The 57,671-nt window shown below is 73.1% G+C and carries 48 protein-coding genes and 2 tRNA genes (1 of these 50 running past the window's edge); 34 read left to right on the top strand and 16 right to left on the bottom strand.

Annotation, left to right across the window (positions count from 1 at the left end; genetic code table 11):
* The 6 genes from ABZ562_RS13380 to moeZ all read left to right on the top strand — a co-directional run.
* Positions 1-569, top strand: the final stretch of a protein-coding gene (locus ABZ562_RS13380) for a DUF3152 domain-containing protein (RefSeq protein WP_361477567.1). It extends 901 nt beyond the left edge of the window; only the last 569 of its 1,470 coding nucleotides appear in the window; its start codon lies off the left edge, out of view; its stop codon occupies positions 567-569.
* Between the two features lie 262 nt (positions 570-831).
* Positions 832-2,547: a DUF3492 domain-containing protein gene (locus ABZ562_RS13375; RefSeq protein ID WP_361477564.1), complete on the top strand. Its 1,716-nt coding sequence runs from the start codon at positions 832-834 to the stop codon at positions 2,545-2,547.
* Complete coding sequence (locus ABZ562_RS13370; protein ID WP_361477561.1) at positions 2,544-3,845, top strand: hypothetical protein; 1,302 nt, start codon at positions 2,544-2,546, stop codon at positions 3,843-3,845. Before ABZ562_RS13375 ends, ABZ562_RS13370 begins: the two co-directional genes overlap by 4 nt.
* A complete protein-coding gene (locus tag ABZ562_RS13365; protein ID WP_361477558.1) occupies positions 3,842-4,867 on the top strand; it encodes an NAD-dependent epimerase/dehydratase in 1,026 nt (341 codons plus the stop codon). Before ABZ562_RS13370 ends, ABZ562_RS13365 begins: the two co-directional genes overlap by 4 nt.
* Positions 4,864-5,625: a spherulation-specific family 4 protein gene (locus ABZ562_RS13360; protein ID WP_361477978.1), complete on the top strand. Its 762-nt coding sequence runs from the start codon at positions 4,864-4,866 to the stop codon at positions 5,623-5,625. The genes ABZ562_RS13365 and ABZ562_RS13360 overlap by 4 nt, the downstream gene beginning before the upstream one ends.
* 87 nt (positions 5,626-5,712) lie before the next feature.
* The gene (gene moeZ / locus ABZ562_RS13355; RefSeq protein WP_361477555.1) at positions 5,713-6,891 is read left to right on the top strand and encodes an adenylyltransferase/sulfurtransferase MoeZ; all 1,179 of its coding nucleotides are present in this window, start codon (positions 5,713-5,715) and stop codon (positions 6,889-6,891) included.
* A gap of 55 nt (positions 6,892-6,946) precedes the next feature.
* Here the strand turns inward: moeZ and ABZ562_RS13350 are convergent, their stop codons facing one another.
* The 3 genes from ABZ562_RS13350 to ABZ562_RS13340 all read right to left on the bottom strand — a co-directional run bounded on the left by ABZ562_RS13350 (position 6,947) and on the right by ABZ562_RS13340 (position 13,067).
* Positions 6,947-8,563, bottom strand: coding sequence for an alpha/beta hydrolase (locus ABZ562_RS13350; protein ID WP_361477552.1), 1,617 nt, complete (start codon positions 8,561-8,563; stop codon positions 6,947-6,949).
* 79 nt (positions 8,564-8,642) lie between these two features.
* Entirely contained in the window at positions 8,643-10,151 is a 1,509-nt protein-coding gene (locus ABZ562_RS13345; protein ID WP_361477549.1) for an alpha/beta hydrolase, read from the bottom strand.
* A gap of 111 nt (positions 10,152-10,262) precedes the next feature.
* A complete protein-coding gene (locus tag ABZ562_RS13340; RefSeq protein WP_361477546.1) occupies positions 10,263-13,067 on the bottom strand; it encodes a flippase-like domain-containing protein in 2,805 nt (934 codons plus the stop codon).
* A gap of 197 nt (positions 13,068-13,264) precedes the next feature.
* Between ABZ562_RS13340 and ABZ562_RS13335 the strand changes: the two genes are divergently transcribed.
* The 5 genes from ABZ562_RS13335 (at position 13,265) to nudC (ending at position 23,112) form a co-directional block, all read left to right on the top strand.
* Positions 13,265-13,669: an MGMT family protein gene (locus ABZ562_RS13335; protein WP_361477543.1), complete on the top strand. Its 405-nt coding sequence runs from the start codon at positions 13,265-13,267 to the stop codon at positions 13,667-13,669.
* A gap of 87 nt (positions 13,670-13,756) precedes the next feature.
* On the top strand, positions 13,757-17,059 hold the full coding sequence (locus ABZ562_RS13330; protein WP_361477540.1) for an ATP-dependent DNA helicase: 3,303 nt from the start codon (positions 13,757-13,759) through the stop codon (positions 17,057-17,059).
* A gap of 38 nt (positions 17,060-17,097) precedes the next feature.
* Positions 17,098-20,646 carry a UvrD-helicase domain-containing protein gene (locus ABZ562_RS13325; protein ID WP_361477537.1) on the top strand — a complete coding sequence of 1,183 codons (3,549 nt, stop codon included), beginning with the start codon at positions 17,098-17,100 and terminating at the stop codon, positions 20,644-20,646.
* A 75-nt stretch (positions 20,647-20,721) separates the two neighbouring features.
* Positions 20,722-22,125, top strand: a complete 1,404-nt coding sequence (locus ABZ562_RS13320; protein WP_361477534.1) for a dipeptidase — start codon at positions 20,722-20,724, stop codon at positions 22,123-22,125.
* 51 nt (positions 22,126-22,176) lie between these two features.
* Positions 22,177-23,112, top strand: coding sequence for an NAD(+) diphosphatase (gene nudC, locus ABZ562_RS13315; protein WP_361477531.1), 936 nt, complete (start codon positions 22,177-22,179; stop codon positions 23,110-23,112).
* Positions 23,113-23,141: 29 nt separating this feature from the next.
* Here the strand turns inward: nudC and ABZ562_RS13310 are convergent, their stop codons facing one another.
* Positions 23,142-23,384, bottom strand: coding sequence for a mycoredoxin (locus tag ABZ562_RS13310; RefSeq protein WP_176180757.1), 243 nt, complete (start codon positions 23,382-23,384; stop codon positions 23,142-23,144).
* Positions 23,385-23,532: 148 nt separating this feature from the next.
* On the opposite strand from ABZ562_RS13310, the gene ABZ562_RS13305 reads away from it, so the two are divergent.
* From ABZ562_RS13305 to ABZ562_RS13290, 4 genes are all read left to right on the top strand, one after another.
* A complete protein-coding gene (locus tag ABZ562_RS13305) occupies positions 23,533-25,818 on the top strand; it encodes an ATP-dependent DNA helicase UvrD2 (protein WP_361477528.1) in 2,286 nt (761 codons plus the stop codon).
* Between the two features lie 142 nt (positions 25,819-25,960).
* Positions 25,961-26,236: a hypothetical protein gene (locus ABZ562_RS13300; RefSeq protein ID WP_361477525.1), complete on the top strand. Its 276-nt coding sequence runs from the start codon at positions 25,961-25,963 to the stop codon at positions 26,234-26,236.
* A gap of 116 nt (positions 26,237-26,352) precedes the next feature.
* A complete protein-coding gene (locus ABZ562_RS13295) occupies positions 26,353-26,718 on the top strand; it encodes a WhiB family transcriptional regulator (RefSeq protein ID WP_361477522.1) in 366 nt (121 codons plus the stop codon).
* A complete protein-coding gene (locus ABZ562_RS13290; RefSeq protein ID WP_055548006.1) occupies positions 26,715-26,966 on the top strand; it encodes a hypothetical protein in 252 nt (83 codons plus the stop codon). Before ABZ562_RS13295 ends, ABZ562_RS13290 begins: the two co-directional genes overlap by 4 nt.
* Before the next feature lie 103 nt (positions 26,967-27,069).
* Here the strand turns inward: ABZ562_RS13290 and ABZ562_RS13285 are convergent, their stop codons facing one another.
* Together ABZ562_RS13285 and ABZ562_RS13280 are read right to left on the bottom strand one after the other, a co-directional pair.
* On the bottom strand, positions 27,070-28,524 hold the full coding sequence (locus ABZ562_RS13285; protein ID WP_361477518.1) for an AarF/ABC1/UbiB kinase family protein: 1,455 nt from the start codon (positions 28,522-28,524) through the stop codon (positions 27,070-27,072).
* Between the two features lie 75 nt (positions 28,525-28,599).
* Positions 28,600-29,745, bottom strand: a complete 1,146-nt coding sequence (locus tag ABZ562_RS13280) for a ThiF family adenylyltransferase (RefSeq protein WP_361477515.1) — start codon at positions 29,743-29,745, stop codon at positions 28,600-28,602.
* Positions 29,746-29,989: 244 nt separating this feature from the next.
* On the opposite strand from ABZ562_RS13280, the gene ABZ562_RS13275 reads away from it, so the two are divergent.
* The 4 genes from ABZ562_RS13275 to ABZ562_RS13260 all read left to right on the top strand — a co-directional run bounded on the left by ABZ562_RS13275 (position 29,990) and on the right by ABZ562_RS13260 (position 33,756).
* Complete coding sequence (locus ABZ562_RS13275) at positions 29,990-30,568, top strand: M48 family metallopeptidase (protein WP_361477975.1); 579 nt, start codon at positions 29,990-29,992, stop codon at positions 30,566-30,568.
* Positions 30,569-30,670: 102 nt separating this feature from the next.
* Entirely contained in the window at positions 30,671-32,287 is a 1,617-nt protein-coding gene (locus tag ABZ562_RS13270; protein WP_361477512.1) for a TerD family protein, read from the top strand.
* Positions 32,288-32,298: 11 nt separating this feature from the next.
* The gene (locus ABZ562_RS13265; protein WP_055547996.1) at positions 32,299-32,982 is read left to right on the top strand and encodes an AIM24 family protein; all 684 of its coding nucleotides are present in this window, start codon (positions 32,299-32,301) and stop codon (positions 32,980-32,982) included.
* Positions 32,983-32,997: 15 nt separating this feature from the next.
* Positions 32,998-33,756, top strand: a complete 759-nt coding sequence (locus ABZ562_RS13260) for an AIM24 family protein (protein ID WP_055547993.1) — start codon at positions 32,998-33,000, stop codon at positions 33,754-33,756.
* Between the two features lie 48 nt (positions 33,757-33,804).
* Here ABZ562_RS13260 and ABZ562_RS13255 read toward each other — a convergent pair whose 3' ends face one another.
* Positions 33,805-34,332 (bottom strand): NUDIX hydrolase, encoded by a 528-nt coding sequence (locus ABZ562_RS13255; protein WP_055547991.1) that lies wholly within the window; start codon positions 34,330-34,332, stop codon positions 33,805-33,807.
* Positions 34,329-35,792, bottom strand: coding sequence for a zinc-dependent metalloprotease (locus tag ABZ562_RS13250; RefSeq protein ID WP_361477508.1), 1,464 nt, complete (start codon positions 35,790-35,792; stop codon positions 34,329-34,331). The genes ABZ562_RS13255 and ABZ562_RS13250 overlap by 4 nt, the downstream gene beginning before the upstream one ends.
* A 191-nt stretch (positions 35,793-35,983) precedes the next feature.
* On the opposite strand from ABZ562_RS13250, the gene ABZ562_RS13245 reads away from it, so the two are divergent.
* The 4 genes from ABZ562_RS13245 (at position 35,984) to ABZ562_RS13230 (ending at position 39,122) form a co-directional block, all read left to right on the top strand.
* Complete coding sequence (locus ABZ562_RS13245; protein WP_361477505.1) at positions 35,984-37,093, top strand: NAD-dependent epimerase/dehydratase family protein; 1,110 nt, start codon at positions 35,984-35,986, stop codon at positions 37,091-37,093.
* A gap of 60 nt (positions 37,094-37,153) precedes the next feature.
* Positions 37,154-37,612, top strand: a complete 459-nt coding sequence (locus ABZ562_RS13240) for a molybdenum cofactor biosynthesis protein MoaE (RefSeq protein WP_361477502.1) — start codon at positions 37,154-37,156, stop codon at positions 37,610-37,612.
* 176 nt (positions 37,613-37,788) lie between these two features.
* Entirely contained in the window at positions 37,789-37,968 is a 180-nt protein-coding gene (locus ABZ562_RS13235; protein WP_361477500.1) for a hypothetical protein, read from the top strand.
* Positions 37,969-38,033: 65 nt separating this feature from the next.
* Positions 38,034-39,122 carry a PDZ domain-containing protein gene (locus ABZ562_RS13230; RefSeq protein ID WP_361477497.1) on the top strand — a complete coding sequence of 363 codons (1,089 nt, stop codon included), beginning with the start codon at positions 38,034-38,036 and terminating at the stop codon, positions 39,120-39,122.
* A 92-nt stretch (positions 39,123-39,214) separates the two neighbouring features.
* On the opposite strand, the gene ABZ562_RS13225 is transcribed toward ABZ562_RS13230, so the two are convergent.
* On the bottom strand, positions 39,215-39,781 hold the full coding sequence (locus ABZ562_RS13225) for a PPA1309 family protein (RefSeq protein ID WP_361477494.1): 567 nt from the start codon (positions 39,779-39,781) through the stop codon (positions 39,215-39,217).
* Between the two features lie 145 nt (positions 39,782-39,926).
* Between ABZ562_RS13225 and ABZ562_RS13220 the strand changes: the two genes are divergently transcribed.
* From ABZ562_RS13220 to ABZ562_RS13205, 4 genes are all read left to right on the top strand, one after another.
* Complete coding sequence (locus ABZ562_RS13220) at positions 39,927-42,869, top strand: UPF0182 family protein (RefSeq protein ID WP_361477971.1); 2,943 nt, start codon at positions 39,927-39,929, stop codon at positions 42,867-42,869.
* 67 nt (positions 42,870-42,936) lie between these two features.
* Positions 42,937-43,010: transfer RNA gene (locus tag ABZ562_RS13215), tRNA-Met, on the top strand.
* Positions 43,011-43,180: 170 nt separating this feature from the next.
* Positions 43,181-45,004 carry a tetratricopeptide repeat protein gene (locus ABZ562_RS13210; protein WP_361477491.1) on the top strand — a complete coding sequence of 608 codons (1,824 nt, stop codon included), beginning with the start codon at positions 43,181-43,183 and terminating at the stop codon, positions 45,002-45,004.
* Positions 45,005-45,064: 60 nt separating this feature from the next.
* A tRNA-Met gene (locus ABZ562_RS13205) sits at positions 45,065-45,138 on the top strand.
* A gap of 114 nt (positions 45,139-45,252) precedes the next feature.
* Here the strand turns inward: ABZ562_RS13205 and ABZ562_RS13200 are convergent.
* A complete protein-coding gene (locus ABZ562_RS13200) occupies positions 45,253-45,666 on the bottom strand; it encodes a Fur family transcriptional regulator (RefSeq protein WP_361477488.1) in 414 nt (137 codons plus the stop codon).
* A gap of 142 nt (positions 45,667-45,808) precedes the next feature.
* Here ABZ562_RS13200 and ABZ562_RS13195 point away from each other — a divergent pair, with 142 nt between their 5' ends.
* A complete protein-coding gene (locus tag ABZ562_RS13195; protein ID WP_361477485.1) occupies positions 45,809-47,275 on the top strand; it encodes a catalase in 1,467 nt (488 codons plus the stop codon).
* A gap of 98 nt (positions 47,276-47,373) precedes the next feature.
* Here ABZ562_RS13195 and ABZ562_RS13190 read toward each other — a convergent pair whose 3' ends face one another.
* A complete protein-coding gene (locus tag ABZ562_RS13190) occupies positions 47,374-47,766 on the bottom strand; it encodes a CBS domain-containing protein (RefSeq protein WP_361477968.1) in 393 nt (130 codons plus the stop codon).
* Between the two features lie 189 nt (positions 47,767-47,955).
* On the bottom strand, positions 47,956-48,747 hold the full coding sequence (gene hisN, locus ABZ562_RS13185; RefSeq protein ID WP_361477482.1) for a histidinol-phosphatase: 792 nt from the start codon (positions 48,745-48,747) through the stop codon (positions 47,956-47,958).
* A 103-nt stretch (positions 48,748-48,850) separates the two neighbouring features.
* On the opposite strand from hisN, the gene ABZ562_RS13180 reads away from it, so the two are divergent.
* On the top strand, positions 48,851-49,519 hold the full coding sequence (locus ABZ562_RS13180) for a TetR/AcrR family transcriptional regulator (protein ID WP_361477479.1): 669 nt from the start codon (positions 48,851-48,853) through the stop codon (positions 49,517-49,519).
* Here ABZ562_RS13180 and ABZ562_RS13175 read toward each other — a convergent pair.
* The 4 genes from ABZ562_RS13175 to ABZ562_RS13160 form a co-directional block, all read right to left on the bottom strand.
* Positions 49,476-49,799 (bottom strand): multidrug efflux SMR transporter, encoded by a 324-nt coding sequence (locus ABZ562_RS13175; RefSeq protein WP_361477476.1) that lies wholly within the window; start codon positions 49,797-49,799, stop codon positions 49,476-49,478. The genes ABZ562_RS13180 and ABZ562_RS13175 overlap by 44 nt on opposite strands.
* Positions 49,800-49,935: 136 nt before the next feature.
* Entirely contained in the window at positions 49,936-50,943 is a 1,008-nt protein-coding gene (gene rsgA / locus ABZ562_RS13170; RefSeq protein ID WP_361477473.1) for a ribosome small subunit-dependent GTPase A, read from the bottom strand.
* Positions 50,944-50,955: 12 nt separating this feature from the next.
* On the bottom strand, positions 50,956-52,329 hold the full coding sequence (gene aroA, locus ABZ562_RS13165; RefSeq protein WP_361477470.1) for a 3-phosphoshikimate 1-carboxyvinyltransferase: 1,374 nt from the start codon (positions 52,327-52,329) through the stop codon (positions 50,956-50,958).
* A gap of 115 nt (positions 52,330-52,444) precedes the next feature.
* The gene (locus ABZ562_RS13160) at positions 52,445-53,158 is read right to left on the bottom strand and encodes a M50 family metallopeptidase (RefSeq protein WP_361477467.1); all 714 of its coding nucleotides are present in this window, start codon (positions 53,156-53,158) and stop codon (positions 52,445-52,447) included.
* Between the two features lie 48 nt (positions 53,159-53,206).
* Between ABZ562_RS13160 and ABZ562_RS13155 the strand changes: the two genes are divergently transcribed.
* From ABZ562_RS13155 to ABZ562_RS13135, 5 genes are all read left to right on the top strand, one after another.
* The gene (locus ABZ562_RS13155) at positions 53,207-54,046 is read left to right on the top strand and encodes an SOS response-associated peptidase (RefSeq protein ID WP_361477465.1); all 840 of its coding nucleotides are present in this window, start codon (positions 53,207-53,209) and stop codon (positions 54,044-54,046) included.
* Positions 54,046-54,714, top strand: coding sequence for an alpha/beta family hydrolase (locus tag ABZ562_RS13150; RefSeq protein WP_361477462.1), 669 nt, complete (start codon positions 54,046-54,048; stop codon positions 54,712-54,714). Before ABZ562_RS13155 ends, ABZ562_RS13150 begins: the two co-directional genes overlap by 1 nt.
* A 110-nt stretch (positions 54,715-54,824) precedes the next feature.
* Positions 54,825-55,682, top strand: coding sequence for a sigma-70 family RNA polymerase sigma factor (locus ABZ562_RS13145; protein WP_361477459.1), 858 nt, complete (start codon positions 54,825-54,827; stop codon positions 55,680-55,682).
* Positions 55,679-56,014 carry a mycothiol system anti-sigma-R factor gene (gene rsrA, locus ABZ562_RS13140; RefSeq protein WP_361477456.1) on the top strand — a complete coding sequence of 112 codons (336 nt, stop codon included), beginning with the start codon at positions 55,679-55,681 and terminating at the stop codon, positions 56,012-56,014. Before ABZ562_RS13145 ends, rsrA begins: the two co-directional genes overlap by 4 nt.
* 172 nt (positions 56,015-56,186) lie before the next feature.
* Positions 56,187-57,671 (top strand): HD-GYP domain-containing protein (locus tag ABZ562_RS13135; RefSeq protein ID WP_361477453.1); only part of this gene is annotated, 1,485 nt, incomplete at its 3' end.

Below are 57,671 nucleotides of genomic sequence, written 5' to 3'. Positions count from 1 at the left end.
CGCTCGATCCGAAGCTCAAGGGATCGGGCGCCTTCACGACCGTCCCCGGGCAGGACAAGGCGCCCGGCAAGGGCCACATCCTGCGCTACCGGGTGGACATCGAGAAGGGGCTGCCGCTCGACGGCTCGCTGTTCGCCGAGGCGGTGCACAAGACGCTCAACGACGACCGCAGTTGGGGCCACGGTGGCACCCGCACCTTCGAGCGGGTCTCCTCCGGACGCCCCGACTTCGTCATCACCCTGGCGAGCCCCGGCACCACCGCGGTGTGGTGCCAGAAGTCCGGTCTCGACACGACCCAGGACAACGTCTCGTGCGACTCGGCGTCCACCGAGCGCGTCATGATCAACGCCTATCGGTGGGCGCAGGGCGCCCGCACGTTCGGCGACGACAAGATGTACGAATACCGCCAGATGCTCATCAACCACGAGGTCGGGCACCGGCTCGGACACAACCACGAGACGTGCACCGAGCAGGGCGCGCTCGCCCCGGTGATGATGCAGCAGACCAAGTTCCTGGCGACGGACGGCGTGACGTGCCGCCCCAACGCCTGGCCGTTCCCCAAGGGCTGATCCCCAAGGGCTGATCCCCAAGGGCTGATCCTCAGGGGCTGATCCTCAGGGGCTGATTCCCGACCCTCACGGGGGCTCGCGCCCGTTATAGCGCCCGACAACGCCTGAAATCCAGGAAGGTCACGGGCGTTCACCCCTTCCGGTGGTGCGACGGACAACCGTCCGTCGCGCCACGGTCGTGCGCGCATAACGTGCTCCCGCTGCCCGACGTGCCGAACCGCGGCATGACGGCTTGCCCACAGGGGAGATCGGGGGTGCGCTCATGCGCGTGGGACTGCTTACGGAGGGTGGGTACCCGTATGCGACCGGTGAGGCGCTGGTGTGGTGCGACCGGCTGGTGCGCGGGCTGGACCAGCACGACTTCGAGGTCTACGCGCTGAGCCGCGACGCCCGTCAGGAGGCCGGGGGCCGGACGGAGCTGCCCGGGCAGGTGCGACGGGTGCGCACCGCGCCGCTGTGGGGCGAACCGTACGGGCGGCGGCGGTCGTACGGGCGGCGTCAGCGGCGGCGGTTCGCCGAGCACTTCGGGGACCTGGCGGTGGCGATCAGCGTGCCGGGCGGCCCGGACGGCGCCCAGGCGGACCGTTTCGCCAGCGGTCTCCACGGCCTCGCCGACCTCGCCCGCGACACCGGCGGGCTGGCCGCCGCGCTCCGCTCCGAGGACGCCGTCCGCACCCTGGAGCGCGCCTGCCACACCCCCGGCGCGCCGCGCGCCGCCCACCGGGCGCGGGTCACCGATCTGCTGGCCGTGACCGAGGTGCTGGAGCGGGCGCTGCGCCCGCTGTCGCTCGACTGGTACGGCGGTGGCCGCGACCCGGGGCTGTCCGGCGTGGACCTGTGCCACGCGACGTCGGGCGGCGTGGCCGCGCTCCCGGGGCTGCTGGCCAAGCGCCGTTTCGGCACGCCGCTGCTGGTCACCGAGTACGGCGTACGGCTGCGCGAGCACTATCTCCGGCGCCCGCCCGGCGGCGACGAGCGCTCCGGGCCGGTCCGCGCCCTGCTGGCCGCCTTCCAGGGGAGGCTGGCCGCCGAGGCGTACGCGCAGGCCGCGCTCATCACCCCCGGCAATACGCACGCCCGCCGCTGGCAGGAGCGGTGCGGCGCCGACCCGGAGCGGCTGCGCACCGTCCATCCCGGGATGGACGCCGCCCGCTTCGCCGAGGTCGGCGAGGGCGGCGCGGCGGCCGGGGGAGCGGACGACCGGACGCTGGTGTGGGTGGGGCGGCTCGAACCCGCCAAGGACGTCGTCGCGCTGCTGCACGCCTTCGCCGAGGTGCGGCGGTGGCAGCCGGACGCGCGGCTGCGCGTCATCGAGACCCGGCCCGGCGACGGCCCGTCCGGCGGCGGCTACCCGGCCCACTGCCGCGGGCTGGCCGCCCACCTCTTCCCCGACGAGGCCGCGAACGCCCATACGCCCGGCGACAATCCGGTCTCCTTCGAGCGCGTCGGCGATCCCGAGGTGCCGACCCTGGCGGACGCGTACGCGGCGGGTTCGGTCGTCGTGCTGTCCAGCGTGGTCGAGGGGTTCCCGGTGGGGCTGGTCGAGGCGATGTTCTGCGGCCGGGCCACGGTCTCGACCGACGCGGGCGCCGTCTGCGAGGCCATCGGCGGCACCGGCCTGGTGGTGCCGCCGCGCAACCCCCGGGCGCTCGCCGACGCGTGCCTCGCGCTGTTGCGCGATCCCGAGCGCCGCGCCCGCCTGGGCGCCGCCGCGCGCGCCCGGGCGCTGGAACTCTTCACCGCCGAGCAGAACGTGGTCGCCTTCCGGGGCATCTACCTGGAGCTGATGTCGCACTGCCCGGTGCGCCGCGAGGAGGTCGGCGCGGACGGCGCGCCCCTGCCGTTCGCCCGCCCGGCCGAGGCCCGCGTCCCGGGCCGCTGGACCGCGGGCCGGCGGCTCGCGCACACCCCCCGCTGGGCGGAGCCCGGGCCGGCACCGCGGCAGCCCCTGGCCGCCCTGTCCGAGGAGGGCGCGTGACCGGGCCCACGGGCGCGCCCGGGGCGCGCCGTGAACAGCCGAGCGCCCCGGCGTCCGCCCATGAGCGGGGCGCGAAGGCGCGGCGCGGCTCGGTGGATCCGGTGCGGGCGCTGATGCACCGCCACCGCGAGCTGTGCGCGCGGGCCGTCGACCCGCTGGAGATCGCCGCCGGTCTCGAGGCCCACGGGGTGACCGACCGCACCGCCGCCCGCTTCCGGCACCGCGATGTCTTCTCGCTCGCCGAGGAGCTGTACGCCCGGGTCCCGCGCGACGGCGACACCGGGGACGACACGCGGCCCGCGGAGACCGGGCCGACCCGGCCCTGGGGCGTGCGGGCGGCGCTCGGACTGCTCTGGCTGCTGCCCGGTGCGCTGGCCGCGGCGACCGTCGCCGGTGCGTACCGGACCGGGGCCGTCGCGGTCGGCGCGGCCGGTGCCGTCCTGACGGCGGGCGCGCTGTGGCCCTGCCTGCGCCGGGGCCCGCTCGGCACCGCCGGACGAGGCGGCCGGACGGGGCGGTGCGCGAGCCGGTCGGCGGGCTTGCCGGGAGCGCTGCGCACCGGGTGGCTGCTCGCCTACGCCGCCTGCGGCGACTGGCTGCTGACCTGGCTCACCGGCCGTACGAGCCCGTACGACCCGGCGGCCGCCTGCGAGGCCGCCGTCGTCCTCGGCCTCGCCGTCGCCCCCGCCGCGTGGCTGGCCCGCTGGTTCGCCGTGCGGGCGCGCCGCAGGCTGGCCGCGAGCAGCGGGCTGGACGAGTTCGCGGCGGGGGTCCGGCCGCTGTGCGCGGCCACCGTTCTGGCCTTCGTGCTCGCCCTGCCGCCGCTGGTGCTCACGGCCCGGCTCACGGTGCCCGGCGCCACCCCCGGCCCCGTCGCCGAGGCGGGCGCCGGCGCGCTGGCCGCTCTGCTGTTCGCCGCCCGGCTGCTCACCGTCCACGGCTTCCGCGCCGCCGCGGCCCTCGGCACCGCCGTGGCCTGCGCGGCCGAGGCCGCCGGGGCGGCCGCCGCCGGGGCCGCCCGGCTGCCGGGCTGCGCGGCGCTCGGCGAGCCGGTGCGGCGGCTGGCCGCCGCCCATGGCACGGCCGCCGTCCCCGCCGTGGCCTGCGGGACCGCCGCGCTGGCGCTGCTGGTGTACGCGTGCGCCGCGCTGTCCCGCGCCTCGGCCCACACCGCCCCCACCACGCCCCCCACACCGATCACGCCATCCCCTCCCACCCCTCCCATCCCTACGAGGAGCACAGCCATGAGCGACGAGACGACCGCCCCACACGCCACCCCCGGGGAGGCGCGACGATGAGAGTCCTGCTGCTCGGCTCCGGCGGCTACCTGGGCCGCTACGTCGCCGAACACCTGCTGGCCGACCCCGCCGTCCAGCTCACCGCGCTCGGCCGCGGGGACGACGCCGACGTGCGGTTCGACCTGTCCAACGGCAGCCCCGGCGCGCTCACCCGCTTCCTGAACGCGGTCCACCCCGGTGTGGTGATCAACTGCGCGGGCGCGACCCGCGGCGGCGCCCGCGAGCTGACCCGGCACAACACCGTGGCCGTCGCGACCGTCTGCGAATCCCTGCGCCGCAGCGGCTGCGGCGCCCGGCTCGTCCAGATCGGCTGCTCCTCCGAGTACGGGCCCTCGCAGCCCGGCTCGTCCACCGCCGAGGACGCCGTGCCGCGCCCCGGCGGTCCGTACGGTGTGAGCAAGCTGGCCGCGACCGAGCTGGTGCTCGGCTCCGGTCTGGACGCGGTGGTGCTGCGGGTCTTCTCGCCGGTCGGACCCGGCACCCCGGCCGGCTCCCCGCTCGGGCGGCTCGCCGAGACGATGCGGCGCGCGATGCAGTCCGGGGACAGCGAGCTGAAGCTGAGCGGGCTCGGGGTGCAGCGGGACTTCGTGGACGTACGGGACGTGGCGCGGGCGGTGCACGCGGCCTCGCTGTCGGCCGCCCAGGGCGTCGTCAACATCGGCACCGGGCGCGCCGTCCGGCTGCGCGAGGCGGCCTCCGTGCTGGCCCGGGTGGCGGGCTTCGGCGGCACCCTGCACGAGGTCGACGTCCCGCCCGGGCGCAACCCGATGCACCCGGCCGCCCATATCCCGGCCCCCGCGCACGCCCCCGGCCACGCTCCGGCGCCCACCCCGCACGCCCCCGGTCACGCCCCCGGACCGGCGGAGCACGGCGGCGCCACCGCGTACCCCTACCCGGACGGCTGCGGCAGCTGGCAGCAGGCCGATGTGCGCACCGCGCGCGACCGGCTCGGCTGGCGCTCCCGCATCCCGCTGGAGGAGTCGCTGGCCGACATCTGGATGGAGGCCGCGTGTCGCATCTGACCTCCCCGGGGCGCCGGCCCGGCCCGGCGCCGCCGCCCGCCGCCGGTCTTGGCCTGGGGGTGCCGGGCTGGGCGCACCCCTTGGTCGCACCGGCCGAATGGGGTGAGCTGACCCGCCCCGGCACCCCGGTGCACTGGGCCGTCCTGGACGTCGCGCGCGGCCCCGGCTCGTGCCCGGACCCGTACTGCGCGGCCGCGGTGGCCCGGCTGCGGGCCGCGGGCGTACGGGTGCTGGGGCGGCTGGACGTGAGGTTCGGCACCCGCCCGTTCGGCGAGGTGGTCGCGGACGCGGGCCGCTACCTGGACTGGTACCGGCCCGACGGCTTCTATCTGGACCGCTGCCCCTCCGAGCGCCCCGGTCTGGCGGAGGTGCGCCGGATCGTCACCACGCTGCGGGCGCTGCGCGGCCGGGCGTACACGGTGCTGGGCCAGGACACCCATCCGTACCAGGAGTACGCGGAGATCGCCGACCAGCTGGTGACCTTCCGCGGCAGGTGGGCGGACTACCGTTGGTCCCAGGTCGCGGAGTGGACGGCGGGCTATCCGCCCGAACGGTTCTGCCATCTGGTGCACGGGGTGCCCCGGCCGCATCTGGACGAGGCGCTGCGCATCGCCCGCTGGCAGGGGGCGGGCACGGTGTTCTTCACGGACCGCACGACCCGGCCGGGACAGCGCGCGGGCTCCGCCGCCCTGTGGGAGACGCTGCCCGGACACTGGGACGACATCGTCTCGCGCATCGGACCGTGTGTCATGGAATGAGATGGGGCGTGGCAGTGTTACGAGAAGACAACCTCCCCGCTCACGCGGGGGTGAACCGCTCCCGCTCCTACTTACTACGGAGTCCCCGTGTCGCTGCCACCCCTGGTCGAGCCGGCTGCCGAGCTCACCGTCGACGAGGTCCGCAGGTACTCACGCCATCTGATCATCCCGGATGTCGGTATGGAGGGCCAGAAGCGGCTGAAGAACGCCAAGGTGCTCTGCGTGGGCGCGGGCGGTCTCGGCTCGCCCGCCCTGATGTACCTCGCCGCCGCCGGTGTGGGCACCCTCGGCATCGTCGAGTTCGACGAGGTCGACGAGTCCAACCTGCAGCGCCAGATCATCCACAGCCAGGCGGACATCGGCCGCTCCAAGGCGGAGTCCGCGCGCGACACCGTCCTCGGCATCAACCCCTACACGAACGTCGTGCTGCACGAGGGCCGCCTCGAGGCCGACAACGTGATGGAGATCTTCTCCGAGTACGACCTGATCGTCGACGGCACGGACAACTTCGCCACCCGCTACCTGGTCAACGACGCGTGCGTGCTGCTGAACAAGCCGTACGTATGGGGTTCGATCTACCGGTTCGACGGCCAGGCGTCCGTCTTCTGGTCCGAGCACGGCCCGTGCTACCGCTGCCTGTACCCGGAGCCCCCGCCGCCCGGCATGGTCCCCTCCTGCGCCGAGGGCGGGGTCCTGGGCGTGCTGTGCGCGTCCATCGGCTCCATCCAGGTCACCGAGGCCATCAAGGTGCTCACCGGCGCGGGCGACCCGCTGGTCGGCCGCCTGATGATCTACGACGCCCTGGAGATGACCTACCGGCAGGTCAAGGTCCGCAAGGACCCGGACTGCGCGGTCTGCGGCCCGAACGCCACGGTCAAGGAGCTCATCGACTACGAGGCCTTCTGCGGTGTCGTCTCGGACGAGGCCCAGGAGGCGGCGGCCGGTTCGACGATCACTCCCAAGCAGCTCAAGGAGTGGATCGACGACGGCGAGGCCATCGACATCATCGATGTCCGTGAGCAGAACGAGTACGAGATCGTCTCGATCCCGGGCGCCCGGCTCATCCCGAAGAACGAGTTCCTGATGGGCACCGCCCTCCAGGACATGCCGCAGGACAAGAAGATCGTCTTGCATTGCAAGACGGGTGTCCGGTCCGCGGAAGTCCTGGCCGTGCTGAAGAACGCGGGCTTCTCGGACGCCGTCCACGTGGGCGGCGGCGTGATCGGCTGGGTCAACCAGATCGAGCCCGACAAGCCGGTCTACTGACGCGCTGTATGAGAGGGCCCGGACCGCTGTACGAGCGGTCCGGGCCTCCCGTCGTTCATCCGCAGGTCTTGCCGCTCGCGGGCACCTTCCCGTCGAGCAGATAGGCGTTGACGGTCTTCGTCATGCAGGCGTTGCCGCTGTTGTACGCGCCATGGCCCTGCCCCCGGTACGTGACCTCGACGCCCACGCCCCGGCCGAGTTCGCGGGCCATCGTGCGGGCCCCCGCGTACGGGGTGGCCGGGTCGCCGGTGTTGCCGACGACGAGGACCGGCGCGGAGCCCTCGGCGCTCACCTCCGGGGTGTCCGTCCTGCCGTCGACCGGCCAGCCGGTGCAGGCGAGGAGGGACCAGGCGAGATAGTCGCCGAAGACCTTCGAGGCCTCGCGGAACCGTGGCAGCCGCTCCTTCACGTCGCTCACAGTGTAGCGCTTCTTCTCGTCGGCGCAGTTGATCGCCGTATTGGCCGCGTTGATATTGCTGTAGCGGCCCTTGTCGTCGCGGCCGGACATCGAATCCGACATCGCGAGCAGCAGATTGCCCTTGCCGAGCGTCAGCGCTTCCTGAAGGCCCAGCGTCAGGTATTTCCAGCTGTCCTCGGAGTACAGCGCGGCGGCGATACCGCCGAGCGCCCCGCCTTCCGTGAGCTTGCGGCCGCTGTCGGTCTCCAGCGGCTTCTTGTCGAGCTTCTTCAGCAGCGCGACGATCTTCTCGGCGCCCGCCTCGGGATCGTCGCCGACCGGGCAGGCGAGCCCCTTCCGGGCGCAGTCCCGGAGGTAGTTGTCCAGCGCCAGCTGGAACCCCCTGGCCTGGGCGAGGGAGCCCTGTTCGGTGTCGGCGGACGGGTCGACCACGGCGTCGAGGACCGCGCGGGCCACATGCCGCGGGTACAGATGGGCGTAGACGCCGCCGAGTTCGGTGCCGTAGGAGATGCCGAAATAGGACAGTTTCCGGTCCCCGAGCACCTGCCGCATGAGGTCCATGTCCCGGGCGGCGCTGACGGTGTCCACATGGGGGAGCACCTTCCCGGAGCGCCTTTCGCATCCGGCGATGTATGTCCGCGCGTCCGCGGTCGCCGCCTTGATTTCGGCGGCGTCGTCCGGAGTGCCGTCCACCGCCTCCGCGGCGTCGATCTCCTTGTCGCTCCGGCAGGTCACGCCCTCGCTTTCGCCGACCCCGCGCGGATCGAAGCTCACCAGGTCATAGCGTGCGCGCAGCTTCTCGTAATCCCCGCTGAAACCGGGCAGGGAGGAAACGCCGGAGCCGCCGGGTCCGCCGAAATTGAACACCAGGGAGCCGATCCGCTTCCCCGGTCCTGTGGCCTTCGCGCGGATCATGGCGAGGCGAAAAGTCTCTCCGTCCGGCTTCGCCCAGTCCAGCGGCACGGTGAGGCCGGCGCACTCCCAGTCGCCGCCCGGCGCCTTTCCGGTGCCCTGCCGCGCGGTCGGCGCCGCGCACTCCTTCCAGCGCGGCTTCTGGCCCGTGAGGGAGCGGGGCAGGCCGGAGGAGCCCGGGGGCGCGGCCGGGGCGGTGGCGGAGGAGCCGGACGTCGGGGTGGCCGACGCCTTCCCCTGGTCCTTCCCCTGGCCGTCGCAGCCCGCGACGGCGAGGAGGGCGGCCACGGCGGTCGCGGAGACCAGCGCCCTGGTCCGTATGGTGCGGAGGGAACTCGACATGGTCGGTGATCCTATGAGGATGGTATGAGCGGGAGTGTGCGCGCTTGTTCTCCATACCGTCACATCGGCGGCACCACGGCTAGGTGCAGACCTTGCCGTTTTGCGGGACCCGGCCGTTCAGCAGATAGGCGTTCACGGTCGTGCGCACACAGCGGCTGCCGCTGTCGTACGCCCCGTGTCCCTCGCCCTTGTAGGTGAGTTCGACGCCGACCCCGGGCCCGAGTTCGTCGGCCATCTTCCGTGCCCCGGCGTACGGGGTGGCCGGGTCGCCGGTGTTGCCGACGATCAGGATGGGGGCGGCGCCGCGGGCGCTGACATCCGGGGTGGTCCAGGCGCCGCGGACGGGCCAGCCGGTGCACTGGGTGAGGCTCCAGGCCATGAAGTCGCCGAACACCGGGGACGCCTCGCGGAAGGCGGGCAGCTTCCGCCGGATGTCGGCCAGGGTGTAGCGCTGTTTGAAGTCGGCGCAGGTGACGGCGTTGAGCGAGGACTGCAGGGTGCTGTAGTCGCCGTTCTCGCCGCGCCCGTTCATGGCGTCGCCCAGGGCCAGCAGGATCCCGCCGTCGCCCTGCTGGGCGGCCGCGATCCCCTGGGTGAGGTACGGCCAGAAGTCCCGTGAGTACAGGGACTGCGCGACGCCTCCGTCGGCCAGCGACTGGGTGAGCTTCCGGTTGCCGCTGCCCGCCACCGGATGCCGGTCCAGGCGCTTCAGCAGGGCCTGGATCCGTGCCTGGGTCGGGCAGCCGGCCCCGGCGGTGGGGTGGCACCCCTTCAGGTAGTCGCCCAGCGCCAGCTGGAACCCCTTCGCCTGGCCGAGGGCGCCCTGCTCGGGGTCCTGGGCGGGGTCCACGACCCCGTCGAACAGCGCCCGGCCCACCTTCTTGGGGTACAGATGGGCGTAGACGCCGCCCAGTTCGGTGCCGTAGGAGACGCCGAAGTAGTACAGCTCGCGGTCGCCGAGGACGCGGCGCATCACCTCCATGTCGCGGGCGGCGTTGGTGGTGCCGACGTACGGCAGCACCGCGCCGGACCGCTTCTCGCACCCGGCGGCGTAGCCCTTGACCCGGTGCAGCAGGGAGGTCACCTCGGCGGAGTCGTCCGGGGTGGCGTCGGCCGCGTAGAAGGCGTCGAGCTGCCGGTTGCCGAGACAGCGCACCCCCTTGCTGCGGCCGACCCCGCGCGGATCGAAGCTGACCAGGTCATAGCGGGTGCGCAGCTGCTTGTAGGTGCCCGCGAGGGCGGGGAGCGTGGTGACGCCGGAGCCGCCGGGGCCGCCGAAGTTGAAGATCAGGGAGCCGATCCGCTTGCCCGGCCCCGTGGCCTTGGCGCGAATCATCGCGATGCCGATGGTGGCGCCGCGCGGCTTGCTGTAGTCGAGCGGGACGTGCAGGGTGGCGCACTGCCACTCCCGGCCCGGGGCCTTGGTGGTGGCCCCGTCCTCGCTGTCGGAGGGGACGGGGCAGGCGGCCCAGTGGAGCTTCTGGCCCGCGGTGGTGTCCGGCCGTCCGGGGTCGCCGCCGCATCCGGCGGTGGCGGCGAGCAGCAGGGCGGCGGCGGACAGCGCACCGGTGCGCAGGGGTCGGGACACGGCGGCTCTCCCTGGGTGGCGGCGTACCGCCATCCTGCGGGCCCCGGCGGGGTCGCGCGCGCACAGCGCGGGCGTACGGGTGAGGCCGGCCCTGGCGCCCGACCGGCGGGCCTACAGCGACTCGCGGCGGGTGAGGTGGGTGAACGCCACCCAGCCGGGCAGCACCGGCAGCCAGAAGACCATCAGCCGGAACAGCAGCACCGCGGGCGCGGCCGTCTCGTACGGCAGCCCGGCGAAGGTGAGCCCGGCGATCAGGGCGGCCTCGACGGCGCCGACGCCGCCCGGGGTGGGCGCGGCCGACCCCAGGGCGTTGCCCGCGAGGAAGACGACCGCGATGCTCGCGTAGCTCAGCTCGCCGCCGAACGCGCGGATCGACGCGTCGAGGCACATCACGTTGGCCGCGGTCAGCAGCAGCATGCCGCCGATGCCGGCGAGCAGCTTCCTGGGTCGCTGGAGCACGTCCAGCATGCGCGGTACGACGCCCGCGAACAGCGACCGCACCCGGGTGGAGACGAACTTGCGCAGGGCGGGCACCGCGGTGACCACGAGGGTCAGCACGGCGCCCGTCAGCAGCCCGGCGATCACGGTCCGGGACGGGGAGAGCGTCGGGGTGCGCTCGGTGCCGGTGATGTAGCCGAAGATGGCCAGCAGCACGATGTGGCTGGCCAGACCGAACAGCTGCGAGGCGCCGACGCTGGCCACCGCGAGCCCGGACCGCACCCCCGCGCGCTGCAGGAAGCGGGCGTTGAGGGCGACGCCGCCGACCGCCGCGGGGGCCACCAGCTTCACGAACGAGGCGGCGACCTGGGCGAGCACCGTGCGCCCGAAGGGCACCTTCTCGGGGACGAAGCCGAGCAGGCTCAGGGCGGCCGCCACATAGGTGAGCGCGGAGAAGGCGAGCGCGAACACCACCCAGATCCAGTTGGCCTCGCCGACCAGGGCGCCCAGCTTGAGGTGGGTGAACTGGGACAGCAGGAAGTACGCGGCGAAGGCGCCCGCGCAGAAGCTGACCAGGGTGCGCGGCTTGATGCGCTCCAGCCGCACCGGCTCGATCGGCGCCTGCGGCCGCACCAGCAGCACCTGGCGGCGGATCTGGGCGAGCAGATCCTCCTCGCGGGCCTCCTCCAGGGCCTCGTCGAGCGCCCGCTTCTCGGCCTGTTTCTCGGCCTTGGCCGTCTTGCGGTCGCTGACGGCCGGTTCGGCCCTGCGCCCGTCGTCGGCCTCGCCCCGGGCCGCCTCCTGGGCCTCCTCGGCCTCCCGCGCCCTGGCCTCCTTGGCGGCCCGGGACGCCTCCAGCACCGCTTCCCGCTGCCGCTGGGCGCGCTCCCGGGCCAGCTGGCGCAGCGTCGCCCGGGTGGCCCGGCCCAGGGCGAGGGGCTGCAGCAGGGGGAGACTGTCGGCGACCGCGTCCGGGCCGATGACGTCGACCGCGGCGGCCACGGAGCGCTCGGCGCCCACCCGCAGCCCCAGGGTGGTCAGCAGCTGCGCGATGTCCATCCGCAGCACCACGTCACCGGCCGCGATCTCGCCGCCGCTCAGATCCGTCAGGATGACCGCGCCGGAGCGGTCGATCAGCAGGGCGTCGCTGTCCAGCCGCCGGTGGGCGATGCGCCGTGACTGGAGCGCCTGCACCTGGTGCCAGGCCCCGGCCAGCAGCTCGTCCGTGATCGCCTCGTCGGGCAGGGCGTGCAGGGGGCGGCCGCCGATGTGCTCGTAGACCAGCATCACGGCGTCCGGGCCCAGCTCGGAGGTGGCGATCAGCTTGGGCGCGTTGGCGCCCGCCGCGATCGCCGCGTACGCGAGCAGCGCCTCCTGTTCCAGCGCCTGGCGCAGCGACTGGAGGCTGCGCGGCGGGGTGATCGTGCGCAGTGTCAGCCGCTGCCAGACGCTGTAGAAGAAGCCCTGGGCCTGCTGCTCGCGGTCGACCACGGTGACGTCCAGCGGCGGCCCGTCCTCCAGGGTGACCAGATAGCGGCGGCCCCGGTCGCTGTGGTTGCCGTGCTCGTCGACGGCCTCCTCGGCGCGGGCCGCGCTGACCGGGTTGAAGCCGACCCGGCGCAGCCCGGCGAGCAGGTGCTGACCGGTGGGCCGGACGTTGGGGGAGCCGACGGCGTAGAGCGTGCCGTAGGCGACGGTCCAGCCGATGAGCACCGTGACGATGATCGAGAACGGGGTGGTGTAGCCGCCGACGAGCACCGCGAAAGCGTCGAGCAGCAGCACGCCCCACATGGCCACCCGCCAGCGGGGGCGGCGCGCCATGCCGACGGCCGTCATATAGGCGATGACGGGGGCGAGGTAGCCGTGCACGGGATCGCTCAGGGCGCCGCCGGGCGCGGGCTGGGTGAGGGCCTCACGGATCGAGTCGGGCGCGGCTCTGGCGACCCACAGATCGGTGGCCAGGGAGATGCCGTGGGCGAGGACCGCGGCCAGGACGCCGTCCGCGATCCGCAGCCCGTCCCGTTTGATCAGCCGCTCGATCGCGAACGCCACCGGCAGGACGAGCACGGCGATGCTGGCCGTCAGCCCGGCGAAGTCGATCATCAGCGGGGGCGCCTGGTTGGCGCCGTGGCCGATGTCCTTCTCCAGCCCCGCGGTGGTGCCGTGCGCGAAGGCCGCGACGGCCAGGACGATGCCGATGCCCAGCGCGCCGAGCAGCAGCCGCATCAGATCCGAGGGGCGGTGGACCCGGGCGGGCAGCAGCGGCTCGTCGCCCGAGACCCGTTCGTTGTGCCCCTGCGGGCCGTCGGAGCCGCCGTGGTCCTCCGGCTCTTCCCAGCCGTCGGCGCCGCCGTGGTCATGGGGGCCGTGCGGACCGTCGGAGCCGTCCGAGCGCGGCAGCGCCTCAGGGGTGCGGGCCTCCTCTTCAGGAGGCTGCGCACCCTGCTGCTTCGCCGTCTCTTCTTGATCTCGTATCACCAGTCACCGCCCGGAAGATGGTGGCATGCCCGGGCTGCGGAGGAGGGCATCAGGGTGCATTTCGGGGATGTGAGCCTCGGATCGTACGCCCTGTAGTGCGTTCCCGCACAATGGGTGATCGAACCCCCACCGCCGTCCGCGGAACCTTCGACGGTACTGCGCGGGCGGTGTCGGTGGCGTGGGGCAGGATGGGCGGGATGAGCCGGGAGAGCGAGGAGCAGCGGGACGCCGACGAGCTGCCCGCGTACGCGGAGCGGGTGCTGGACGTCGCCGAGCTGATCCCGCCGGGCCGGGTGATGACCTACGGGGACATCGCCGAGTGGCTGGAGGAGGGCGGCCCGCGCCAGGTGGGGCGGGTGATGGCCCTCTACGGGGGCGCCGTGCCGTGGTGGCGCGTGGTGCGCGCGGACGGCGCGCTGCTGCCCGGCAGCGAGCTGCGGGCGCTGGACCACTACCGCGCGGAGGGCACTCCGCTGCGCGAAGCGCCGCGCTCCGCCGAGGGCCATGTGCCGAGGATCGACATGCGCCGGGCCCGCTGGGACGGAGTGGAGGGCGCCGAGGGCACGGAGGGCGCCGAGGGTGCTGACGCCGCGGCGGGATAGAGGTTGTCCACAGCCATTCGGGTGACGCGCCATGGCACATGAGACGCTGTGCGGCACCCAGCCAACCCACCAGGACCGGCGATCCACGTGAGTTCCTCCTCCTCGTCCCTGCCGCGGCAGCGGCGCGGGCGGCAGCCGCATCCGCGGCAGCCGTCACCGGGCACGTACCGTCTGGTCCGCCGTCGGCCGGATCCGGTGGTCTCTCCTGTCCTGGACGCACGGCAGCGCTCCGTGGTTGAGCACGAGGGCGGTCCGTTGCTGGTGCTCGCCGGGCCGGGCACCGGAAAGACCACGACGCTGGTGGAGGCCGTCGCCCGGCGGGTGCGCGAGGGTGCGGACCCCGAGCGCCTCCTGGTGCTCACCTTCAGCCGCAAGGCCGCCGTCGAGCTGCGCGACCGGATGGCGGCGCGGCTGGGTGGCGCGAGGGGGCCGCGGGCCACCACCTTCCACTCCTTCTGCTACGCGCTGGTCCGCGCCCACCAGGACGTCGACCTGTTCGCCGATCCGCTGCGGCTGCTGTCAGGGCCGGAACAGGACGTCGTCGTACGGGAACTCCTCGCCGGGCAGGCCGAACTGGAGCGCGCGGGGCGCGCCTCGGTCCGCTGGCCCGACGATCTGCGCGCCTGCCTGACCACCCGCGGCTTCGCCGACGAGGTGCGCGCGGTGCTCGCCCGCAGCCGGGAGCTGGGGCTCGGCCCGCGGTCCCTGGGGGAGTTCGCGGCCCGCACCGGGCGCCCGGACTGGGGCGCGGCGGCGGCCTTCCTGGCCGAGTATCTGGACGTGCTGGACGCCCAGGGGGTGCTGGACTACGCGGAGCTGGTGCACCGCGCGGTGCTGCTCGCCGAGCGGCCGGAAGGCACGGCGGAGCTGGCCGCCCGCTATGACGCGGTGTTCGTGGACGAGTACCAGGACACGGACGTGGCCCAGGGGCGGCTGCTGCGCGCGCTGGCGGGCGGCGGAAGGACGCTGGTGGCGTTCGGCGACCCCGATCAGTCGATCTACGCCTTCCGGGGCGCCGATGTGAACGGCATCCTCGGCTTCCGGGACGCCTTCCCGCGCGCGGACGGCCGCCCGGCGCCCGTGGAGGTCCTCACCACCTCGCGCCGCTCGGGCGCCCGGCTGCTCGCCGCGACCCGGCTCGTCACCGGCCGGATGCCGCTCACCCGCCTCCCGGCGCACGCCGTGCGCGCCCACCGGGAGCTGAGGGCGGCCCGCGACGGGGGCCGCGTCGAGGTGTTCACGTATCCCACCGCGGGCGCCGAGCTGGACAACGTCGCCGACATCCTGCGCCGCGCCCATCTGGAGGACGGGGTGCCTTGGAGCGAGATGGCCGTCCTGGTGCGCGCCGGGGGGCGCTCGCTCCCGGGCCTGCGCCGGGCGCTCACCTCCGCCGGGGTGCCCATCGAGGTGGACGGTGACGACATCCCGCTGCGCCACGAACCCGCGGTGGCCCCCCTGCTGACGGCGCTGCGGGCCGCCGCCACGGCCGCGCTGCCCGGCTCCGGCGGACTGTCCGCCGCCCTCGGCGTCGAGACCGCCCTCACCCTGCTCACCTCGCCGCTGGGCGGCATGGACGCCGCCGATCTGCGGCGCCTCGGCCGCGCCCTGCGCGAGGAGGAGCGGGCCGCGGGCCACGCCGTGCCGCGCCCCTCCGACGTCCTGCTCGCCGAGGCGCTGGCCGCGCCCGAGCGGCTGGCCGTCCACGACCCGGCGTACGCGCGCGGCGCCCAGCGGCTCGGCCTGCTGCTGCGCGAGGCGCTGGAGGCGCTGGCCGGCGGCGGCACCGCCGAGCAGGCGCTGTGGGAGCTGTGGGACGGCACCCCCTGGCCCGGGCGGCTGGAGGGCGCGGCCCAGCGCGGCGGGAGCGCCGGGCGCAACGCCGACCGCGACCTGGACGCGGTGTGCGCGCTGTTCGAGACCGCCGCGCGCGCGGAGGAGCGCACCGGCGGCCGCGGCGCGCTCAACTTCCTCGACCAGCTCGACGCCCAGGACATCGCCGCCGACACCCTCTCGCGCCGCCTCGCCCGGCCCGACGCCGTGCGGCTGATGACCGCCCACCGCTCCAAGGGGCTGGAGTGGCGCCTGGTGGTGGTCGCGGGCGTCCAGGAGGGGCTGTGGCCGGATCTGCGGCGCCGCGGCTCGCTCCTGGAGGCCGACCGGATCGGCCGGGACGGGCTCGCCGAGCCGCTGACGCCGGGCGCGCTGCTGGCCGAGGAGCGGCGGCTGTTCTACGTGGCGGCGACCCGCGCCAGGGACCGGCTGGTGGTCACCGCCGTCAAGGCGGCCTCCGAGGACGGCGACCAGCCCTCCCGGTTCCTGACCGAACTGGGCGTCACCCCGGTCGACGTCACCCAGCGGCCGCGCCGCCCGCTGTCGGTCGCCGCGCTCGTCGCCGAGCTGCGCGCCACCACCGTCGACCCGGACGCCTCGGACGCCCTGCGGGAGGCCGCCGCGCAGCGGCTGGCCCGCCTCGCGGCGATGCGCGACGAGGACGGCCGGCCGCTGGTCCCCGCGGCCCACCCCGCCGGCTGGTGGGGCCTGTACGAGCCGACGCACAGCGAGGTGCCGCTGCGCGACCGCGACCGGCCCGTGGCGCTCTCCGGCAGCGCGCTCGACCAGCTCGTCAACACCTGCTCGCTGCAGTGGTTCCTGGGGCGCGAGGTCAAGGCGGACGCCCCGTCGACCGCCGCCCAGGGCTTCGGCAACGTGGTCCACGTCCTCGCCGACGAGGTGGCCTCCGGGCGCACCCCGGCCGATCTCGCGGTCCTCATGGAGCGGCTGGACTCCGTATGGGACGCGCTCGCGTTCGACGCCCCCTGGAAGTCGCGGCAGGAGAAGGAGCACGCCCGGGCGGCCCTGGAGCGCTTCCTGCGCTGGCACGTGATGGAGCGCGGCGGCCGCACGGCGGTCGCCTCCGAGCACGGCTTCGACGTCACCCTCGAGGCCGACGCGTACCAGGTACGCATCCGCGGCAGCATGGACCGCGTCGAGGCGGACGCCGAGGGGCGTGCGTACGTCGTCGACTTCAAGACCGGCAAGCAGCCCGTGACCCGAGGTGAGGTCGCTCACCACCCTCAGCTGGCGGTCTATCAGCTCGCCGTGCGGGAGGGCGCGGTCGACGGCCTGTTCGGCGGCGAGCGGCCCGAACCCGGCGGCGCGGAGCTGGTCCAGCTGCGGCAGGGCGCCGCCAAGAAGGAGGGGGGCGAGACCGTCCCCAAGGTCCAGGCCCAGGACCCGCCCGAGGGGGAGTGGGTCGGCGAACTGCTCGCCACCGCGGCCGGTCGCGTCCTCGACGAGCGCTTCGCGCCGAGCACCGGGGCGCACTGCGAGCGCTGCGCCTTCCGCGCCTCGTGCAGCGCCCGCGCGGAGGGCCGCCACGTGGTGGAGTGAGGGACCGGCTGTCGGTGGCGACCGATAGCCTCACTGGAGTGTCAGCCCGCATCACCGATCCCGAGGAGCTCAAGGAGCTGCTCGGGATCCCGTTCACCCCGGAGCAGACGGCGTGCATCACCGCGCCGCCCGCCCCGCAGGTGATCGTCGCCGGAGCGGGCTCCGGCAAGACCACGGTGATGGCCGCGCGCGTCGTCTGGCTGGTGGGCACCGGCCAGGTCGCGCCCGACCAGGTGCTGGGCCTGACGTTCACCAACAAGGCCGCGGGCGAACTGGCCGAGCGGGTGCGGAAGGCGCTGGTCAAGGCGGGCGTCGTGGATCCCGACCCGGATCCGGGGGCCGCCGAGGAGGCCGCGGGCGAGCCCGGCATCTCCACGTACCACGCCTTCGCCGGACAGCTCCTCAAGGAGCACGGGCTGCGCATCGGACTGGAGCCCAGCGCCCGGCTGCTCGCCGACGCCACCCGCTTCCAGCTCGCCGCGCGCGTGCTGCGCACCGCCCCCGGCCCCTACCCGGCGCTCACCCGCCCCTTCGCCGACCTGGTGACGGACCTGCTCGCGCTCGACGCCGAGCTGGCCGAGCACCTGGTTCCCGCGAAGCGGCTCCACCGTCACGACACCGAGCTGCTGGACACCCTCGACGGGGTGAAGCTGACCAACGACGCGCTGCGCAAGGTGCCCGAGGCCGCCCGCGCGCGCCGTGAACTCCTCGGGCTGGTCGAGGAGTACCGCGCCGAGAAGCGCCGCCGCGATCTGCTCGACTTCGGCGACCAGATCGCGCTCTCCGCCACCCTGGCCGGCACCGGCCCGGAGGTCGGCCGGATCCTGCGCGAGCAGTTCGCGGTCGTCCTGCTGGACGAGTACCAGGACACCTCCGTCGCCCAGCGGATGCTGCTGTCCGGTCTGTTCGGCGGCGGCACCGGACACCCCGTCACCGCCGTCGGCGACCCGTGCCAGGCCATCTACGGCTGGCGCGGCGCCTCGGTGGCCAACCTCGACGACTTCCCGGCGCACTTCCCGCACCGGGACGGCAGCCCCGCCCGCCGCTACGCGCTCAGCGAGAACCGGCGCAGCGGCGGCCGCCTGCTCGACCTCGCCAACGGGCTCGCCGCCCCGCTGCGCGCGATGCACCAGGGCGTCGAGGCGCTGCGCCCCGCGCCCGGCGCCGAGCGGGACGGCCTGGTGCGCTGCGCGCTGCTGCCCACCCACGCCGAGGAGCTGGCCTGGCTCGCCGACTCGATCGCCCATCTGGTGCGCACCGGCACCCCGCCCGGCGAGATCGCGGTCCTGTGCCGTACGGCCGGTGACTTCGCCGAGATCCAGGGCGCACTGGTGGAGCGTGACGTTCCGGTGGAGGTCGTGGGCCTGTCGGGGCTGCTGCACCTGCCCGAGATCGCCGACCTGGTGGCGGTCTGCGAGGTGCTGCAGGACCCGGGGGCCAACGCGGCGCTGGTCCGGCTGCTCACCGGCCCGCGCTGGCGCATCGGCCCCCGCGACCTGGCCCTGCTCGGCCGCCGCGCCCGCGCGCTCGTCTCCCACGGCGGCCCCGGCGGCGCGGAGGACGACCCGGACCGGCGGCTCGCCGAGGCCGTCGAGGGCGTCGACCCGTCGGAGATCATCTCGCTCGCCGACGCCCTCGACACCTTCCTGGACTCCGGCGGCGGCCGGGACGACGGGCTGCCGTTCTCGGCCGAGGCCCGGGTGCGCTTCGCCCGGCTCGCCGCCGAACTGCGCGAGCTGCGGCGCTCACTGGCCGACCCGCTCATGGACGTCCTCCACCGGGTGCTGTCCACCACCGGTCTGGAGGTGGAGCTGTCCGCCTCGCCGCACGCCCTGGCCGCCCGCCGCCGCGAGACGCTGGGCAACTTCCTGGACGTCGCCGCGTCCTTCGCCGCGCAGGCGGGCACGGCCGTGGACGGCGAGGCCACCCTGCAGTCGTTCCTGGGCTTCCTGAAGACCGCCGCACAGTACGAGAAGGGGCTCGACAACGCGCTCCCCGGTGGCGAGAACACGGTCAAGGTGCTCACCGCGCACAAGTCCAAGGGCCTGGAGTGGGACGTGGTGGCGGTGCCCGGGCTGGTCGCGGGGCGGTTCCCCAGCGAGCAGAGCCGCGAGTCCTGGACGGCGAACGCCCGGGTCCTGCCGCACGCCCTGCGCGGCGACGCCGACACCCTCCCGCAGGTCACCGCCTGGGACGCCAAGGGGCTCACCGCCTTCAAGGACGCCATGAAGGAGCACCAGCGGACGGAGGAACTCCGCCTGGGCTACGTCACCTTCACCCGGCCCCGCTCGCTGCTGCTCGGCTCCGGACACTGGTGGGGCCCGTCGCAGAAGCGCCGCCGCGGCCCGTCCTCCTTCCTGGAGGCGCTGCGCGCGCACTGTGAGGCCGGCTACGGCGAGGTCGAGGCGTGGGCGGACGAGCCGGAGAAGGACGCGGAGAACCCGGCCCTGCGCGAGACGGCCGCCGACCGCGCCTGGCCGCTCCCGCTCGACCCCGGCGCCCTGGCCCGCCGCCGCCGGGCCGCGGATGCGGTCCTGGCCCACCTCGCCCGCCTGGAGGCGGCGGACGGCCCGTATGCCGACGCCCCGCACGAGCCGGTTCCGGACGAGGACCCGGCGTGGCCGGAGCCGCCGGACGACGTGTACCCGTACGAGGACGAGGAGGCGTACCCGTACGACGAGGCGTACGACGACCCGTATCCGTACGAGGAGGACCCCCCGGACCCGGGCGGCGATCCGTACGACGCCCCGTACGGCGACCCGCACGACGCCGGGCCCCCCTACCCCGGCGCGCGTCCCGGGCCGGACGCCGGCCTGGCCCCCGAGGAGGCGCGGCTGGCCGACTCCTGGGACCGCGATCTCGACGCGCTCGCCGGGGAGCTGCGGCGCGCCCGCGCGACCGTGCACGAGGTGCCCGTACCGCAGACCCTGACCGCCACCCAGCTGATGCGGCTCGCCGCCGACCCGGACGGCTTCGCGCGGGAGCTGGCCCGCCCCATGCCGCGCCCGCCGCGGCCCGCCGCGGCCCGCCGCGGCACCCGCTTCCACGCCTGGGTCGAGTCCCGCTTCGAGGCGCTGCCGCTGCCGTTCCTCGGCCCGGACGAGCTGCCGGGCGGCGAGGACGACGAGCCGGAGATCGCGGACGAACGGGAGCTGGCGGTGCTCAAGGAGGCGTTCGCGCGCACGCCGTACGCCCGGCGCACCCCGTACCGCGTCGAGGTGCCGTTCCAGCTGACCCTGGCGGGCCGGACCGTGCGCGGCCGGATCGACGCCGTCTACCGGGAGCCCGCGGCGGGCGCCGGGGGCGGCCATGGCTACGAGATCATCGACTGGAAGACCGGCCGGTCCAAGGACGCCGACCCGCTCCAGCTGGCCATCTACCGGCTGGCCTGGGCCGAACTGCACGATCTGCCGCTGTCGGCGGTCTCGGCGGCGTTCCTCCACGTGCGCAGCGGGGAGATCGTGCGCCCGGCGGAGCTGCCCGGCCGGGCGGAGCTGGAACGCATTCTGACCGGCGAACCGGAGCCCGAGACGGCCGACGGCGAGGCCGAAGATGTCGTCAAGGCTTTCACCGACGTCGAACCATGACCGAGGGCGACCGCGGATGAGCGGCCCGGAGACCGGGGGCTCTCGTCCTTTCGCGCGCCGGATAGGCTCACATCCATGAGCACCACCCCGGACACGGACAACGCCGTCCGCGCCTTCGTCGCCCGCGAGTACGCCGCCTTCCTCGACGAGCTGGGCGCGTGGCTGCGCATACCCTCCGTATCCGCCGACCCCGCGCGCGCCGGTGACCTCCGCCGCAGCGCCCAGTGGCTCGCGGCGCACCTCACCGCGACCGGCTTCCCGGAGGTCGAGATCTGGGAGACGCCCGGCGCCCCGGCGGTGTTCGCCGCGTGGCCGTCCGGCGACCCGGAGGCCCCCACCGTGCTCGTCTACGGGCACCACGACGTCCAGCCCGCCGCCCGCGAGGACGGCTGGCACACCGACCCGTTCGACCCGGTCGTCAAGGACGGCAGGCTGTACGCGCGCGGCGCCGCCGACGACAAGGGGCAGGTCCTCTTCCACACCCTGGGGGTGCGCGCCCATCTGGCCGCGACCGGCCGCTCCGCGCCCGCCGTCAACCTCAAGCTGCTGATCGAGGGCGAGGAGGAGTCCGGCTCACCGCACTTCCCCGAGCTGATCCGGGCGCACGCCGGCCGGCTCGCCTGCGACACCGTGATCGTCTCCGACACCGGCATGTGGTCCGAGGACACCCCGACCGTCTGCACCGGCATGCGGGGCCTCACCGACTGCCAGATCGACCTGTACGGGCCGGACCAGGACATCCACTCCGGCTCGTTCGGCGGCGCGGTGCCCAATCCGGCCACCGAGGCCGCCCGGCTGGCCGCCGCGCTGCACCACGACGACCGCACGGTGGCCGTCCCCGGCTTCTACGACGGTGTGCTGGAGCTGACCGACCGCGAGCGCGAGCTGTTCGCCGAGCTGCCCTTCGACGAGGCCGGCTGGCTGCGCACCGCGCATTCGCACGGTCTGCTCGGCGAGGCCGGGTACACCACCCTGGAGCGGATCTGGGCCCGCCCGACCGCGGAGGTCAACGGCATCGGCGGGGGCTACCAGGGGCCGGGCGGGAAGACCATCGTGCCGTCCACCGCCCGGCTGAAGCTGTCCTTCCGGCTGGTGGCCGGTCAGGACACGGAGAAGGTCCAGCAGTCCGTACGGGAGTGGGTCGCCGCGTCCCTCCCGGCCGGGATCCGGCACGAGATCACCTTCTGGGGCGCGACCCGCCCCTGCCTGACCCCCTTGGACCACCCCGCCCTCCAGTCCCTGGTGCGGGCCATGGGGCGGGCGTTCGACCAGAAGATCCGCTTCACCCGCGAGGGCGGATCGGGACCGGCGGCCGACCTGCGGGACGTCCTGGGCGCCCCGGTGCTCTTCCTGGGCATCTCGGTGCCGTCCGACGGCTGGCACGCGCCCAACGAGAAGGTCGAGCTGGACCTGCTCGTGAAGGGCGCCGAGACGGCCGCCCACCTCTGGGCCGATCTCGCGGAGAATGGACCCGTATAGCCCTCACATGTCCGTAAACCACCCGTTTCGCAGGGGAAGTTGGAAGCAGCCGTGACCACCTGGACCGAGCGCGCCGCCACCCGGCCGATCACGCTCAGCGCCCCGAGCGGCGTCGACCGCGCGGCGCACCACCGATTGGACGAGGCGTGGCTGGCCGCGGCGTGGAGCCACCCGACGACGCGGGTCTTCGTGGTCTCCGGAGGCCAGGCCCTGGTCGACGACACCCCGGACGGCCGCACCGAGCTGGTCATGACGCCGGCCTTCGAGGCCCCGCCCACCGAGACCCACCGCTACTTCCTGGGCACCGACGAGGACGGGGTGCGCTACTTCGCGCTGCAGAAGGACACCCTGCCGGGCCGCATGGACCAGTCCGCGCGCCCCGCGGGGCTGCGTGAGGCGGGCGCGCTGCTGTCCGAGCGCGACGCGGGGCTGCTGGTGCACGCGGTCGCGCTGGAGAACTGGCAGCGGCTGCACCGCTTCTGCTCCCGCTGCGGCGAGCGCACGGTGATCGCGGCGGCGGGCCACATCCGCCGCTGCCCGGCCTGCGGCGCCGAGCACTACCCGCGCACCGACCCGGCCGTGATCATGCTGGTGACGGACGAGCTGGACCGGGCGCTGCTGGGCCGTCAGGTGCACTGGCCGGAGGGGCGCTTCTCGACGCTCGCGGGCTTCGTGGAGCCGGGGGAGTCGATCGAGCAGGCGGTCGTCCGCGAGGTGGCCGAGGAGGCGGGCGTCCGGGTCGGGGAGGTCGAGTACGTCGCCAGTCAGCCCTGGCCGTTCCCGTCCAGCCTGATGCTCGGCTTCATGGCCCGGGCCACGTCCTCCCTGATCCAGGTGGACGGTGAGGAGATCCACGAGGCGCGCTGGTTCTCCCGGGACGATCTGCGCACCGCGATCGAGTCCGGCGAGGTCCTGCCCCCGTCCGGGATCTCGATCGCGGCGCGGCTGATCGAGCTGTGGTACGGCGAGCCGCTACCGCGCGGCTGACCGCCGTTTCGGGCCCGGTTACCGACCTGTCAGGCCCCGACCTTGGCCTTCACCTGGGCGAGGGAGGGGTTCGTCAGGGTCGAACCATCGGGGAAGAGAACGGTGGGAACCGTCTGGTTGCCGCCGTTCGCCTTCTCGACGAAGGCCGCGGACTCCGGGTCCTGCTCGATGTTGATCTCGGTGTACGTGATCCCCTCGCGGTCCATCTGGCCCTTGAGCCGGCGGCAGTAGCCGCACCAGGTGGTGCTGTACATCGTCACAGTGCCGGACATCGGTCTTCGCTCTCCTCGGGGTCGTGTCGTGGTGGGCACAAGGTGAACGTTCACCTTCCGCCGCTCATTCCCGGCGTTCATATGACCGCATGGTCACGGCTGTGGACAACCGGCGCGGTGGTCCCGGGGGACCTGGCAGCATGGCGGGGTGACACCAGCAACGCACTCCACTCTCTTCCCGCAGGTCTCCACGCCCGGCGCCTACGAGGCCACGCCGCGTGACGCCGACGCGGTGCTCGAGGGGCTCGACCCCGAGCAGCGCGAGGTGGCGACGGCCCTGCACGGGGCGGTGTGTGTGCTGGCCGGGGCGGGCACCGGCAAGACCCGGGCGATCACCCACCGCATCGCCTACGGGGTGCGGGCGGGCATCCTCCAGCCCGCCAGCGTGCTGGCCGTCACCTTCACCAACCGCGCGGCGGGCGAGATGCGCGGCCGGCTGCGGCAGCTCGGCGCGGGCGGAGTGCAGGCGCGCACCTTCCACTCGGCCGCGCTGCGCCAGCTCCAGTATTTCTGGCCCAAGGCGGTCGGCGGCGAGGTGCCGCGGCTGGCCGAGCGCAAGGTGCAGCTGGTGGCCGAGGCCGCCGCGCGCTGCCGGGTCCGGCTGGACCGCAACGAGCTGCGGGATGTGACCGGCGAGATCGAATGGTCGAAGGTCACCCAGACCGTGCCCGAGGACTATCCGGCGGCGGCCGCCAAGTCCGGCCGGGAGGCCCCCCGCGACCCGGTCGAGATCGGCCGGATCTACGCCGGGTACGAGCAGCTGAAGCGCGACCGCGGCGTGATCGACTTCGAGGATGTGCTGCTGCTCACGGTCGGCGTACTGGAGGAGCGGCCGGACATCGCGGATCAGGTGCGCCGCCAGTACCAGCACTTCGTGGTCGACGAGTACCAGGATGTCAGCCCGCTCCAGCAGCGGCTGCTGGAGCTGTGGCTCGGCGAGCGGCAGAGCCTGTGCGTGGTCGGCGACGCCAGCCAGACCATCTACTCCTTCACCGGCGCCACCCCCGACCACCTGCTGGACTTCCGCACCCGGCACCCCGGCGCCACGGTGGTCAAGCTCATCCGGGACTACCGCTCCACCCCCCAGGTCGTGCACCTGGCCAACGGGCTGCTGTCCCAGGCCCGCGGCCGGGCCGCGGAGCACCGGCTGGAGCTGGTCTCGCAGCGCGACCCGGGCCCCGAGCCGGTCTACACCGCCTATGCCGACGAGCCCGCCGAGGCCGAGGCCACCGCCCGCCGGATCCGCGAGCTGATCACCCCGGCCGGGCAGGGCGGCGCCGGCGTCCCGCCCAGCCAGGTCGCGGTCCTCTACCGGGTCAACGCCCAGTCCGAGCTGTACGAGCAGGCCTTGGCCGACGCGCAGGTGCCCTATCAGCTGCGCGGCGCCGAGCGGTTCTTCGAGCGGCCCGAGGTCCGCGAGGCGGGGATGCTGCTGCGCGGCGCGGCGCGCGCCGGAAGCGCCGACCCGGTGCTGTCCGACGAGGACGTGCCGTCCCAGGTGCGGGCCGTGCTCGGCACCCGCGGCTGGACGCCCGATCCCCCCGCGGGCTCCGGAGCGGTCCGTGACCGCTGGGAGTCGCTGGCCGCCCTGGTGCGGCTCGCCGAGGACTTCGTCCGGGGCAGGCCCGGGGCCACCCTCTCCGATCTGGTGGCGGAGCTGGACGAGCGGGCGGCCGCCCAGCACGCCCCGACCGTGGAGGGTGTGACGCTCGCCTCACTCCACGCCGCCAAGGGCCTGGAGTGGGACGCGGTGTTCCTGGTGGGGCTGACCGAGGGCATGATGCCGATCACCTACGCCAAGACCGATCAGCAGATCGAGGAGGAGCGTCGGCTCCTCTATGTGGGCGTCACCCGGGCCCGCCGCCATCTGAGCCTGTCGTGGGCGCTCTCGCGGACGCCCGGCGGCCGCGCCTCCCGCAGGCCCACCCGCTTTCTCAACGGGCTGCGGCCCGGCTCCGCGGCGCCCGCCGCCCGGATGCCCGGCGGGGGCGGCGGAATCGAGCGCGGCACCGGCCCGGGGGCACCGGTGCGCAAGCGGCGCGCCCCGGTGCACTGCCGGGTCTGCGGCAGGACGCTGACCGACGCGGGCGAGATGAAGCTGATGCGCTGCGAGGACTGCCCCTCGGAGCTGGACGAGGCGCTGTACGAGCGGCTGCGTGACTGGCGGGCCGAGCAGGCCGGGCTGCTGGGCCAGCCGGCCTTTTGCGTCTTCACCGACAAGACCCTGCTCGCCATTGCCGAGGCCGTGCCGGGAACCGAATCGGAGCTGTCCGGCATCCCCGGTGTCGGAAGACGGAAACTCGGCAGGTTCGGCGCCGACGTTCTCGCGCTGTGCGCGGGCCGGGAACTGCCCTCGGCGCACGACGGTGACGAGGGCGTCGAGGGCGAGGGAACCCAACCGGGTGACCCTGCGGAAAACTCGACGGAAAAATAGTTTGCGCGCGCGGACGGCATACCCATAGCCTTCCGAGCACGGAGACAGCGGCCCTTCCGGGAACCGAGGAATCCGTGTTGTACTACGTAAGTCCGGACCGGTTCCCCCTGGTCCCTGAGACGCCGAGAGGAGGCGAAGACCAATGATCAGCTTCATGGAGACCATCAAAATGACCGATCGATCGGTCGTCGCCACCTGCCCGCTCGGCTCCTCGCTTCCCGGTACCGGTATGCCCGGCGCCAATGAAGCGCGTCTCAGCGAGCGCGGTGGACGACCGATCCAGGCACCTGCGGTAGCGGCAGCGGCACGGGCATTCGCCTATGCCCTGGCGGCCAATGGTGCCGGATCCCGGACGACGCAGCAGCACCACGACACGTGGGCCTTCCGCAGGCTCGAACCCTGGAGTTATCCAGCCTGATTCAGGATCAGGTCGGCACCTTCCAGGGCCGCGGAACCCACACCGGGATCCGCGGTCCTTTTGATTTGCCAGCGCCCGGCCACGAGCCGGACCGAACAGACGAGGAACACACCACCGTGCAACTCAATACGCACGCCCCGTCCGCAGCGACCGACCTGAACCGCCCGCCTGACTCCTCGGAGGACCCCTTGACCACCCCGCTCACCGCCCTCACCGAGCTCGATGACGCCATCGAGAACCTGGGTGTAGCCGTCCCGTGCCGCTCCTACGACCCGGAGGTCTTCTTCGCGGAGTCGCCGGCCGACGTCGAATACGCCAAGTCGCTGTGCCAGACCTGCCCGCTGCGCGAGGCCTGCCTCGCCGGTGCGAAAGACCGCCGCGAGCCGTGGGGCGTCTGGGGCGGCGAGCTGTTCGTCCAGGGCGTGGTCGTGGCCCGCAAGCGGCCGCGTGGCCGCCCGCGCAAGAACCCGGTCGCGGCATGAGCACCCCCGGCACCATCGATCGCCCAGCGACGCACGACCCCATGAAGCAGGTCCCGACGATGACCCCACCGGTCTCCGACACACCCACACGCCCTCACTCCGGTGCGCCCGAGTCGCGCCAGAACAGGACCCGAGAAATGCAACTCATCCCAGAAGCCCTGGCACGTGCGCATATGCGCCTGCAGCGCCGCGCGGAGCGGGCCTCGCTCCGTGCCCGGCGGGCGCTGGCCACCGCGGTCATGTCCTGACGCGGCCACGCGCCGGGACCGAGGGCACCTGGGGATACGAAGGAATATCAAGGGAGACGAGGGGCCGGTCCGATGCGGACCGGCCCTTCGGCCGCCCCCGGTATCAGGCCGATGTTTCCGCGTCCTCCGCCTTCTGGACGCCCTCGCTCTCCTCCGCCTCGCCGGTCTCCTCGCTCTCATCCGGCTCGGCGCTCTCATCCGGCTCGGCGGTCTCGTCCGGCTCGGCGGCGAAGCCGGTCACCCAGGCTTCGAGTTCATCCCGCAGCCGCACCGTGGCGCCCAGCTGGCACAGCACCCCGATCGTGCTCAGCGTCACCCGGTGGATCAGCAGATAAGCGGGCGGCAGATTGAGCTGGTTGCCCAGCTCGTGGACGGGTGAACTGCGATCCGCCATCCGGGCCGCCTGGCTCCGTATCCACTGCCTCTCGAAGTGGAACGCGTCGACCTGGGCCGGTTCGAGCATCGGCAGCAGGAACTCCAGCAGCGCGTCCGGATCCAGCTCGATCGTCGGCTTGACGAAGCCCTCACCCCGCATCAGGTCGTAGACCCCCGCGGCGTCACCCTCCAGCGCCATCCGCAGCGCGATGCCGATGGGCTCGGGCAGCCCGCCGGGGAGCCGGTCCACCGAGCCGAAGTCCAGGACGCCCAGCTTCCACTTCTCCGGCGGCCCGTCCGGGGCGTCCCCGATGAGCAGCCGGAAGTTACCGGGGTGTGGATCGGCGTGCAGCAGGCCGGTGCGGGACGCCCCCGAGAACAGAAAGCGGGCCAGCAGCTGACCGGCCCGGTCACGCTCCTCGGGCCTGCCCTCGGCTATCACCTCGGAGAGCGGTATGCCCTCCAGCCATTCGGTGATCAGCACCTGATCGCTCTGGTGCACCACCTCGGGCACCACGATCTCGGTGTCCTCGGCGTACTCCGTCACATGGGCGCGCTGGGACTCGGCCTCCAGCTCGTAGTCCAGCTCCTCGGCCACCCGGTCGCGCAGCTCCGCGATCAGCGGCTTGATGTCCATGCCCGGCACCAGCGGCCCCAGCACCCGGGCGAACCGGCTCAGCTGGGCGAGGTCGGACAGCAGCGCCTCACCGGCCCCCGGGTACTGCACCTTGACCGCGACCTCGCGCCCGTCGTGCCAGATCGCCCGGTGCACCTGGCCGATCGAGGCGGCCGCCGCCGGCTTGTCCTCGAACTCCAGGAACAGCTCCTGCCAGTCCGGGCCGAGCCGCTCCTCCAGCGCCGCGTGGACCGTACTGGTGGGCATGGGCGGCGCGGCCTCCTGGAGCTTGGTGAGGGCTGCCCGGTAGGGCTTCGCGATCTCCTCGGGCAGCGCCGATTCGAAGACCGACATCGCCTGCCCGAGCTTCATCGCCCCGCCCTTGAGCTCGCCGAGGACCTTGAACATCTGCTCGGCGGTGCGCTGCTGCATCTCGCGAGCGACGATCTCCGCCGGTCGCCCTCCTATCCGCTTCCCCAGCCCCCAGGTGGCGCGCCCCGCGAATCCCAAGGGCAGCGCCGCCAGTTTGGCGGTGCGGGTGATCGCCTTGCGCGGCAGATCGGACATGCGCCCTCCAAGTACAGCTGAGCCATCCCGGGAGGCAGCCTCCCGGACCCCCGTCGCCCACTCCGCGGACGTCGGTCACCCGCACATTGTGGCGTGCGGTCTCTCCGCGGCCGAGGCGTATACCGCATCATCCCGCCCGGCCGCTCCGCACTCGCATCCGGGATGCGCCTCGACGCGCTCGGCCTGCCAGGACAGGGCCGGCAGCGCCAGCTCCCAGCGGGCCGCCGCGGCACCCCCGGACGGTCCGCCGTCGAGGAAGGCCAGCGCCCGGGAGGCGGTGAGCCCGGCCACCACCGTGGCCAGCGCCGTGTCACAGGCGGGTGCGGATCCACGGCGGCCGGAGCGCCACTGGGCCAGCATCCGCGGCCACACCGGCTCCCGCTCGGCGCGGGCCGCCGCGGCGCAGCCCGCGCAGGGGGTGAGGCCCGGCAGGACAAGAGGCCCCACCACCCCCGTGGCCTCGATCACCCCCGCGTACAGATGAGGGGTGCCGGAGGCGAGCAGCGGCCCGGCCGCCGAGGGATCCGGTGCGTACGCCGCGAGCCCGTCGCGCGGGGCGATCACGACCAGGGCCAGCCCCGGCTCCCCGCCGGACGGGGGCTCCCCGGCCCGCGGCCGCGGTCGCGGGGCCGGCGCCGCCCGGCGCACCAGCCGGCGGGCGGCCACCTCCCGCCGCTCCCCGATCTGCTCGGCGGACAGCCCGCCGGGCGTCACGTCCCACGGCTCGACACAGCCGCCGTCCACCACATCGACCTGCCCGACCCCCGAGGCGGACAGCACCGCGGCGACCGCCGCCCCGACCCGCCCCGCACCGCGCACCTGCACCCGCGTCGCCCGCCGCGCGGCGAGCAGCCGCGCCGCCGCCCCCGGCTCCGGATGCAGCACCGACAGCCCCGCCGCGTCCGGCCGCAGCCGGTCGAGGGCCGGGCCGGGGCCGCTCGCCGCGGCGGCGAGCGGGCCGCCGGGTCTCGTATCGTCCAGCAGCCCGGCCGCCGTCAGCCGGTCCAGCAGCTCATCGGCCCGCCCCTCCGGCAGCCCGAGGGCCTGGGCCTCCTGCCGCAGCAGGGGCAGCCCGCGGGTGCCGTCGAGCAGCTCCAGGAAGCTGCCCGTCGCCGTGTCCAGCGGGCCCACCACCACCGCATGCGCCCGGGCCACCCCGAACTGCACCGTGTCCCGGCTCCGCCAGCCGCGCCGCAGCGCGGGCTTGAGCATGGGATGCATCGCCGCCCCCTTCGTCGATGTGCCGCACCCGCCGGTGCCGCATCGCCTCGTCGAACGGTTCACAGCATGCGCCCCGCCGCCCACCCGCCGCCGAAAGTTATCCACAGGCTGTGTTGATAGTCGTACAAGCTGTGCACGCCGGGGAGTGGTTCGCCCCGCGACCGCGCGCGAGGGCAGGACTTCCCCGGCTGCCAGCGGGTAACGTCGGGGCGTGCCCGCCGATCCTTCCCCGCGCACCGCCCCGATCCCGCCGAGCCCGCCGAGTCCGCCGAACCCGCAGAACCGGGGCTCGGGCACGAGCGCGGTCGAGGTCCGCCGGAGTTCGCGCCGGCGCAGGACCGTCTCCGCGTACCGCGAGGGCGACCGCACCATCGTGCTCATCCCCGCCCGGATGTCGGAAGCGGAGGAGCAGCGCTGGGTCGGGGTCATGCTGGAGAAGCTCGCCGCGCAGGAGAGCAAGCGGATGCTGGGCGACGCGGAGCTGGCGGCGCGCGCGGAGTGGCTGTCCGAGCAGTATCTGGGCGGACGGGCCCGGCCCGCCTCGGTCCGCTGGGTCACCAACCAGAACACCCGCTGGGGGTCCTGCACCCCGGCCGAGGGCAGCATCCGGCTCTCCCACCGGCTCAAGGGCATGCCGGAGTACGTGGTGGACTACGTCCTCGTCCATGAGCTGGCCCATCTGCTGGTGCCCGGTCACGGGCGCCGCTTCTGGGAGCTTTTGGAGGCGTATCCGCGCACCGAGCGCGCCCGGGGCTATCTGGAGGGTGTGGTGGCCGCCGGGCGGTTGCCGCATCTGACGGGCGCCGAAACGGAATCCGGCTGAGGAACCGCACCGCGCTCCCCGGCGTCGTTCAGAGTCGGCGGCAGCGGCTAGCCTGGCGCGCAATGCACTCACCGGTTTCGGGATGGGGGACGGTCGTTACGTATGGCCAGGGAATTCCAGCGCGGCCACAAGGCCAAGATCAGCGATCTGACCGCCGGGAGGGATCTGTACGTCGGTGTGCAGATCGCCGGGCCGGGGCTGTCCTTCGACATCAGCTGCTTCGGCCTCGACGCGGACGAACGGCTGTCGGACGACCGCTATTTCATCTTCTTCAATCAGCCCAAATCACCTGAAGAAGCGATACAGCAGCTCGGCGCGCAGGCCGGTGACACCGAGTCGTTCCGGGTCACGCTCGACAGCATTCCGCCGGCCATCCAGAAGCTCTCCTTCACCGCGACCCTCGACGGCGCGGGCCAGATGTCGCAGATCGGACCCGGCTACATCCGGATCGTCGCGGGCGGCGAGGAGGTGGCCCGGTACTCCTTCAACGGGACGGAGTTCAGCACCGAGCGCGCGGTGATGCTGGGCGACTTCTACCTCAAGGACGTCTGGCGCTTCGCCGCCGTCGGCCAGGGCTTCGACGGTGGACTCGAGGCGCTGCTCAAGAACTTCGGCGGCGAGGTCGCCGAGGAGGAGCCCGCGCCCGCGCCGGCGCCGGCGCAGGGTGGTGTGCCCGGTTTCGCGCCGCCCGGCCAGGCAGCCCCCGCCCCGGGTTTCGCTGCCCCGCCCGCACCGCAGCCGCAGCAGCCCGCCCCGGCCCCCGGCTTCGGCGCGCCCCAAGGCACCCCGCCCCAGGGCACGCCTCAGCAGCCCCCGGCCCCGCAGCCCGCGCCGGGCGCACCGCAGGTGCACGCGGCGCCCACGCTCGCCGCGCCGATCGTGCCGCCGGGTCAGGCGCCGCCGCCCGGCCCGGTGCCGCCTCCGGGCCCGCCCGGCCAGCCGTACCCCGGCCAGCAGCCGCAGTTCGGTCAGACGCCGGGTCAGGCGCCGCCCGCCCCGTACGGCCAGCCCCAGGGCGCGACCGCGCCCCAGGGCATGGCCGTACCCCAGGGCGGGGCGCCCGGGGTGCAGGCCGCGCTCGCCGAATACCGCGAGTCGGCCACCGGTCAGCGCTGGACGCCGCAGAACCCGCGGATGATGCGGGTCGACCTCGGCGTCGACGGTCAGCCGGTGCTCGCCCGTCAGGGCAGCATGGTGCTCTACCAGGGGAAGGTCGACTTCAGCTACAAGGGCGCGGGTGTCCGCGGCCGGATCGTCGGCAACGCGACCGGCCAGGAGATGCAGCTGATGCGCTGCACCGGCCAGGGCCAGGTCTTCCTCGCGGAGAACGCCGCCGAGCTGCACCCGATCGAGCTGCAGGGCGACGCGATCTGCGTCTCCGCCGAGAACGTGCTCGCGTTCGACGAGTCGCTGCAGCACGAGGTGCGCCGGATCGAGGGCCACGGCATCCCCGGCGGCGCGCTGTTCACGATGCAGTTCCAGGGCAACGGCACGGTCGTCGTGAAGACCCAGGGCACTCCGGTGGTGCTCCCCGTCACCCCGACGACCTTCGCCGACAGCAACGCCATCGTGGCCTGGTCCGCCGGTTCCCAGGTGATCATCTCCAGCCAGGTGCGGCTGCGCCGCAGCGCCTACCCCGGCCACAGCGGGGAGACCGTGAACCTCCAGTTCCGCGGTGCGCCCGGCAACTTCATCGTCGTCCAGCCCTACGAGGTCTGAGGGAGCCCGTCATGGACCAGCAAATGATCTCGGGCTTCGCAGCCACCCCGGTCGCGGCCCGCATGGAGAACCACGGCAGCAGCATGCTCAAGGTCGCCATGCAGAGCGGCCAGGACCTCTTCGCCCGCACCGGTTCGATGGTGGCGTACGAGGGCTTCGTGCAGTACGAGCCGAACCCGCCCGCGGTGCGCCAGATGGCCTCCCAGTGGCTGACCGGCGAGGGCGCGCCGCTCATGCGGTGCAGCGGCGACGGGCTGCTCTATCTCGCCGACTACGGGGCGAACATCGTCTGCATCAATCTCAACGGCGACGCGCTCTCCGTCAACGGCACCAATCTGCTCGCCTTCGACGCCCACCTCCAGTGGGGTGTCGAACGGGTCAAGGGCATCGCCAAGTTCGCCGGGCAGGGTCTGTTCAACGTGGGCGTCTCCGGCACCGGATGGGTCGCCCTGACCTCCCGCGGCACCCCCATCGTCGTCGACTGCGGCCGCGGCGAGGACGAGACCTATGTGGACCCGGACGCGCTCGTCGCCTGGTCCAGCGGTCTGAAGGTCAAGGGCAAGCGCAGCTTCAAGGCGTCGTCCCTGATCGGCCGGGGCAGCGGCGAGGCCTACCAGCTCGGCTTCTCCGGGCAGGGCTTCGTCGTCGTACAGCCCAGCGAGGACAGCACCGACCGGCTCCGGGCCCGGGGCTGAGGGGGAGAAGGACACATGCAGAGCCCGCTTTTCGGCTTCACCGAGACCCAGAGCGAGGACCGTTACGCGCTGCAGAACCGCAAGATGCTGCGGGTCGCGCTCAACGGCCATGAGGACGTTCTCGCCCGCAAGGGCAGCATGGTCGCCTATCAGGGGCTGATCGAGTTCGACGGCGAGTACCAGAGCGCCGGGCAGCGGCGCGCCCGCGCCCGCACCGGCGAGGGCCTGGATCTGATGCGCTGCTCCGGGCAGGGCACGGTCTACCTCGCCAACCTCGCCCAGCACGTCCATGTGATGGACGTGGACCACGACGGTCTGACGGTCGACAGCGCGTACGTGCTGGCGCTGGACTCCACGCTGCACTGGGAGTCGATCGCGGTGGACAGCCAGTTCGGCATCACCGGCTCCGGCAAGTACAACCTCAACATCTCCGGCCGGGGCAAGGTCGCGCTCATGACCTCGGGTCAGCCGCTGATGCTCCAGGTGACGCCGGACAAGTACGTCAACGCCGACGCGGACGCGATCGTCGCGTGGTCCAGCTCGCTGCGCGTCCAGATGCAGGCGCAGACGCATTCCTCGGGGGTGTGGCGCCGCCGCGGCAGCACCGGTGAGGGCTGGGAGCTGAGCTTCCTGGGCCAGGGGTACGCCCTCGTCCAGCCGAGCGAGCTGCTGCCGCCGCAGAACGCGGTGATCGGCGGCGGCGCGGCCGCCCAGTTCGGCATGGGCCAGCAGGGGGCCCGCGGGCAGAACCAGGGCAACATCTTCAGCAACTGACGGCCGCCGGACACCCCCTGGGGCCATCGGTCCGTGCCCGCGCGCTCCTCAGACCAGCGCGCGGGTACGGGCCACCAGGTGGCGCACCGACGCGTCGGCCACGTCCGCCACCTCGTCGTATCCGAACCAGCGCAGGTCCAGCGACTCGTCGCTGATCGCCGCCACCGCGTCCGGCGGGGCCACCGCCGCGTACTGCACGTCCAGATGCCAGGCGCACGGGGTGTGGTGCCGGTCGAGCCGCACCGGCCCGCCCGGCAGCAGGGTCAGCCCCGCGATGCCCGACTCCTCGGTGGCCTCCCGCAGCGCCGCGTCCGCCAGCGTGGCGTCCCCCGGCTCACAGTGGCCGCCCATCTGGAGCCACATCCGCAGCTTGCGGTGCAGCGTGAGCAGGACGCGCTCCCGCGGCGGATCGATCACCAGCGCGCTCGCCGTGAGATGCCCGTCGCCGCACGCCTTCCACATGCCGTCGGGATACGCGGCCAGATGGTCGCCGTACGCCTGCCGCAGCCGCTCCTGGTCGGCGTCGGGCGCGGGCCACTGCTCGAGGACCCGCGCCGCGTCCTTATGAAGGCTCACTTCTCGCCGTCGCCCCGCTCGTCCTTACGGTCGTCGGACGCGTGGTCGTCGGAAGCGCTGCCGCCGGAGCCCTCCGTGCGGTCCTCACCGCCCGCCGCCTCGCCGAGCATCTTGTCCAGCTCGGAGAAGTCCAGCTGCTCGCGGTGGACGAAGCCGTCCGGGTCGTCGAGGTCCTGGGCCGTCGGCAGCATGTCCGGGTGCTCCCACAGCGCGTCGCGGCCGTCCACGCCGCGCGCGTCGGTGAGCGACGCCCACAGCCGCGAGGCGTCCCGCAGCCGGCGCGGCCGCAGCTCCAGGCCGATCAGCGTGGCGAAGGTCTGCTCGGCGGGCCCGCCGCTCGCCCGGCGGCGCCGCAGCGTCTCGCGCAGGGCGTCCGCGGACGGCAGATGGGGCTTGGCGGCGGCGTGCACCACCGCGTCCACCCAGCCCTCGACCAGCGCGAGCGCGGTCTCCAGCCGGGCCAGCGCGGCCTTCTGCTCCGGGGTGTCCTCCGGCTGGAACATGCCCTGCTGGAGCGCTTCCTGCAGTTGCTCGGGGTGGGTCGGGTCGAGCTGGCCGACCGCGTCCTCCAGCTTCGCCGTGTCCACCTTGATGCCCCGGGCGTAGCCCTCGACGGCACCGAACAGGTGCGAGCGCAGCCACGGCACGTGCGAGAACAGCCGCTGGTGGGCCGCCTCGCGCAGCGCCAGATACAGCCGCACCTCGTCCTTGGGGACGCCGAGGCCGGAGCCCAGCGCCGCGATGTTGACCGGCAGCAGCGCCGCCTTGCCCGCCGGGCCCAGCGGGAGCCCGATGTCGGTCGAGCCGACCACCTCACCGGCCAGCACGCCCAGCGCCTGCCCGATCTGGGTGCCGAACATCGCGCCACCCATCGAACGCATCATCCCGAGCAGCGGGCCGGCCATGGCCTGCATCTCCTCGGGCAGGACGTCGCCCATGGCGGCGCCGACCCGCTCGGCGACCGGGTCGACCAGGTCCTTCCAGACCGGCAGCGTCGCCTCGACCCACTCGGCGCGGCTCCACGCGACGGCGGTCCCCGAGCCCGAGGGCAGCGAGGTGACCCCGTCCAGCCACAGGTCCGCCAGCCGCACGGCCTCCTGGACCGCGGCGCGGTCGGCGGGGCCGACGCTCTCGTCCTTGGTGCCGTCGGCGGTGCCGCGCGCGACGGTCTGCCGCGCGATGTCCTTGGCCATGTCCCAGTTCACCGGGCCGCCCTCGTACGAGAGCATCTGCCCGAGCTGCTGGAAGGCGGCGCCCAGGTCGCCGGGGTTGAGCGAGCCGAACATCGCCGCGAACGGATTGTCCGCGCCGCCTGCTCCGGCCGGGCCGCCCGCCCCGCCGCCGAACCCGAAGGGATTCGCGGGGCCCTGCTCGTCGCCCTGGCCGCCCTTCTTCTTACCGTCGTCGCCGTCCTCCGGCTCCTCCGGCGGAAGGCCGAATCCGAATGGGGTGTCACTCACGGGGTTCCTCGGCTCGTTGGGCCACCGGCCACTGGCCGGCGGCGGATGCCCGACATCACCACCCAGCCTAGACACCTCGCCGGTTTCCGGGCTCAGTGCTTCGCTGATCGCCGCGCTGCGGCAGGATGGGCGTTACCTGGTACGTACGTGTGCACGCGCTGCGTACTGAAGACAACCGCTGGAGACGCCCGGTGAGTTCCCCAGACCGAGAAGTTCGCGCTGCGCGAAACGATACGGCCCGTACCGCACGACGACCCGTCGTGGCCGTCACCGGTGCCGCCTCGGGCCCCGGCGCCCTGCTCACGCAGCGGCTCGCGGAGTCCGAAGAGATCAAACAGGTGCTGGCCCTCGACGAGCGGCGCGGCGAGGTGACCGAGGCGCAGTGGCATGTGCTGGACGTGCGCGATCCGGCCATCGCCGAGAAGCTGCGCGGCGCCGATGTCGTCGTGCATCTCGCCGTCGACCTGGACCTGGGCACCGACCCCGCCGCGCGCACCGCCTACAACGTGCGCGGCACCCAGACCGTGCTGACCGCGGCCGCGGCCGCCGGAGTGCGCCGGGTGGTGCTGTGCACCTCCGCGATGGTCTACGGCGCGCTCGCCGACAACGACGTTCCGCTCGCCGAGGACGCGGAGCTGCGGGCCACCGCCGAGGCCACCGGCGTCGGCGACCTGCTGGAGATCGAACGGCTGGGGGAGCGCGCGCCCCGGGCGCATCCGGGGCTGAACGTGACCGTCGTGCGTCCCGCGGTCCTGGTCGGCGGCACGGACACCGCGCTCACCCGCTACTTCGAGTCGCCCCGGCTGCTGGTGGTCGCCGGATCCCGTCCCACCTGGCAGTTCTGCCATATGGAAGACCTGGTCAGCGCGCTGGAGTACGCCGCGCTGGAGAAGGTCGAGGGGGAGCTGGCGGTCGGCTGCGACGGCTGGCTGGAGCAGGAGGAGGTCGAGGAGCTGTCCGGAATCCGGCGCATGGAGCTGCCGTCGGCGGTCGCCCTCGGCGCCGCCTCCCGGCTGCACCGGCTGGGCCTGACGCCGTCCCCGGCCGGGGACCTCGCGTACACGATGCACCCCTGGGCGGTCAGCGGCAGCCGGCTGCACGCGGCGGGCTGGCGGCCCCGGTGGACCAACGAGGAGGTGCTGGCCGAGCTGCTGGAGGAGGTCGCCGGGCGGCATACGGTCGCCGGGCGGCGGCTGGGCCGCAAGGACGCCACCACGCTGGGCGCGGCGGGCGCGACCGTCGCCCTGGTGGGCACCGCAGCGATCGTGCGCCGCGCCCGCAAGGCGCGCCGCCGCGCCTAGGCTCTCCCGGGCGATCCAGTAGTGCACCACGACGGGACGGCATACGGCACGATGGACCACATGGCACATACGCACGATCACCCCGGCGAGGGCGCGGCAGCCGACCCCATCCGCCTGCTCGCGGTCCGCGAGACCCCGCTGTCGGTGGACGAGGTGTTCGGGGCGGTCGGCGATGCCGCGGCGGGCGGTACGGCGCTCTTCGTGGGCACCGTGCGCAACCACGACGGGGGCGCGGACGTGGGCGCCCTCGGGTACTCCGCCCATCCGAGCGCCGAGGCCGAACTGCGGCGGGTGGCCGAGAAGGTCGCGGCCGACTTCCCGGTGCGCGCGCTGGCCGCCGTGCACCGGGTCGGCGATCTGGTGATCGGCGACCTGGCCGTCGTCGTGGCGGTCTCCTGCCCGCACCGCGCGGAGGCGTTCGCCGCCTGCCGCCGACTGATCGACGACCTCAAGAGCGAGGTCCCGATCTGGAAGCACCAGACGTTCGCGGACGGTACCGAGGAATGGGTGGGGATCTAGAGGGCACGCGAGACAGACAGCGTCCGGTGGGGCGATATAACAGTTACGCCATGGAGTCCACTCGGAATGGTGTACTCCACTTGCGTAACCCCCACCCTGCCGTGAGCGTTGACCTCGCGGAGGATTAGTCTGCTCATCTGTCAGTCGCGGTGCTTATCAGGGGTCGGGAGGCCGCTATGGGAGCGCTTCTCTGGTTGCTCATTCCCGTTCTCGCGGCGATAGCCGCCATGCTCTATGCCGGTTGGGCCGCGCGCAGCAACCGCAAGACCGTGGGGGACGTCGAGGAACTGGCCGGATATACGCGGTTCCGAGAGGCCATGGAACGCACGCGCACGGATACGGACGCGGCCGCCTGAGGTCCGGCCCCTCGTACGGACGGCCCCAGGAGTGGGCTGCCGTACGCGTCCCGTACTGTCGTTCCATGCCACGCCGCACCGCGACGATGCTCGCCTCCCTACTGATGCTGATCGCGCTGCTGTGCGCCGGTGTGCTGATCCCGGTGCCGTACGCGGAGATGTCACCGGGGCCGACGTACAACACGCTGGGCGAACACAACGGCGAGTGCGTGCTGCAGATCTCCGGCCACAAGGGCTGCGAGACCACCGGGGGCCACCTCAATATGACGACGGTCCGGGTCACCGGATCCGAGTACCGGATGAATCTGGTGGAGGCCGTCTACGGCTGGCTCTCCCACGACAATGTGGTGGTGCCGCACGACACCCTCTACCCGGACGACAAAACTCCGGACGAGGTGAACCAGCAGAACGCGGAGGAATTCAGCCAGTCCCAGGAGAGCGCCAAGGTCGCGGCGCTCAAGGCGCTGCACAAGAAGGTCTCCTCCCAGGTGATCGTGGGCGCCGTGGTGAAGGGCAGCCCGTCGCAGGGCACGCTGCACGCGGGCGATGTGATCAAGTCGGTGGACGGCACCGCCGTGCGCCAGCCCGACGACGTCGCCAAGCTGGTGACCAAGCACAAGCCCGGCGAGAAGGTGACCTTCTCGATCGTCCCGGCCAAGGTGGCCGCGGCCGCGGAGAAGAGCGGCAAGCGGCCGACCGAGGAGAAGCGAATCACGATCACCACCAAGAAGGCCGGTGGCCGGGCCATCGTCGGCATCCAGGCCGGGATCGACTACACCTTCCCGTTCAAGATCGACATCAAGCTGGCCGACGTCGGCGGGCCGAGCGCCGGTCTGATGTTCGCCCTCGGCATCGTGGACCGGGTGTCCAAGGAGGGCGACCTGACCGGCGGGAAGTTCATCGCGGGCACCGGCACCATCGACGACAAGGGTGTCGTGGGACCGATCGGCGGGATCGAGATGAAGACGATCGGCGCCCGCGAGGCCGGTGCCCAGTTCTTCCTCACCCCCAAGGAGAACTGCGCGGCGGCGGCCATGGACGTGCCGGACGGCCTGCGGCTGGTGAAGGTGCACACCATCGACGACGCGCTGAAGGCACTCAAGAGGATCCGCTCGGGCGACACCGCAGGTCTGCCCCGCTGCGCCGCCGGCTGAGCGGTGCGTACCACCACGTGAGGCGGCCGGCCGGACACCTGTCCGGCGGACCGCCTCACGTCGTACTGCCCTGTGTCGGTCGCGCCCCGGCGTCAGTCGGTGGCGAAGGTGGCGGCCAGCGCGTCGGCGAGACCCGGTACCAGGCCGGCCCCGGTCAGCACCTCCGTCGTGGCGTCCTTCTCGCGCAGCCGCACCGCCGACTCGCGCTCCCCGCCCCGCAGCACGGCGACCGTCATCCGGACCTCCTGGCGCTCCGGGTGCTCCGCGACCCAGGTCGCCAGCTGGGCGTCGTCCAGGTCCTTCGGCACGGAGGACTCGGCGGACGGCGGCAGCATCAGCCGCTCCACGGTCATGGCGCAGCCGATCACGGCGTCGGGCCAGGCGATGGTGGCCAGGAATTCGTCGAGCGGGGCCTGGGAGGGCAGCTCGTCCTGCTCGATGGGGGTGAGGGACGCCGCGGGCTCGTCACTGTCCTCGTCGAGCCCGAGCTGGCCGGCCAGCTCGGGCTCCTGGGCGCGCAGCTGCGCGGTGTCGACGAGGGCGAAGAGCCGGGCGGGCTGATCCCAGCCGAGCCCGGAGGCGTACTCGTCGATTTCCAGGACGGCGCGGGTGAGCGGATTCGCGGCAAGAGGGCCGGTACCGGGGGTTGCGTTGGACATGGTTCATATCGTGCCCTGATCGGACCCGGAATCGGGAACTGAGTAAAGCCTGAGTAAGTTGCATCAGGTGGGCCCACCTGTCCGGGCCCGTACAGAGCCCGTACAGACAACAGCGAACTTCGAGGTGCGCACCTTGGCTTTCCAGATGCCGGACCGCGGCGGAGGCCCGACGGGACCGCGGATCAGAGTCGGCCGGCCGTCCCGGCGCGTCCGGACCCTGTTCATGACCCTGGGTGTGCTGGCTGTGCTGGCCATGCTCTTCGTCATGTTCGCGGGGTTTTGGACGGATTGGCTCTGGTATCGCTCGCTTCATTACTCGTCGGTCTTCAGCACCACCCTGCGGACGAAGATCGGGTTGTTCTTCGTCTTCGGCCTGCTGATGTCCACGGCCGTCGGGGTCAACATCTGGCTGGCGCACCGGCTGCGGCCGCCGCTGAGCGCGATGTCGATGGAGCAGCAGAGCCTCGACCGGTACCGGATGGGCATCGCCCCGTTCAAGAAGTGGGTGCTGCTCGCCGTCACCGCGCTGGTCGGGCTGATCGCCGGGGCCTCCGCGGCCGGTCAGTGGCGGCTGTGGCTGCTGTGGATCAACAGCGTGCCCTTCGGCCAGAAGGACGCGGAGTTCCACAAGGACGTGTCCTTCTTCGCCTTCGACCTGCCCTGGTACCGCTTCCTGCTGAGCTTCGGCTTCGCGGCCACGGTGCTCTCCCTGATCGCCGCGGCCCTGGTGCACTACCTCTACGGGGGCCTGCGCGTCACCAGCCCGGGAGCCCGGGCGACCGGCGCGGCCACCGGCCATCTGTCGGTGCTGGTGGGCGTCTTCGTGGCGCTGAAGGCGGTGGCGTACTGGCTGGACCGGTACGGCCTGGCGGTGAAGTCCAGCGACTTCAAGGCGACGGACAACTGGACCGGTCTGCGCTACGTCGACGCCAACGCCTATCTGCCCGCCAAGACGATCCTCTTCTGCATCGCGGTCATCTGCGCGCTGCTGTTCTTCGCGACGCTGTGGCGGCGCACCTGGCAGCTTCCGGTGATCGGTTTCGGGCTGATGGTGCTGTCGGCGATCCTGATCGGCGGGCTCTACCCGGCGATCGTGCAGAAGTTCCAGGTCCAGCCGAACGAGCAGGCCAAGGAGTCGCCGTACATCAAGAAGAACATCGAGGCCACGCGCAAGGCGTACGGCATCGACGACTCCAAGGTGGCGGACTACACCGGCAAGACCGACGACAAGGGCGGCGCCGCGCTGCGCCAGACCGCCGACTCGACGGCCAGCTACCGGCTCATCGACCCGAGCGTGGTCTCGCCGACCTTCCAGCAGCTCCAGCAGAAGCGTAAGTACTACCAGTTCCCGTCGACCCTGGACGTCGACCGCTACAAGGACGCCGACGGCAAGGACCAGGACACCGTCGTCGGTGTGCGCGAGCTGAACCTCGCCGGTGTGCCCAAGCGGAACTGGATCAACGACCACTTCACCTACACCCACGGCTACGGCATGATCGCGGCCAAGGGCACCACCCCGGACCCCGAGGCGGACCAGCAGGGCGCCCCGGACTTCACCGAGGCCGGGCTGCCCACCAGCGGTGGAGGGGTGGGCTCCGGGCGCTACCGCCAGCAGGTCTACTACGGCGAGAAGACCAACCAGTACTCGATAGTGGGCGGCCCGCAGAAGGAGCTGGACTACGAGGACAACGGCGAGAAGACCACCAGCTACAAGGGCAACAGCGGGGTCAGCCTCTCCAATCCGGTGAACCGCGCCGCCTACGCGGTGGCGTTCGCCGAGCCGCAGATCCTGTACTCCGGCGCCATCGGCGAGGGTTCGCGCATCCTGTACAACCGCACGCCCAAGGAGCGCGTCGAGAAGGTCGCCCCGTGGCTGACCATCGACGGGGACGCCTACCCGGCGGTGGTCGACGGCCGCATCAAGTGGGTCGTGGACGCCTACACCACCACCAACGGCTATCCGTACGCGTCACGGACCACCCTGGGCGACAGCACGGCCGACTCGCTGAGCGGCCAGGACCGTTCGGTGGTCGCCCAGCAGAACAAGGTCAACTACATCCGGAACTCGGTGAAGGCGACCGTCGACGCGTACGACGGATCCGTCAACCTCTACGAGTGGGACACCAAGGACCCGGTGCTCAAGACCTGGGAGAAGGCGTTCCCGGGCACGGTCAAGCCGAAGAGCGCCATCAGCGACCAGCTGAAGGAGCATCTGCGGTATCCGCAGGACCTGTTCAAGGTCCAGCGCGAGCTGCTGACCCGCTACCACGTCACCGACCCGCAGCAGTTCTACAGCGGCAGTGACGCCTGGCAGGTGCCGGACGACCCGACCCGCAAGGACGGCAGCGCGGTCCCGCCGTACTACCTGAGCATGAAGATGCCGGACCAGCAGAAGCAGGCCTTCTCGCTGACGACGACCTTCACCCCCAACGGGCGGCCCACGCTCGGGGCCTTCATGTCCGTCGACGCCGATGCCAAGAGCAAGGACTACGGCACGATAAGGATGCTGAAGGTCACCAATGACGTACCCGGTCCACAGCAGGTGCAGAGCAAGCTGAACGGCACCCCCGAAGTGGCCGAGTTCGTGCGGAACCTCCGGGGCACCGACTCGGACATCGAGTACGGCAACCTGCTGACGGTGCCGTTCAACGGGGGCTTCCTCTACATCGAGCCGGTGTACGCGCGCGGTGGCAACTCCAACTACCCGCTGCTGAAGAAGGTGGGCGTCTCCTACAACGGCAACGAGCCCGCCTTCAAGAACACTTTGCCCGAGGCGCTGGACGCGGTCTTCGGGGAGGAGGCCTCCGACGGGCAGCAGCCGCCGGACGACAGCACCGGGAAGCCGAGCGCCGACCCCACGGTGCAGGAGGCGCTGAAGGACGCCCAGACGGCCTGGGAGGACAGCCAGAAGGCGCTGGAGCAGAAGCCGCAGGACTGGGACGCGTACGGCAGGGCCCAGGAGGACCTCAAGGACGCGCTCGACAAGGCGGCCAAGGCGGAGCAGAAGGCCGCCGACAAGCAGGCGGACGAGCAGGCCGGCAAGCAGAACCAGCCGCGCGGCCAGAGCGGCGGCAACAAGGGCGGCTGACGCCCCGACCAGGGGAAACGACCGAGAAGAGGGCGCCCCGCGCCGTGGTACGGTAGTGACACGACGGCGCGGGGTGGAGCAGCTCGGTAGCTCGCTGGGCTCATAACCCAGAGGTCGCAGGTTCAAATCCTGTCCCCGCTACTGACAGACAAGGCCCGGATCCGCAAGGATCCGGGCCTTGTTGTGTGTCTACTCAACGATTCGGGATACAAGCGTTTGGGTTGTCTCTCTGTGGGCAAGTCGACAAAACGCTGAAGTGACCTCACTGGCTGCGGTATACCAGGTGTACGCCGGATGCGGGTGATGCCACGATGGAATTTATGGGGGACAGGGTCAGTCTGTTGGAGACAGGGCGTTTTGCGCACACGCATGACGATGCCGAGGACGAGACGCGGCACCGCCGTGCGGCCGAGTCCGGCGATACGGCGTCCATGAGCGCGCTCGGCGCGCTCCTGCTGCGGCGCGGCGACCTCGACGGCGCCGAGCCGTATCTGCGCGGGGCCACCGCCGCGGGCGACCGCGCCGCGGCCAACAACCTCGGTGTCCTCCTCCATCAGCGCGGGTACGCCGACGAGGCGGCCGGCTGGTGGCGCATCGCCGCCGTCGCCGGCTCCGCCGCGGCCGCCCACGCCCTCGGCCGCCACCACCGTGAGCGCGGCGACGAACCGGCCGCCGAGTACTGGCTGCGCCAGTCCGCCGAATCCGGCCACACCCTGGGCGCGTACGCCCTCGCCGACCTGCTCGAACACCGCAGCGACATCGGCGCCGAGCGGTGGTTCCGCGCGGCCGCCGAGCGCGGCCACCGGGAGGCCGCCTACCGCCTCGCCCGGATCCTCGACCACACCGACGACGAGAGCGGCGAGGAGCGCGGCCGGCCCGCCGCCGACGCGGAGCCGGAGGAGGCCGAGCAGTGGTACCGGCAGGCCGCCGCGCGCGGCCACCGGCGCGCCGCGCTGCGCCTCGGCACGCTGCTGGAGAAGCGCGGCGAGACCCAGGAGGCGGGCCGCTGGTACCTGACGTCCGCCAAGGACGGCGAGCCGCGCGCCGCCTGCGCGCTCGCCTTCCTGCTGCGCGACGCGGGCGACGCCGACAGCGCCGCCGTCTGGTGGCACCGCGCCGCCCAGGACGGCGACGGCAACGCGGCCAACGCCCTGGGCGCGCTGCACGCCGACCGCGGCGAGACCCAGACCGCCGAGCGCTGGTACCGGGCCGCCCTGGACGCCGGGGACATCAACGGCGCGTACAACCTCGGCCTGCTCTGCGCCGAGCAGGGCCGTACCGCCCAGGCCGAGCAGTGGTACCGCCGCGCCGCCTACGCCGGGCACCGCGAGGCCGCCAACGCGGTCGCCGTCATGCTGCTCCAGCGCGGCGACGCGGCGGGCGCCGAGCCGTGGTTCTCCAAGGCGGCCGAGGCGGGCAGCGTGGACGCCGCGTTCAACCTGGGCATCCTGTACGCGGGCCGGGACGAGGAGCGGGCGGCCCGGCAGTGGTACGAGCGGGCCGCGGCCGCCGGGCACACCGAGGCCGCCCTCCAGGTCGGCATCGCGCTGCTGCGGGAGGGCGACCACCAGGCGGCCGAGCGCCATCTGCGCTGCGCCGCGGGCGGCGGCAGCGCCGAGGCCGCCTTCCGGCTGGCGGCGCTGCTGGACCGCTCGTCGGTCGGCGGCGACCCCGCGGCGACCGGCACCGGCTTCGGCTCGGGGACGCGGTTCCCGGTCGCGCCGGACGACGGCTCCGTGCCCGAGTACGAGGAGTGGTACGAGCGGGCCGCCCGCCAGGGCCACCGGCGCGCCCAGGTGCGCGTCGGGATGCTCGCGGCCGCCCGGGGCGAGGTGGTCGAGGCCGCCCGCTGGTACCGGATGGCCGCCGAGGCGGGCAGCAGCAACGGCGCGTTCAACCTGGGGCTGCTGCTGGCCCGCGAGGGCAGCGAGCCGGAGGCCGCCCTGTGGTGGACGCGCGCGGCCGGGGCCGGGCACGGCCGCGCCGCGCTGCGCCTGGCGCTGCTCGCGGCCCGCCGCGGCGCGCTGGCCGAGGGGCAGCGATGGTGCGCCCGGGCGGTCGAGCTGGGCCCGGCGGAGGTCGCCGAGCGGGCGGCCCGGCTGCGGGACGCGCTGCAGCAGGAGCTGACCGCGTAACCCCCAGGGGAACCGGTTTGCTTCTGGCGTTGGCCTCGGGTTAATGTTGCTTCACACCGACGCGGGGTGGAGCAGCTCGGTAGCTCGCTGGGCTCATAACCCAGAGGTCGCAGGTTCAAATCCTGTCCCCGCTACGAGAGCGAAGGGCCCGGATCCTCAAGGATCCGGGCCCTTCGTCATGTGCGGATACGTGCGGACGGTCGTGCGGGATCCGGAAGGGCGCCACGCCGGATGGCGCCCTTCCGTGGTCAGGCCGCGCAGTCGGGGCAGATCCCGCGGTAGGTCACCTCGACCGCGGAGACCGCGAAGCCGAAGCGCTCCCGCGCGGGCAGGCCGGCCAGCAGGTCGCCGACGGGGTGGACGTCGCGGATCGTGCCGCAGCGCGCGCACACCAGGTGCTGGTGCGCGTGGTGCGCGTTCGGGTCGTAACGCTTCGCCCTGCCGTCCGTGCTGACCTCGATCACCTCGCCGAGCGAGACCAGCTCGCCGAGGGTGTTGTACACCGTCGCGCGGGAGATCTCGGGCAGACGGTCGGCCGCCAGCGCGTGGACCTCGTCGGCGGTGTAGTGCACGTGGTCCCCGTCGAGGACCTCGGCGACGACACGCCGCTGCGCGGTCAGCCGCCAGCCGCGTCCCCGGAGCCGTTTCAGCAGGTCACTCATGCCATTCACCTATCAGTCAGATAAGGACAAGGGTAGCAGTGGCCGGATCCATGACCGGAACCGATATCAGTCTCCAGCTCTTCTTGACTTAGACAAAGTCCAATGTAGGATCGAATCCGATCGATTCACCGAGGAGGCGCACGTGACGGTCCAGGACAACACCACGGCTCCGCTGACCACGGAGTCCGGGGCTCCGGTGGCGGACAACCAGAACAGCCAGACGGCGGGCGCCGGCGGTCCGGTCCTGATCCAGGACCAGCACCTGATCGAGAAGCTCGCCCACTTCAACCGCGAGCGGATCCCGGAGCGGGTCGTGCACGCGCGCGGCGCCGGTGCGTACGGCACCTTCACGCTGACCCGGGACGTCTCCCGGTGGACGCGCGCGGCGTTCCTGTCCGAGGTCGGCAAGCAGACCGAGACGTTCCTGCGCTTCTCTACGGTCGCGGGCAACCTCGGCTCGGCGGACGCGGTGCGCGACCCGCGCGGCTTCGCGCTGAAGTTCTACACCGAGGACGGCAACTACGACCTGGTCGGGAACAACACCCCGGTGTTCTTCATCAAGGACGCCATCAAGTTCCCCGACTTCATCCACACCCAGAAGCGCGACCCGTACACGGGTTCGCAGGAGGCCGACAACGTCTGGGACTTCTGGAGCCTGTCGCCCGAATCCACCCACCAGGTGACCTGGCTCTTCGGCGACCGCGGCATCCCCGCCTCGTACCGCCACATGGACGGCTTCGGTTCGCACACCTACCAGTGGAACAACGCCGCGGGCGAGGTCTTCTGGGTCAAGTACCACTTCAAGACCGACCAGGGCATCAAGAACCTGACCTCGGAAGAGGCCGAACTGCTCGCGGGCAAGGACCCGGACAGCCACCAGCGCGACCTGCGCGAGGCCATCGAGCGCGGTGACTTCCCGACCTGGACCGTGCAGGTGCAGATCATGCCCGAGCGGGACGCGGCGCACTACCGCTTCAACCCGTTCGACCTGACCAAGGTCTGGCCGCACGAGGACTACCCGCCGATCGAGATCGGCACGCTGGAGCTGAACCGCAACCCGCGGAACGTCTTCGCCGAGGTCGAGCAGTCGATCTTCTCCCCGGCCCATCTGGTGCCCGGCATCGGCCCGTCCCCGGACAAGATGCTGCAGGGCCGTCTCTTCGCGTACGGCGACGCCCACCGCTACCGCGTCGGCATCAACGCCGACCAGCTGCCGGTGAACCGCCCGCACGCCACCGAGGCGCGCACCCACGGCCGCGACGGCTTCCTGTACGACGGCCGGCACGCGGGCGCCAAGAACTACGAGCCGAACAGCTTCGGCGGCCCGGCGCAGACCGGCCGGCCGCTGTGGCAGCCGTCCCCGGTCGGCGGTGTCACCGGTGACCACGAGGCGCCCTCGCACGCCGAGGACGACGACTTCGGCCAGGCGGGCGCCCTCTACCGGCTGATGTCGGAGGAGGAGAAGGAGCGCCTGATCGCCAACCTCGCGGGCTTCATCGCGCGGGTCTCGCGCGAGGACATCGCGCAGCGGGCGATCGAGAACTTCCGCAAGGCGGACGAGGACTACGGCAAGCGACTGGAGGTCGCGGTTCAGGCCCTGCGCGGCTGAGGGCCGCTTGCCGTACGAACCGGAGAGGCCGGACGCCAGTGGGCTCCGGCCTCTCCGTGTTGCCCGTGCCGCCCGTGCCGCCCGTGCCGCCCGTGGCGTCAGGCCGGCGCGGGCTGCGGGGCCGGGGTCCAGCAGCGGATGATGTCGCGCACCGAGACCACCCCGACCGGGGCGCCCGCCTCCAGCACGACGAGGTGGCGGAATCCGCCCCGGCTCATCGTGTGGGCCGCCTCCTCCAGGGTCCACCCGGGGGTGGCGAAGACGGCGTCGGCGGTGGTGTGGGCGTGCGCGGTCTCATGGTCCGGGTCCTGGCCCGCGCCGAGGGAGTTGAGGATGTCCCGTTCGGTGAGGATGCCGAGGCCGCTGGTGTCGGGGTCGAGCACGATGGCCGACCCGACCCGGCGCGCGGACATCAGCCGGGCGGCCTGGCGGAGCGTATGCGCGGGGCCGATGGTGAGGACCACCGAGCTCATGGCGTCTCGCACGTGCAGGGGCATGGACGGAGCCACCTCCTTGGGGGGAATCCGCGCGTCGCGTTCGAGAACGGATTCACAAGTTCACAAGGCTCTGGATTCTCATGTTCACATGCTCCGGTGGGCCCAACAAGGGCGCGCGGAAGCCGATCTACCGCTTAGCGCGCGCCCATACGCTCCGGTTGACAGCCGTACGGCTCCCGGTCACTACCGCAGGTAATCCAGCATGGCGCCGTGCAGCAGCCCGTTGGACGCCGCCGCGTCGCCGCTGTTCGGGCCCGGTACGCCGTCGAGCCCGGTGAAGCGGCCGCCCGCCTCCTGGACGATCACCGCGTTCGCCGCCATGTCCCACAGCGACAGTTCCGGCTCGGCGCACAGGTCCACCGACCCCTCGGCGACCATCATGTACGGCCAGAAGTCGCCGTAGCCCCGGGTGCGCCAGCAGGCGCGGGTCAGATCGAGGAAGCCGTTCAGCTTGCCGCGCTCCTCCCAGCCGCTGATTGAGGAGTACGCGAACGACGCGTCCCTCAGCTCGGCCACCTTCGAGACGTGCAGCCGGTGCGCCGAGGTCAGGCTCCGGCCGCTGTAGGCCCCGAGTCCCTCGGCGGCCCACCAGCGGCGGCCCAGCGCCGGTGCGGAGACCACGCCGACCACCGGCCGGTCGCCGCCCGCGCCGCGCTCCATGAGCGCGATCAGGGTGGCCCAGACCGGAACCCCGCGCACGTAGTTCTTCGTGCCGTCGATCGGGTCGACCACCCAGCGGCGCGGGCCGGTGCCCTCGCTGCCGAATTCCTCGCCGAGGACCGCGTCCCGCGGGCGGGCGCGCTGGAGCTGCGAGCGGATCAGCTCCTCGGCCGCCTTGTCGGCCTCGCTCACCGGCGTCATGTCGGGTTTCGTCTCGACCTTGAGGTCGAGCGCCTTGAAGCGCTCCATGGTCGCGGCGTCGGCGGCGTCGGCCAGTACATGGGCGAAACGCAGGTCATCGTGGTAGTCGGCCATGGCCGAACAGTATCGATCCGCACCAGGGCGATCCACCGGAGGCTCTTGACAGTGTCTGGCGGGCCGTCAATTCTGTGCACGCGGAAAGGCCTGGGAGGCGACGATGCCCGCAGCGCGTGAAGCCTTGCTCGACGCGGCCTTCGCGGCCCTCGCGCGCCGCCCGTGGGCCAGGATCCGGATGACCGATGTCGCCGCGTCGGCCGGGGTGTCGCGGCAGACCCTCTACAACGAATTCGGCGGCAAGGACGGCCTCGCGCGCGCCCTGGTGCGGCGCGAGGCCGAGGCGTACCTCAGCGGCGTCGAGCGGGCCCTGACCGGGGTGCCGGGCGCCGCCGGGCCCGGTGAGCGGCTGGCGGCGGCGGCCGTGTGGACCGTCCGGGCCGGGACCGAGAACCCGCTGGTGCGGGCGGTGCTCACCGGCTGCTGGAACGAACGGCTGCCGTCGCCGGCGCGCCCGGCCCCGCTCGGCGGCCCGCCGCGCTCGCGCCGCGCCGCCGCCGTCGAGCCGCTGCCCTCGCCCGTCGATCTGCTGCCCCAGGCGCGGGACCGGGCGGTGCGGCTGCTGGCGGCGGAGTGGCCGCCGGGCGGGCCGGTCCCGCTGGCCCGGGCCTGCGACACGGCCGCGCGGCTGGCGCTGTCGTACGTCATCGCGCCCGCGCCCGCCGTGGAGGTGGCCGGCGCGGTACGCGGCGCGCTCGGCGCCCGGGACGGTCAAGCCCTGACCGGCACTAGTGCCCCGAGCCGGAGAGCTGGAGGCCCACCACGCCGATGATCACCAGCGTGATGGAGACGATCTTCAGCACGGAGACCAGGTCGTCGAGGAAGACCATGCCGTAGATCGCCGTCCCGGCCGCCCCGATGCCCGTCCAGACCGCGTACGCGGGTCCCACGTCGAGCTTCTTCAGGGACAGCGTCAGCAGTCCGAAGCTGCCGAGCGCGAACGCGCAGAACGCGACCGTCGGCCAGAGCCGGGTGAAGCCGTGCGAGAGCTTGAGGCAGACGGCGAAGCCCGTTTCCAGAATCCCGGCGACCACGACCAGCAGCCACGCCATGCAGGTGTCCTCCCGTACCGTCCGACGGCTGCCTTCGCCTGGTTGTCCTTCGCCCGGGTTGTCTCGGTGGTGCGATTATCCCTTTACCTCACCGAGTGGGCGGCAAACGTGGCCGTCGGCGGTGGCCCGGGCCGGGTCAGTCGCCCTCCCGCCGTTCGCGGGTGGCGAGCAGCCTCCGCAGGGAGTACAGCCGGGCCGGATCGGCGTGGCCGTCGGCCACCCACTGGTCCAGGGCGCAGTCCGGCTCGTCGTGGCTGCAGGCGCGCGGGCAGTCGTCGGTGCCGGGCTGCAGATCGGGGAAGGCGTGGATGACCCGTGTCGGGTCCACATGGTGCAGCCCGAAGGACCGCACGCCCGGTGTGTCGATCACCCACCCCTTGTCGTCCGGAAGGGGCAGCGCGAGCGCCGAGGTGGTGGTGTGGCGGCCGCGGCCGGTGACCGCGTTCACCCGCCCGGTGGCCCGCTTGCGCTCCGGCACCAGGGCGTTGACCAAGGTGGTCTTGCCGACGCCCGAGTGGCCGACGAAGACCGTGATCCGGTCCGCCAGCCGCTCCCGCACCCGGTCCGCGGCCTGTCCGCCGGCCAGTTCGTCGCGGTTGGTGACGACATAGGGCACGCCGAGCGTCCGGTAGGTCTCCAGAAGGGCGTCGGCGGGCGCCAGATCGGACTTGGTGAGGACCAGCAGCGGCTCGAGCCCGGCGTCGAACGCCGCCACCAGACAGCGGTCGATCAGCCGCGGCCGGGGCTCGGGGTCGGCGAGGGCGGTGACGATGGCCAGCTGCTCGGCGTTGGCGACGACCACCCGCTCGAACGGGTCGTCGTCATCGGCGGTCCGGCGCAGCACCGAGGACCGCTCCTCGACGCGCACCACGCGCGCGAGGGTGTCCTTGGCGCCGGACAGATCGCCGACGACCGCGACCCGGTCGCCGACCACGACGCCCTTGCGGCCGAGTTCACGGGCCTTCATGGCGATGATGGTGCGGTCCCCGACGAGGACATGGAGCCTGCCGCGGTCGACGGTCAGGACCATGCCCTCGGAGGCGTCCTCGTGTTTGGGGCGGATATGGGTGCGCGGACGGTTTCCCTTGCGGTTCGGGCGGACCCGTACGTCGTCCTCGTCGGTGTGCTTGCCATAGCGGCGCATGGCGGAACGCCCTCAGGCTCCCCGCGCCGCGGATGGTGCCGCGTCGAGCATTCCGGTCCACAGGCCGGGGAAGTCCGGCAGGGTCTTGGCCGTGGTCGCCACGTTCTCGATCTGGACGCCCTCGACGGTCAGGCCCAGGACCGCGGCGGCGGTGGCCAGCCGGTGGTCCTCGTAGGTGTGGAAGATCCCGCCGTGCAGCGGGCGCGGGTTGATCCGCAGCCCGTCCTCGGTCTCCGCGACGTCGCCGCCGAGTTCGTTGATCTCCTTGGTGAGGGCGGCCAGCCGGTCGGTCTCGTGGAGCCGCAGATGGGCGATGCCGCGCAGGACGGACTCGGAGTCGGCCAGCGCCGCGACCGCCGCGATCACCGGGGTCAGCTCGCCGACCTCGTGCAGATCGGCGTCGATGCCGGTGATCCGGCCGGTGCCGGTGAAGGTCAGCCCGGCGTCGGTCAGCTCGCAGGAACCGCCCATGTCGGTGAAGATCTGCCGCAGCGCGTCACCGGGCTGGGTGGTGTGCTCGGGCCAGTCCGGGATGGTCACCCGGCCGCCGGTGACCAGGGCGGCCGCCAGGAACGGCGCCGCGTTGGACAGATCGGGCTCGACGACCAGGTCCCGGCCGAGCAGCGCGCTCGGCGCGACCCGCCAGACGCCCGGCTCGCCGCCCGCCTCCGGGGTGTCGACCCGCGCGCCCGCCGCGCGCAGCATGTCGACGGTCATCCGGATGTGCGGCAGGGAGGGCAGCGCGGAGCCGACGTGGCGCACCTCGACGCCCTGGTTGAAGCGCGGCGCGGACAGCAGCAGCGCGCTGACGAACTGGGAGGACGACGAGGCGTCGATGCGCACCGGGCCGCCGTCCAGCGCCCCGCCGCCGTGCACGGTCATCGGCAGCGCGCCGCGGCCGTCGTCGTCGATGCGGGCGCCGAGCGAGCGCAGCGCGTCGATCACGCCGTGCAGCGGGCGCTCGTGCGAGCGCGGGTCGCCGTCGAAGCGGACGGGGCCGTCGGAGAGGGAGGCGACCGGCGGCAGGAAGCGCATCACGGTGCCCGCGTTGCCGACGTCGATGGTGGCCGGGCCGTGCAGTCCGGCGGGGATGACCCGCCACGCCTCGCCGCCGCCGGAGCCGCCCGCGCCGAAGGCACCGTCGGAGACCGTCTCCTCGATGCCGACGCCCATCGCGCGCAGCGCGTCGGCCATCAGCACGGTGTCGCGCGAGCGCAGCGGCCGGCGCAGCCAGCCGGGCTCGGCGGCGAGCGCGGCCAGGATCAGCCCGCGGTTGGTGACGGACTTCGATCCGGGCACGGTGACGGTCGCGTCGACCGCCCCGTCAGCGGTCGGGGCGGGCCAGAGGGCGGTGTGGTCGCCCGGGGAAGTCTCAATGCCGGTCATGGGTCTCACTTTAGTGGTTCACCGAGAGTGCGAATCTTGATCAAAAGTGGCGAAACCCAGTCGAAACACAGCGCTGGTACAGGCGGTGGAGGGGTGCGCCGAGGGTGTGTACGGGTCAGAGCCGCAGCAGCCAGCGGCCGCCGCCGATCAGTGAGCACAGCGAGACGACGTGGAAGAGCAGCAGCCACACCACGGCCGGCACGTTGGTGAGCCGGGCCAGCTGGTCGGGGTCGGAGTCGTACGCCCCGCCGCGCCGCCGCTTGCCCTGGAGCTCGAACGGCGGACGGACGCCGCCGATCAGCAGGAACCACACCACGCCGTACGCGAAAGCGGCCTGTACGTCCGGCTCGGTCAGCCAGGAGACGAGGAAGAAGGCGGCCCCGGCGGTGACGACCGTGAGCACGCCGTACGCGTTGCGGATCATCACCAGCATCGCGGCGAGCAGCGCCGTCGTGCCCCACAGCAGCGCGGTGATGTGGTTCGCGGCCAGCAGCCAGGCGCCGAGCAGTCCGATCAGGGAGGGCGCGGTGTACCCGGCGGCCGCCGTGAGCACCATGCCGATGCCGGTGGGCTTGCCGCGCGAGACGGTCAGCCCCGAGGTGTCCGAGTGCAGCCGTATGCCGTCCAGGCGCCGCCCGCTGAGCAGCGCGACCAGTCCGTGACCGCCCTCGTGGGCGATCGTGATCGCGTTGCGGGATATGCGCCAGGAGGTGCGGAAGACGACGACGGCGAGGGCTATCACTCCGGTGGAGGCGACCAGCCACAGCGTGGGGTCGGGCTGAGCGCCCACGACCCGGTCCCACAGATCGGCGGCGTTCGTTGGATCCATGTGCGGGCGGCTCCTCGCGTCGGTTGGCGTCGTGGCAGTGTGGCACCTATGTGCGGTCGATACGCAGCGAGCCGGAGACCCGAGGATCTCGTCGGGCTCTTCGGGGTGGAGAAGTGGGAGCCGGAGGAGGCTCTGGCGTCGGACTGGAACGTCGCGCCCACCAAGGACGTGTACGCGGTGCTGGAACGCCCGCTCAAGGGCCCCGGGGCCGAAGCCGCCGGGCCGCGGCCGGTCCGCCAGCTGCGGGCGCTGAAGTGGGGCCTCGTCCCGTCCTGGGCGAAGTCCCCCGAGGGCGGCCCGAAGATGATCAACGCCCGGGCCGAGACCGTGCACGAGAAGCCCTCGTACCGGCGCCCGTTCGCCTCGCGCCGCTGCATCCTGCCCGCCGACGGCTACTACGAGTGGGTCACCGGCTCGGGGGAGCGGCAGCTGGAGGAGAAGGGGAAGCGCAAACGGCCGCGCAAGCAGCCGTACTTCGTGACCCCGGTGGACGGTTCGGTCATGGCGATGGCCGGGCTGTACGAGTTCTGGCGGGACCGCACGCTGCCCGACGAGCACCCCCGCGCCTGGTGGGTGACCTGCACGGTGATCACCACCGAGGCGGAGCGGGAGCCATTCGCGGGCGGCGGCGTCGGCGCCGAGGGCGAGGGGCCGGGCTCGCTGGCCGATATCCATCCGCGGATGCCGCTCGTGCTCACCGAGGACCGCTGGGATTCCTGGCTGGATCCCGCCCGTACCGACCCCGAGGACCTGCGGCCGCTGCTGGCGCCGCCGCCCGCGGGGCTGCTGCGCGCGTACCCCGTCGCGACCGGGGTGAGTGATGTCCGTAACAACGGACCGGAGCTGCTGACGGAGCTGGAGGCTCCGGAAGAGGGCACCCTGTTCTGATGACGCGCACCCCCACACCAGGCACCACGCCCACCTCCGAGACCGTGCCGACCCCGGTCGGCGACGCCCGCATCACCTGGCACCACGCCTCCGGCGCGCACACCGTGCTGGCCGTCTCGCACGGCGCGGGCGGCGGCATCGAGGCGCGCGACCTGCGGGCGCTGGCCGCCGCGCTGCCGCCGCTGGGGGTGAGCGTGGCGCTGGTGGAGCAGCCGTGGCGGGTGGCGGGCAAGAAGGTCGCGCCCGCCCCCAAGACCCTGGACACCGGCTGGCGCGCGTTGTGGCCCGCGCTGGAGCGGCCCGGCCTGCCGGTCGTCGCGGGCGGCCGCAGCGCGGGGGCGAGGGTGGCCTGCCGTACGGGGGCGGAGCTGGGCGCCCGTGCGGTGCTGGCGCTGTCCTTCCCGCTGCACCCGCCGGGCAAGCCGGAGAAGTCCCGCGCCGAGGAGTTGCTGTCCACGGGCCTGCCGACGCTGGTCGTCCAGGGCGGCCGGGACCCCTTCGGCCGCCCCGGGGAGTTCCCGGCGCTGCCCAAGGGCACGGAGCTGGTCGAGGTGGCGCACGGCGACCACGGCTTCGCCGTGCCGAAGTCGGCGGACGTCACCGAACCCGAAGCCCTCGCCGTGATCACCGAAGCGGTGGGGGAGTGGCTGGTGCGGCTCGCGGGCTGAGCGCCGTGTGCGCGAGGTCACGGGAATGCGGGGTGGGGGGCTGGTGTTATACGCCTCGTAGGTACTGACCGCGATACGAGGCACCAGCACGAGGAGAGGGAGTTCCCCGCATGGGTTCGCTTGCTTGCCCGGCCCGCCCGCAGGCGGCTGACCTGGACTGGCGTCAGCTGGAGGCGGAGCAGACCGCGAAGATCGAGGCGGCGGGCGGACCGGATCGTCGTCTATTCTCCGATTCGAGCGGGTCCGCATCCGGCCCCGCCGCGGAAACGGAGGAGGTGGGTCAGGTCACTGGGACCGACGCAGAGACCGACGGCGTCATCGAGGGAGCGCCGGCCGAGCAGCGGCAGGAGACGTCCGCCGAGCGCAACGCGCGCTTCGAGCGGGACGCCCTGACGTACCTCGACCAGATGTACTCTGCCGCGCTGCGGATGACCCGTAATCCGGCCGACGCAGAGGACCTCGTGCAGGAGACGTACGCGAAGGCGTACGGGTCCTTCCACCAATTCCGCGAGGGCACCAACCTCAAGGCGTGGCTGTACCGCATCCTCACCAACACGTTCATCAACTCGTACCGCAAGAAGCAGCGCGAACCCCAGCGCAGCGCGGCCGAGGAGATCGAGGACTGGCAGCTCGCCCGCGCCGAGTCGCACATGTCGACCGGTCTGCGGTCCGCCGAGTCCCAGGCCCTGGATCACCTTCCGGATTCGGATGTCAAGGAGGCCCTTCAGGCCATTCCCGAGGAGTTCCGGATCGCGGTCTACCTCGCGGATGTCGAGGGGTTTGCGTACAAGGAGATCGCCGACATCATGGGGACACCCATCGGTACGGTGATGTCCCGCCTGCACCGTGGGCGCCGTCAGCTGCGCGGCATGCTGGAGGACTATGCCCGTGGGCGCGGGCTCGTCCCGGCGGGCGCGTCCGGTGCGGCGGCGGACGAGTCGCACGATCGGAAAGGCGCGGACTCATGAGCTGCGGAGAGCCGCACGAGACGGATTGCTCCGAGGTCCTCGACCATCTCTACGAGTTCCTCGATCGCGAGATGCCCGACGGCGACTGCGCCAAATTCGAGGTGCACTTCGACGAGTGCTCCCCTTGCCTGGAGAAGTACGGCCTGGAGCAGGCCGTGAAGAAGCTGGTCAAGCGGTGCTGCGGGCATGACGACGTGCCCAGCGACCTCCGTTCGAAGGTCATGGGCCGCATCGAGCTGATCCGGGCGGGGGAAGCCGTGCCGGAGCGCGAGCTGACCACGGAGACGGCGGACTCCCCCGAGGCGCGTACGCCCACCACCGCCCAGGAGTGACCCTGGCCCGCGGGGCGCGGGCGGTGTGCACCGAAGGTCCGATCATCACCCGAAGGGGTGCAATCGGGCGGTCCAGCCGCTCCCGCCCGCCGCATGCGGCCCTATTCTCCCCAATCTGACCCGCCCCTGACGTGGGGCGGCGACCGGATGCGGATGGGGAGGAGGGCGGTCGTTGCGGGCACTTCCTCTCGGGGCGCGCGCCTATGTGCTGAGCGCCGTGCTCGCCGGGGCGCTGTGCGCCGCCCCGGGCTTGCGTCCCCACACGGCCGTCCCCTGGGCCACGGTGATCCTGCTCGCCGCGGTGTACGCGGTGGGGTCCCGTACGGCGCGGGCCCCGTCCCCCGAATGGTGCGGCCCCGTCCTGCTGGCCGGGGCTTTTCTGCTGCCGCCCGCCGCCGCGGCGCTCGTCGCGGTGCCCGGGGCGTTGCTGGGCCGGGTCGAGCGGCACCCCGCGCCGGTGCGGCGCGCCTGGCGCGCAGCGCAGCTCTCCCTGGCCGTCTGGGCCGCCGCGTACGCCTTCCGGGCGCTCGGTGGCCCGTACGCCTTGCGCGCCGCCGAGAACCCCGGTGTGCCCGGTTTTCCGCGGGCCCTGGCCGCCGCGCCGGCCGCCGCGCTCGTGCTGGGGCTGGTCATCGCCGCGCTGGAGGGCGGGGTGCTGGTCCTCGCCGAGCGCCGCCCGGCCCGTGCCGCCTGGCGCGGCCGGCCCCTGAGCGCTCTGGCGCCCCAGCTGGTCCACGGGCCCGCCGGGCTCGCCATGGCGGTGCTGTGGCGCAGCCCGTACGGACCGGCGGCGGCCCTGCTGGTGCTGCTGCCGATGTACGTCTGCGCCTGCGTCTTCGCGCTCTGTCACCGCGAGCGCGCCGCCCACCAGGCCACCATCCGCGCTCTGGTCCAGGCGGTCGACATCAAGGACCGCTACACCCGGGGCCACAGCGAGCGCGTCGGCCGCGCCTCCGTGATGATCGCCCGCGAGCTGGGCATGAACGGCGACCGGCTGGAGGCCCTGCGCATCGCGGGCATCCTGCACGACGTGGGCAAGCTCGGCGTCCCCACCCGGCTGCTGCGCAAGAACGGTCCGCTGACCCCCGAGGAGCGCCGCGTCATCGAGCTGCACCCCGAATACGGCCATGAGATGGTGCGCGGTATCCGCTTCCTGGGCGAGGCGCGGACGGCCATCCTGCACCACCACGAGCGGCTGGACGGCAGCGGCTATCCGTACGGGCTGGCCGGTTCCCAGATCCCGGAGTTCGCGCGGGTGGTGGCGGTCGCGGACGCCTTCGACGCGATGACCTCGACGCGTACGTACAGCCGGGCCCGCCCGGTGGAGACGGCCGTCGCGGAGCTGAAGCGGTGCGCGGGCACGCAGTTCGACCCGCGCATGGTGCGGGCCCTGGCCCGCGCGCTGGACCGGCACGGCTGGCACGCGGCGGTCACCGCGGACGCCCGTGCGCAGGCCCGTACGGGGGCGGCGACGGGCGCCGCGCCCGCCGCCGACGAGCGCGGAAACGTCCCGCCGCCCCCGCTCGTACGCGCCGCCACCGCCCCGCGCGCCCCCGACGGCCCCCCGCCGCCGCCGCGGCCCCCAGGCCCCGGCGGCGCCCCGTGCCCCCCGCGCGCCGCCCCGGCGGGGCCCGCCCGGGTCCGGGCCGGGGGCGGG

It is taken from the genome of Streptomyces sp. NPDC019937 (assembly GCF_040631655.1).
Classification (GTDB): domain Bacteria; phylum Actinomycetota; class Actinomycetes; order Streptomycetales; family Streptomycetaceae; genus Streptomyces.
The sequence above is the reverse complement of the archived record's forward strand: the minus strand, read 5'-3'. Positions and strand labels throughout refer to the sequence as shown.

Bases quoted from the DNA above. Each gene is read 5' to 3' on its own strand.
- ABZ562_RS13280 (WP_361477515.1), bottom strand. From the start codon at position 29,745: ATGCATCCCATGCTCAAGCCCGCGCTGCGGCGCGGCTGGCGGAGCCGG.
- ABZ562_RS13230 (WP_361477497.1), top strand. From the start codon at position 38,034: ATGCCACGCCGCACCGCGACGATGCTCGCCTCCCTACTGATGCTGATC.
- ABZ562_RS13200 (WP_361477488.1), bottom strand. From the start codon at position 45,666: ATGAGTGACCTGCTGAAACGGCTCCGGGGACGCGGCTGGCGGCTGACC.
- ABZ562_RS13225 (WP_361477494.1), bottom strand. From the start codon at position 39,781: ATGTCCAACGCAACCCCCGGTACCGGCCCTCTTGCCGCGAATCCGCTC.
- ABZ562_RS13270 (WP_361477512.1), top strand. From the start codon at position 30,671: ATGGCCAGGGAATTCCAGCGCGGCCACAAGGCCAAGATCAGCGATCTG.
- ABZ562_RS13375 (WP_361477564.1), top strand. From the start codon at position 832: ATGCGCGTGGGACTGCTTACGGAGGGTGGGTACCCGTATGCGACCGGT.
- ABZ562_RS13365 (WP_361477558.1), top strand. From the start codon at position 3,842: ATGAGAGTCCTGCTGCTCGGCTCCGGCGGCTACCTGGGCCGCTACGTC.
- rsgA (WP_361477473.1), bottom strand. From the start codon at position 50,943: ATGCGCCGCTATGGCAAGCACACCGACGAGGACGACGTACGGGTCCGC.
- ABZ562_RS13350 (WP_361477552.1), bottom strand. From the start codon at position 8,563: ATGTCGAGTTCCCTCCGCACCATACGGACCAGGGCGCTGGTCTCCGCG.
- ABZ562_RS13155 (WP_361477465.1), top strand. From the start codon at position 53,207: ATGTGCGGTCGATACGCAGCGAGCCGGAGACCCGAGGATCTCGTCGGG.
- ABZ562_RS13210 (WP_361477491.1), top strand. From the start codon at position 43,181: ATGGAATTTATGGGGGACAGGGTCAGTCTGTTGGAGACAGGGCGTTTT.
- ABZ562_RS13180 (WP_361477479.1), top strand. From the start codon at position 48,851: ATGCCCGCAGCGCGTGAAGCCTTGCTCGACGCGGCCTTCGCGGCCCTC.
- ABZ562_RS13175 (WP_361477476.1), bottom strand. From the start codon at position 49,799: ATGGCGTGGCTGCTGGTCGTGGTCGCCGGGATTCTGGAAACGGGCTTC.
- ABZ562_RS13320 (WP_361477534.1), top strand. From the start codon at position 20,722: ATGAGCACCACCCCGGACACGGACAACGCCGTCCGCGCCTTCGTCGCC.
- ABZ562_RS13235 (WP_361477500.1), top strand. From the start codon at position 37,789: ATGGGAGCGCTTCTCTGGTTGCTCATTCCCGTTCTCGCGGCGATAGCC.
- ABZ562_RS13265 (WP_055547996.1), top strand. From the start codon at position 32,299: ATGGACCAGCAAATGATCTCGGGCTTCGCAGCCACCCCGGTCGCGGCC.
- hisN (WP_361477482.1), bottom strand. From the start codon at position 48,747: ATGGCCGACTACCACGATGACCTGCGTTTCGCCCATGTACTGGCCGAC.
- ABZ562_RS13220 (WP_361477971.1), top strand. From the start codon at position 39,927: ATGCCGGACCGCGGCGGAGGCCCGACGGGACCGCGGATCAGAGTCGGC.
- ABZ562_RS13240 (WP_361477502.1), top strand. From the start codon at position 37,154: ATGGCACATACGCACGATCACCCCGGCGAGGGCGCGGCAGCCGACCCC.
- ABZ562_RS13310 (WP_176180757.1), bottom strand. From the start codon at position 23,384: ATGTCCGGCACTGTGACGATGTACAGCACCACCTGGTGCGGCTACTGC.
- ABZ562_RS13145 (WP_361477459.1), top strand. From the start codon at position 54,825: ATGGGTTCGCTTGCTTGCCCGGCCCGCCCGCAGGCGGCTGACCTGGAC.
- aroA (WP_361477470.1), bottom strand. From the start codon at position 52,329: ATGACCGGCATTGAGACTTCCCCGGGCGACCACACCGCCCTCTGGCCC.
- ABZ562_RS13290 (WP_055548006.1), top strand. From the start codon at position 26,715: ATGAGCACCCCCGGCACCATCGATCGCCCAGCGACGCACGACCCCATG.
- ABZ562_RS13285 (WP_361477518.1), bottom strand. From the start codon at position 28,524: ATGTCCGATCTGCCGCGCAAGGCGATCACCCGCACCGCCAAACTGGCG.
- ABZ562_RS13260 (WP_055547993.1), top strand. From the start codon at position 32,998: ATGCAGAGCCCGCTTTTCGGCTTCACCGAGACCCAGAGCGAGGACCGT.
- ABZ562_RS13335 (WP_361477543.1), top strand. From the start codon at position 13,265: ATGAGCCGGGAGAGCGAGGAGCAGCGGGACGCCGACGAGCTGCCCGCG.
- ABZ562_RS13150 (WP_361477462.1), top strand. From the start codon at position 54,046: ATGACGCGCACCCCCACACCAGGCACCACGCCCACCTCCGAGACCGTG.
- ABZ562_RS13300 (WP_361477525.1), top strand. From the start codon at position 25,961: ATGATCAGCTTCATGGAGACCATCAAAATGACCGATCGATCGGTCGTC.
- rsrA (WP_361477456.1), top strand. From the start codon at position 55,679: ATGAGCTGCGGAGAGCCGCACGAGACGGATTGCTCCGAGGTCCTCGAC.
- ABZ562_RS13160 (WP_361477467.1), bottom strand. From the start codon at position 53,158: ATGGATCCAACGAACGCCGCCGATCTGTGGGACCGGGTCGTGGGCGCT.